Here is a 57,671-nt window from a genome sequence, read left to right as displayed (position 1 = left end):
ACCCCTATTTCTATTACTGCTGCACCGACGGCAGCCACGGCGTGTATCAACCCGTCGGCAACGCCGACGCCAGCACGATCTTCACCGCGCGCATGCTGATGACGTATTACGACGGCACCTCGCTCTATTCATCGATCTTCCTGCCGGTGGGCAGGGGTACGCCTGGGAACACCAGCACTCCCGATGCCGGCAGCGTGCCTGACATCGCGACCCTCAAGATCATCGAGGGGCAGTCGCAGGACTCGTCCAATGTCGTGCTCGCGCAGTGGAAGAAAACGACTTATGACGGCCGCAACGTCTACACCGATAGCGGTCCGTACAAGACGCCGTTCAACTGTGCGTCAGCCTGCGACAGCTCGGGCTTCTTCCAGGTGATCAACATCCAGCCGGATGCGATCACGCCGAAGACCGCGGACGCGCCGGCCACCGCGACTGCCACCCGGACCATCAGCGGCCAGGCGGTCATCATCTCGGCGTCGGTGATCAACATCAACGGCACCATCCAGGCCGGCTCGAGCAGCAATTACTCGGTCGACATCGGCGCCGCGGCGTACGATGCCATCTACGGCAGCAACGGCCTCAAGAACCGCAACGGCGGCGCGGATTTTGCCGCGGCCCAGGCCAATGCGCGGAACGGCGTCTATTACGACATCTCGGGCTCCGTGACGGCGTCGGCCAGCGGCGACGCCAAGATCGGGGTCAGGTACAACGCTCTCACCGACCAGCTCATCCTGAATGGCGTGGCGCAGGGCGCCGGCGGCTACGTCTACCTCAACGGCAAGATCATCTCGACCTCGACCGACAGCACCCAGACCCAGGGTAACATCGAGATCAAAGGCGGCGCCGGCACGGTCACCGTCAACAACACCAGCGGGCTCCAGCTGGTCACCAACACCATCAATACCAGCGTCACTGCCCAGAGCGTGGTCGAGATCGTCGACCAGCTCAAGGGGAAGACGACGTGGTGGGTTTACGATCCCAAGGCTGCAAGCAGTCAGCAGGTGTCGCGGTACGAGACCAACAGTGTCACTGCGGCCGCGATCGACCCGTCGATGCTTACGGCCAGGACCGGTACGGCGGGCGTCCAGTACCGGACGCAGGAGAACATGCTCTATCAATGGGTCGACACCGCGACGCTGGATCGTCTACCCACCAGCACGCAGTTCGACTACGGCTGGAGCTTCACGCCCAATCAGGTCACCGGCGAGAACTGGACCCGCTCGACCAACCTGGTTTCAGGCACGCAGAGCAGCAACTATCAAAAAGTCACCACCGCCACAGGCAGCTATCACTGGGCGGGAGGCGTGAACCCGGATGGGAGCCCCGTTGGACTCAACACCCATTCCAACGCGTGCTGCGGCGCGGACGCCCAGTACAACTGGTACCAGGCGATCTATGATCACCTGACGCTCACGCTGACCAACACGGTCAAGGCGTCGAACCCGATCAACATCAAGTTCATCGGCGGCAGTAGCAGCGACGTCGTGGTCAATTCGACCTCGGGCATCGTCATCAACGGGTCGATCAACAACCAGCAGGGCACGACGACGCTTGCCGCCACCGGCGCCAACTCGTCCATCACGGTCGCCGCCAATACCAACAACCCGGTGATCTCGGGTACGAGCGTGACGCTTCGGGGTGACGGTGGCATCGGAACGCTCGGCACCAACAAGGCTCCCGTCCAGGTGCAGATCTATGGCGGCAGCCTGACCGCCAGCTCGATCGACCGCGACATCGCGATCTCGGCGATCGGCGCGCTGTCGATCAACCAGGTGAAGGTGAATTCGGCAGGCGCCACGCCGCAAGGCAGCGTCTTCCTCTCGGCGACCGGCGACATCAACTCGGCGTCCGCCTACAACGTCGCCAATCCCGTCGTGATCGGCAAGAACATCGAGATCAACTCCACCTCCGGTGCGATCGGTGCGACGAGCGCCGTCGTCAACGGCGCGTCCACCCTGACCAACATCAATCCGCTGGTGATCCAGGCGACAGGGACGACACAGGCCAGTGGCGCCGTCGATGGCGGCGTCCTAGACAGCGCCTCGGCCACCGGCACCTACATCATCCAGTCAAAGGGCGATCTGCGCCTCGGCACGATCCAGTCGACCGGCGGCCCGGTTTTCCTCGAAGCGGCCGGCTCCGACGGTAACCAAGCCAGCATCCTGAACGGCCGGGCGGCGGTCGGCCTGACCCAGGCGCAGAGCCAGCATCTCCAGAGCGTCTGGACCAGCCTCGACCTGCTCAGCGGCAACGCCGCCACCAATGCGGTCAACAGCTACCAGTCGATGGTGACGTCGGCCTACAACGACTACTTCCAGCTCAAGAACATCGCGTTCCAGGACGGCAGCACCTACAACCCGACCTCGGTAGGGCTGACGGTGCTGCGGGCGCAGGTGGCCGCCAAGCTCGGCATCGATCCCGCCAACGTCTCGACGACGGACATGAAGGTCGAGGCCACGACTCGGTTCCTGAGGGATCAGTTCCTGCTCGGCAAGATCACCACCGACCAGCTCAAGACCTCGCTGACGACGCTGCTCGGCAGCGCCCCCTCAGATCCGCTGGGGACGGTGTTCGGCAGTTCGCTCTCGACGACCCTGTTCACCAAGCTGTTCGACGGCGTGGCGACCACCAGTCAGCGGATGCCGAGCAACACGGCGCTGCAAACGGCGCTCGACGCCTACAATGCGAACTACAGCTACACCCTCGCATCGACCGAGCGGGTCTACAGCATCATCACCGCGGGCTCGCAGTGGACGCAGAGCCAGCTCGCCTACACGGTGTCGTCGTCGGCCGTCGGCGCGGCACCGCCGCCGATCGACGAGAACGTCGTCGCCAATGTCAGCGCGAACCAGATCATGCTCTACGCGCCGCGCGGCTCGGTCGGCAATTCGGCCGCGCCCCAGACGTTCACCTTCACCAGCGTCGATTCCTCGTCGCTGACGCCGGAGCAGAGGGGATTGCTCGCCACCGCCGGTCCCGGCCAGCTCACCGTCGGCGCGGTCACGGACCCGACGACCCATGTCACGACCTATACGGTCAGCCTGTCGCAGCAGAACCTCGTCGTCGTCGACAACCCGATCGCGATCTCGGCCAAGGCGCTGACGAACATCTATCTCGGCAGCAAGAACAGCCTCGCGCTCGGCGGCGTCACCGCGAACTACGGCCCGATCACGGCCGCGCAGGCCAACGGCATCGAGGTGACCGGCCGCGGCGACGTCAAGCTCGACGCCGTGAACAGCATCTCCGCCAACGCAAGCGGGGCCGTGATCTCAGGTGATATCGGCAACCTGACCCTGATCGCGGAGCACGGCAATGTCGGTGCCCCCTCGGGAACCGCCGGGAGCAACCCCGCGAACAATACGAACGCGCTTCAGATCGCATTCGCGGATCCGTCCAACGATCAGCTCGACCAGGTCTCGTCGGCGCAGGGCATCTACCTGAAGCAGACCACCGGCGATCTCATTCTCGGCAACATTGCCGCCGGCAATGCGATCCAGCTTGCCGCGACCGGCAGCATCTATGCCGAGGCCGGCTTCACCGACCGTACGGCGATCCACATCCTGGGCGCCGACCTCGATCTGCGCGCTGGCGGCAACATCGGCTTCAACGGCTCGACCTTCCAGCCGCTGCAGGTGAATATCTCCGGCGCGGTGACCGGCTCGGCGGTCGGCGACCTCAGCATCCTCGCCGTCACCGGCGATCTCATGGTCGGCACGAGCGGCACCTATGGGACGCTGACCGCCGGCGGCGCGCTGACGCTCAACGCTGCGCGCGGCGGGCTCACCGTCAATGCCGACATCACCAGCGGCGGCTTGATGCAGCTGCTCGCCAACCGCGGCATGACCTTCGCGGCCGGCACCAGCGCTGCGCCGGTGGTTGCGACCAGCAGCTCGGACGGCGTCACCCTGGTTGCCGCGACGCTGACGATGGGCGCCTATTCGGCCATCAACGCGGCCGGATTGATCTCGCTGACCACCACGGGCGATGCGACGATCGGCCAGCTGAACTCGTCGCTGTCATATGCGGCGGCCTCGAACGCGCCCTCGATCATCGTCACCGCCGGCGGCGTCGCCTCACTGGGCGCGATCATCGACAATGGCGACGGCCAGACCAGGTTCGTCGCATCCGGCGCGGGCGCCGAGCTGTCGCTGAGTGCATCGAACGGTATCGGAAGTGCCACGAGCCGGCTCGCCTTCAACGCCGTACAATTGTCGGCGAGCGCGAGCGCCGGGGGCATCTACCTGAAGGCGCTGACCGACACCGAGGCGAGCCTGCTCTCCGCGGTGAAGGGCAACGTGGACATCATCGGCACCGGCGCGCTGACGCTCGACCAGGTGCTGGCGGGCACGGCGACCGGCGCGAGCGGCAGCTTCAGTGCCGTCGCGAACAACGGCAGCATCGTCATCGGCACCGCCGACAGCAGCGGCTCGCAGACGGTCCACGCGACCCAGAACGTGACGTTCAAGTCGCTGACGACGACCGGAAATGCCGGCGACACCGGCAACATCGGCGTCACCGCCGACAACGGCTTCATCCTGGCGCAGACCGTGGTGTCGGGCGGCGTGACCACGCTGGGCTCGGTCTCGGCCCACGGCTCGGCGACGCTGCTGGCGGCCACGACCATCACCGGCAACACGCTCGCCGCCACGACCGGCTCGGCCGTGCTGACCGCGACCGGCCCGATCGACTGGAACATGCTCAACGTCGGGACGACGCTGGGCGCGACGGCAAGCCAGGGCAGCATCACCTTCAAGACCGCGCAGAGCGGCGGCACGCAGACCCTCCGCGCCCATGACAATGTGACGTTCAATGCGCTGACGACGACCGGCATCGCCGGCGATGCCGGCAGCATCAACGTCACCGCCGACAACGGCTTCATCCTGGCGCAGACGGTGACGTCTGGCGGCGTGACGAGCCAGGGCTCGGTCTCGGCCAACGGCTCGGCGACGCTGCTTGCCGCCACGACCATCACCGGCAACACGCTCGCCGCCACGACCGGCTCGGGCCTGCTGACCGCGAGCGGTCCGGTCAACTGGAACGTCCTCGATGTCGGCACGACGCTGGGCGTGACTTCAGGCCAGGGCAGCATCACGTTCCAGACCGCGCAGAGCGGCGGCACGCAGACCATCCACGCCCACGACAACGTGACGTTCAACGCGCTGACGGCGACCGGTATCACCGGCGATGCCGGCAGCATCAACGTCAACGCGGATAACGGTTTCATCCTCGCGCAGACAGTGATGTCAGGCGGCGTGCCGACGCTCGGCTCGGTCTCGGCCAACGGCTCGGCGCGTCTGATCGCGGCGGGGACCAACACCGGTCATAACCTCACGGCCACGACCGGCAACGCGGTCCTGAGCGGCACCGTCGTTCGTTGGGATAATCTTAGCGCGGGCGGCACGCTCGACGTCACCGCGACGGCCGGAGGGATCACCGTTGGCACCGCCATCAGCGGCGGCACGCAGACCCTGCATGCCGTCAACGATATCGTCTTCAGCCAGCTCACCACGACCGGTATCCCGGGCGATGCCGGCGACCTCTACGTCAAGTCCGACACGGGCTCGCTCCGCGGCGGATCGATCACCGCCAACGGCGAGACGCGTTTCGATGTGGCCGGATCGGTCTCGTTCGACCGGATCAGTGGCGACATCGTCAAGATGACGTCGTCGGGTGACCTGACGATCAACTGGGTCAGCGTCGTCCGGGAGCTCGACCTGGCGGCAGACACGATCAACGTCAGGGGCGAGCAGATCCGTTCGAATCCGGCGATCCCGCTGATCATGAACATCACCGGCTATAACGGCGGCGTCGCGAAGTCCGCCAACATCTCGATCGACCCGGACAGCATCATCGTCAACCAGTTCAGGGTGGTGGACGCGAACTTCTGGACCGACGCGCATGCGGTCACGATCCTGAACGGCTATGTCCCGGGCCAGCTCATGCTCACCACCGCCACCCAGCAGGTGTTCCTGAACAACCGGACGCTGGCGCCGACCAACGGGCCGACGCTCCAGCTCTACCAGCCGGGCGGCGTGTTCACGATGAGCCAGATCGGCAACGCCAATGTCAGCAACGCCTACGTGGTGTTCTACACCGGCGACGTCTCGGCGAGCGTCACCAATTACGGGCCGACGCACACCTGCTGCTACGACTTCACCGGCGCCAGCATGGTGCGCAACATCCCGGTCGACGGCGAGGGCAAGGAGAGCATCGAGACCTGGCTCGCGAAGAAGGATGGCGGGACGTTCTATTTGCTCGGTCTCTCCGGCCAGGCCCGGCTCGATGCGCTGCTGACGCCGCGTCCGGTCGAGACCATCGGCTCCGGTCCCGCCGTCAACATCGAGGGACTGAGCGACCTGCGCAAGCTGCGCCGTCAGGGGCAGCGCGTGGGTCGCCCGGGCTGGAAGGATGCGGCGGTCGAGACGGCGAAGCCGTCCGTTGGCCGTCTCGCACAGGCATGGTAACGAGATTCGGGATGCGGATTTGGGGGGCAGCGTTGGGGGTGGGGCTTGCAGCTTGCTGCATCGCCCCTTCGCGCGCGCAAGTGCCCTCGATCAATCCCGGCGTGATCCAGAACGACGTCGACCGGCAGCGCCGCCAGCTCGAACGGCAGAGCGCGCCGCCCAAGCTCACCGGTCCCGCGGTGATCGGCGGTGAGCGGGAAAAGTCCCAGCTGCTGAAGCCGGGGGGGCCGAAATTCCGCCTGCGCAAGGTCGAGTTCGACGCATCCAAGTTCATCACGCCGGCAGAGCTGGACGAGATCGCGAAGAAATATGTCGGCAAGAACGTCGACATCGCCGCGCTATTGCAGCTCGTTGCCGACATCAACGCCATCTACACCGAGCGCGGCATCGTCACGGGCATCGCGACGCTGCCCGATCAAGACGCCAAAGGTGGTGTGGTCAAGATCAAGCTGACCGAGGGCCGGCTCCAGAAGACGACCATCGAGGGCAACAAGCAGACCCGCACCGATTACATCCTTCAGCGCGTGAAGGAGCCCGAAGGCGAGGTCCTCGACGTTCCAAAACTCAATCGCGACGTGATCTGGTTCAACCGGACCAACGACGTGCAGATCAAGGCGCTGCTCCAGCCTGGCACGAGTTTTGGCCTGACCGATCTCCAGTTCGCCGTGATCGAGCCGCCGGTCGACACCTTGCAACTCTTCACCGACAACCAGGGCGCGGAGAACACCGGGCGCTGGGAGGGCGGAGCCTTCTACAAGCGCCACGGCCTGTTCGGCGTCGACGACCGCCTGACCTTCTACGGCGTCCGCGCCGACGGTAATCTCAACGGCAACGCCGCCTACAGCATTCCGGTCAATCCCTGGGGTGGCCGCGTCGGCGTCAGCTATACCGAAGGCAAGATCAAGATCATCCAGGGACCGTTCGTCGCGCTCGACGTCACCGGACGCTCGAGCCAGGCCGCGGTCAATTTCAGCCAGCCGGTCTGGGTGACGCAGAACTGGCTGATATTGCTCAACGCCGCCGAGACCGAGGGCAAGACGGTCAGCCGCTTCGCCACGGTCTCCGTGACCGACGACCATTACGACAAGGCCACCGCCGGGCTCTCGGTGACCAATTCCGGCAACACCTATTCGATCACGGTCTCGCCGGCGGTGAACTACATCACCTGGCATGATTATGTGCTCGGCAACAACCGCGCGTTCAACACCTATACCGGCTCGCTGATCGCGACCAGCGCGGCGGGGCCGCAGAATTTCAGCGCCAACGTGCTGGCGAGCTGGCAGTACACGCAGGAAAAGCTGCTGCCGGGCGACCAGATCTTCTCGATCGGCGGTCCCACCACCGTGCGCGGCTATCCCTCCAACTCCGCATCCGGCGATAGTGGCTACTATTTCAACGCCGAGCTGCACTACAATTGGTCGTCGTGGCTCAAGGGGTTCGACACCTACATCTTCACCGACTGGGGTGCGGTGTATTCGACATTCCCGGGGATTACCGAGCTCGCTTCGGTCGGCGTCGGCTTCTCATGGACCTATGCGTCGTTCATGACGTTCGAGGCGAATTACGCGACGCCGTTGAAGATGGCCGTCTCGACCCAGAACCACTACGAGGCCTATGGCCGCGTCATCTTCCGGCCGTTGTTGATGTTCCAGAAGCAGGAGAGCCCTGCGCCGGTGGCGGCTGCTGCCGGCAAGAGCAGGTCGTAGCGACAAGCCGCCTCTCTCTCCGTCGTCATTGCGAGGAGCCCGCGACAAATTGCAAAGCAATTTTGCGCTGGTGCGACGAAGCAATCCAGAATCCCTCCGCGGAGACAGCCTGGATTGCTTCGCTACGCTCGCAATGACGGAGGATGGCGCGGGGGCGCGGCGTCTCAACGCCGCAGGGTGAATTCCTCCGCGCCGCGCCGGTGTTCCCATTTCGCCTGCTCGAGCTCCGGCTGGTCGCATTCGACTTCCGGATAGCCGATGCAGAGATAGGCGATGAATTTCCAGGTCTCAGGCACGTCGAGAGTGGTGTGAACGCGCTGCGGATTGAGGATCGACACCCAGCCGATGCCGATGCCGTCGGCGCGCGCGGCGAGCCACATCGCGGTGATCGCGGCGACCACGGAATATTCCGTCGTCTCCGGCATGGTCGCGCGGCCGAGGCCGTGGCCGATGTCGCTCGCCTTGTCCGCGAACACGGCGAGGTGACCGGGCGCCTGTTCGAGACCGGACAGTTTCAGCGTGGCATAGCGCGCGGCGCGTTCGCCGGAGTAACAGTTCAGCGCATCGGCGTTGCACGCCTTGAAGTCGTCGATCACGGCGCGGCGTCGTGCGGCATCTTCAACGACAACGAAGCGCCAGGGCTGGCTCAGGCCGACCGAGGGCGAGAGACAGGCGGTCTCGATCAGGCGATCGATGGCGCCGGCCGGCAGCGGATCGGCTCGGAAGCGGCGCACGTCGCGGCGCCACACGAACAGCTCGCGCAAGTGCTGGCGGAAGGTGTCGTCGAACTCGACCATGGGATTAGCCTCCCATCCGGAAGGATGCCGCCACCAGCAGAATGAGGATCTCGCCGGTCTGCTCGAATGCGCCGAGGATGTCGCCGGTCTGCCCGCCGATCTCGCGGATCGCAAGCCGCGCCAGCATCAAGCCGGCGAGGGACAGCAGGATCAGGCTGACCAGCGCCTTGCCAGGCCCGAGCGCGAGTGCGAGGGCGAGCGTTCCAACAGCGAAGGCGATGGCGACGCTGCGGCCCGGCGGCGATCCAGCGCTTGCCGACAGTCCATCAGATCGTGCCGGCGGGACCAGCGACATGAAAGCCGGCACGCCCGCGCGGGCGGCAATGTGCGCGGCGCACAGCGCGAGCGCGACGGCCCAGGGATTGGCGATTGCCGCGAGCGCGCTCCAGCGCAGACCGAACGAGAGGATCAGCGCGCAGACGCCATAGGTGCCGATCCGGCTGTCGCGCATGATCTCGAGCTTGCGTTCGCGCGTCCGGCCGCCGCCAAGCCCGTCGGCGGTATCGGCAAGGCCATCCTCATGCAGCGCGCCGGTGATGAGCGCGGTCGTGGCCAGCGTGAGCAGGGCGGCGAGGTTCGGTGTCAGTCCGAACCGGCTGGAAATCTTGTAGACCAAGGCACCCGCGAGGCCGACCAGCAGTCCCGCGACGGGGATTGCCCAGGTCGCGCGCGCGATGGCGCCTTCGCCTGCGGGCTTCGACGATGCCACCGGCAGAATCGTGACGAACGATGCCGCCATCCTGAGATCGGCGATAATCTCTTTGAAAAGCTCCGCGCGCGGCATCATTTCAGTTTCATCGGCAGGCCGGCCACGACGAACTCGACTTCGTCGGAAACCGCCGCGATGACCTGGTTCATGATTCCGGCGGCGTCGCGATAGCTGCGCGCCAGCGCGTTGTTGGGCACGATACCGAGGCCGACCTCGTTGGTGACGAAAATGACGGGGCTCTTCTGGCCGCCCATGAAAGCGGCGAGCTTCATGAGTTCGTGTTCCCAGTCACGCCCCGCATGCATGATGTTGGAGAGCCACAAGGTCAGGCAATCCACCAGCCTTGGGCCGGCGCCATCGGTCTCGATCAGAGCTTGCAGGAGATCGAGTGGTACCTCTCGCTCGATCCAGTCGACGGCCGCGCGCTTGGCTCGATGCTTGGCGATGCGCACCTCCATTTCGGCATCGAGCGCCTCGGCCGTCGCGATGTAGATGGGCTGGCCCGGAAAGCTGCGCGCGCGCTTTTCCGCGTGGGCGCTCTTGCCCGATCGTGCTCCGCCGGTGATCAAGATGACGGCCATAAAGGTCTCCTGTGGGCCTGACTAATCACCAATCGCGGCCAAAGACAAAGCCGAAATCAGGCGGCCGGGGGCTTGCGCTCCGCCTTCGCTTTGCGCAACAGGGGCGTGACAGGAGGTGGACGTGGGTTTTGCGGGGGCGATGGCGGTGGCGATGGCGGTGGATGCCCTCTCGGGCTGGCCGTCGTGGCTGTTCGCGCGGATCGGCCATCCCGTGACCTGGCTGGGCCGGCTGATCTCTGCCATCGACGCCGCCTGGAATCGCGATTCCGATCCGCCGGCATTTCGCCGCGCTGCGGGCGTGGCTGGAGCGCTTCTGGTGATTGCGATCTCGGTCGCAATCGGCTGGGTACTTCAGTCCTTGCTCCCCTGGGGATGGATGGAGATCATACTCGTGGGTGTGCTGGCCTGGCCGCTGGTCGCCTTGCGCTCGCTCCATGATCATGTCGCTGCCGTCGCGAAGCCGTTGCTGGCCGGCGACATCGCTGCTGCGCGCGATGCGGTTTCGCGCATCGTCGGACGCGATCCCGCAACGCTCGACGAAGCCGGCATCGCGCGCGCGGCTATCGAGAGCCTTGCGGAAAACGCCTCCGACGGCATCGTGGCGCCGGTGTTCTGGGGCGTGCTGTTCGGACTGCCCGGCATTTTGGGCTACAAGGCGATCAACACGCTGGACTCCATGATCGGCCATCGCAACGAGCGCCACGAAGCTTTTGGCTGGGCTGCGGCGCGCATCGACGATGTCGCAAACTTCATTCCGGCGCGCCTGACCGGCTTTCTGTTCGTCCTGTTGGCGTCGCGGCGATCGGAGGCGCTGTCGTGCATGACGCGCGATGCCCGCCGTCACCGCTCGCCCAATGCCGGCTGGCCGGAGGCGGCCATGGCCGGGGCGCTTGGTGTGCGGCTCAGCGGCCCCCGCATCTATCACGGCAGCGCGACCGATGAGCCCTGGCTCAACGAAGGCGCGCGCGATCCGCTTGCCGCGGACATCAGCCGGGGATTGACCATCTACCGCCGCGCCATGCTGCTGCTCGCCGGCCTCCTTGCGATCCTGGCCTTCGCGTGAAAGAACGGGGCATGCGCGAGCACGGTGGAAATCTCGATCTGGCCCAGCAACGTTTTGGCGGGCGCACGGAGGACTGGATAGATCTGTCGACCGGGATCAACCGCCTGTCTTATCCCGTGGGCGAGGTGAGCGCGCGTGCATGGAACGCGCTGCCATCGCGCGCGGAGATCGAGAGCCTGCATCAGGCCGCGCAGCACGCTTACGGCACGAGCGCGCCGGTCGTCGCGATGGGCGGTGCGCAGGCCGCCATTCAATTGCTGCCGCAACTCGCGCCAGCCGGCCGCGCGCGCATCCTCGCGCCGACCTACAATGAATATGCCGGGGTCTTGTCGATTGCGGGTTGGGATGTCCAGGAGGTCGGCGAGCTCGACGCGCTGGCGGGCACAGATCTCGCCGTCGTCGTCAATCCCAACAATCCCGATGGCCGGCGTTTTGCGCCACAGGATTTGCTGGCGCTGCTGCCGCGCGTCGGCCGTCTCGTCATCGACGAGAGTTTTGCCGATGCTACCCCGCAGCTGTCGCTCGCATCCGAGGCGGATCGGCCTGGACTGCTGGTCCTGCGCTCGTTCGGAAAGTTCTATGGTCTTGCCGGCCTGCGGCTTGGGTTTGCGCTCGGCAATGCGGCCGATATCGCGAAGCTTGCGACGATGTCGGGTCCATGGCCAGTCTCGGGAGCGGCGATCGCGATCGGCTGCCGCGCCTTGCATGACGACGCCTGGGTCGAGGCCACGTCCGCGCGGCTTGCGCGCGACTGTGTCCGCCTCGACGACATCGTGCAGTCGCAAGGCTGGCGGCTCGTCGGCGATGCACCGCTGTTTCGTCTCTACGAGACGCCTGATGCGCTTGCTGCGCAGGAGAAACTGGCGCGTAGCCAAATCTGGTCGCGCGTATTCGCGAAACAGCCGGCATGGCTGCGCCTCGGGCTTCCGGGCAGCGAAGCCGAATGGACGCGCCTTGCCGAGGCGCTAGCGCGCTAGCGCGAGCAGGCCGCCGACGTCGAGATGCTGTTCGATGTGGTCGGCGAGGGCGTCGAGCGCGCTCTCGACCCTGCTGTGATAAGGCTCGTCGCCTGCCGGAATGTCGAGCTTTGCGAGATACGCCTTGCGGAAATCATCCGACGTGAACAGGCCGTGCAAATAGCTGCCTTGCACGCGGCCATCGCGCGAGATCGCGCCTTCGGGCTCGCCGTTCAGTTTCGCAAACGGGCGCGCGCGATCCGGCCCATCGGTGCGGCCGATGTGGATTTCGTAGGCCTCGATAGGCTGGTCCGTGGCGGCATGCACGGCCGCGACGCGCGTCAGCGTCTTCTGCGGGCTCATCATTGTCGCGACGTCCAGAAGTCCGAGGCCGGGCGTGTCGCCGGCAGGGCCTTCGATGCCATCGGGGTCGGCGACGCTGCGTCCGAGCATCTGATAGCCGCCGCAGAGGCCAAGCACATGGCCGCCGCGGCGGTGATGCGCCAGGAGATCGATGTCCCAGCCCTGCGCGCGCAGGAAGGCGAGATCGCCGCGGGTGGACTTTGAGCCGGGGATGATGACGAGGCGGATGTCGCCGGGGATAGCTTCGCCCGGCCGCACCATCACGAGATCGACGCCAGGCTCGAGTTTCAGCGGATCGAGATCATCGAAATTGGCGATCCGGGACAGCGCGAGGCAGGCGATCTTGCACTGGCCCGGCTTGCGCGCATCGCTTAGGCCCAGCGCATCCTCGGCCGGCAGCTCGCCGGCGCGCGCGAACCAGGGCAGCACGCCAAGGCCGCGCCACGCGGTCTTCTGCTCGATCAGCTTGTAGCCGTCGTCGAACAGCGAGGGATCGCCGCGAAACTTGTTGATGACAAAGCCCTGGATCATCGCGGCATCGTCAGGGTCGATCACCGTCTTGATGCCGACGAGCTGGGCGATGACGCCGCCGCGGTCGATGTCGCCGACCAGCACGACCGGCACGTCGGCCTTGCGCGCAAAGCCCATGTTGGCGATGTCGGCCTTGCGCAGGTTGACCTCGGCCGGGCTGCCGGCGCCTTCGACCAGCACCAGATCGGCGCGCGCCTTCAGCCGCTCGAAACTCTCCAGCACCGCGCCCATCAACGACGGCTTCATCGCCGCATATTCACGCGCCCGTGCGGTCGCGATTCGCTTTCCCTGGACGATGATTTGTGCGCCGACATCGGTCTCGGGCTTCAGCAGCACCGGGTTCATGTCGGTGTGCGGCTCGACGCCGGCGGCCAGTGCCTGCAGCGCCTGCGCCCGGCCGATCTCGCCGCCGTCGACGGTGACGGCCGCGTTGTTCGACATGTTCTGCGGCTTGAAAGGCAGAACGCGCAGGCCGCGCCGCGTGAAGGCGCGCGCGAGGCCTGCGACGATGAGCGACTTGCCCACGTCGGAGCCGGCCCCCTGGATCATCAATGCGCGCGCCATGGTGTTTCAGTACTTGGCGTCGTCAGAACTCGACGCCGGCTTGCGCCTTGATGCCGGAGCGGAAGGGGTGCTTCACCATCGTCATCTCGGTGACGAGATCGGCGATCTCGATCAGCTCGTCCTTGGCGTTGCGCCCAGTGAGCACGACATGTGTCATCGGTGGCTTATGCGTTTTCAGGAATTCGACGACCTCGGCGATGTCGAGATAGTCGTAGCGTAGCGCGATGTTGATCTCGTCGAGCACGACCATGCGCAGATTGGAATCTGAGATCAGCTCCTTGGCCTTCGCCCAGCCGGCCTGCGCTGCGGCGATGTCGCGGGCGCGGTCCTGCGTCTCCCAGGTGAAACCTTCACCCATCGCATGGAACTGGCAGAGCTCGCCGAAATGGCCGGTGAGCAGGCGCCGTTCGCCGGTGTCCCAGGCGCCCTTGATGAACTGCACGACCGCGCAGGGGAAGCCATGGGCGACGCAGCGGACGATCATGCCGAAAGCGGAGGAGGACTTGCCCTTGCCGGCGCCGGTGTGGACGATGATGAGGCCCTTCTCGCCGCTCTTGGTCGCCATGATCTTGTCGCGGGCGACCTTGATTTTCGCCATTTTCGCGGCGTGGCGGGCGTCGGTTTCCTCGGCCGTTTGGGTATCCGGTTCAGGCGTCATCTGACAGGGTCCTTCGGCTTGACAAGAGGCGGCCGGGGGCAAATGGTGGCCCGGCGTTGGTTCCTGTCCTATGACAGGCGAAGAGGGAATGCGATAGGGTCCGAATCGACAAGATTCGGCTCCAAACTGCAGCCGCCCCCGCGACCGTGACCGGAGAGATGCCCGAAGCCACTGATCCCCGAGGGGATCGGGAAGGCGGGGATCGAAGGGCCAAAAGCCCTGCTCCGCAAGCCGGGAGACCTGCCAGCGCGGACGAGTTTTGGACCGGCGGACGGGGTGTTCCGCGACGGGGAAACGGACCTTCGGGGGAATGGTCCGTGTGCCTCTTCGCCTCCCGCTGTTTATCCTGGAAGAGGCGATGACCGTCACACTTCACGTCTGTATTACCTGCCGTGCCGGCCAGACGCTCGACGAGGGTGAGACGACGCCCGGGAAGCGCCTGCATGGTGCGATCCTCGACGTCGGCGTGCCCGAGGGCGTCAATGTGGTTCCCGTTGAATGCCTGTCGGCATGCAGCCAGGGTTGCTCGGTTGCGCTCAGCGCGCCCGGCCGCTGGTCCTATGTCTATGGCCGTCTGTCAGAGGCCCATGCGAGCGATGTGGTCGCGGGTGCTGCGGCCTATGCCGCCGCGCCCGACGGCCTCGTGCCCTGGCGCAGCCGTCCCGAAATCTTCCGCAAGCAGTCGCTTGCCCGCATTCCCCCCATTGCCGTGTTGCCGGAGGCCGCCGAATGAACTCGCTCGCAAAAGTCCCTGTGACGGTGGTCACCGGTTTTCTCGGCTCCGGCAAGACGACGCTGATCCAGCATCTGCTCGCAAACCCTGACGGCAAGAAGCTCGCGGTGCTCGTCAACGAATTCGGCAGCGAGGGCGTCGACGGCGAGATCCTGAAATCCTGCGCCGATGCCAATTGCCCGGAAGAGAACATCGTCGAGCTCGCCAATGGCTGCATCTGCTGCACCGTTGCCGACGATTTCATTCCAACCATGGAAAAGCTTTTGGCGCGGCCGGTGCGGCCCGATCACATCCTGATCGAGACCTCGGGCCTGGCGCTGCCGAAGCCGCTGCTGAAGGCGTTCGACTGGCCGGAGATCCGCTCGCGGATCACGGTCGATGGTGTGATCGCGCTGGCCGATGCCGAAGCTGTTGCCGCCGGCCGTTTTGCGCCGGACCCGGCTGCGGTGGAAGCGCAGCGCGCCGCGGATGAAAATCTCGATCACGAGACGCCGCTGTCGGAAGTGTTCGAGGACCAGATCGCCTGCGCCGACATCGTGCTGCTGACCAAGGCCGATCTTGCTGGGCCTGCAGGGATCGAAGCCGCCAAGGCCGCCATTACCGCCGAGATGCCGCGCCGGGTGCCGATGCTATCCGTCACCGATGGCGCGATCGATGCGCGCGTCATCCTCGGCCTCGGCGCTGCCGCAGAGAATGATCTCGCCGCGCGCCCCTCGCATCACGACGGCGAGGAGGATCACGAGCACGACGATTTCGCCTCCGTCGTGATCGATCTTCCTGAAATCAGCGACATCGACGCACTGGTCGCGTCGGTGCAGCGTCTTTCGCGTGAGCAGAACGTGCTGCGCGTCAAGGGCTATATCGCGGTCGCGGGCAAGCCGATGCGCCTGTTGCTGCAGGCGGTCGGCGAGCGCGTGCGCCACCAGTTCGACAAGCCTTGGGGCGCAGCTCTCAGGCAGTCGAAGCTCGTCGTGATCGGTGAGCACGGCGATATCGACGAGGCCGCGATCAAGGCAGGACTTGGGCTTTCAGGATCTGGTATCTGATGCACGTCGTCTTCCGCGAGAGCCGCGGTCTCGAGGAGACCGCGACGCCAAGGGACATCGGCCAGGACCCGGCCGATCTCGTGGTGCTCTCGTACTCGGATTCCGACCTTGCCGCGTTCGCGGCCGGCTGGCGGCGCGGCCGCAACAGCCTGCCGTCGCTGCGGCTCGCCAATCTCGCGGAGCTGCGGCATCCGTTGTCGGTCGACACCTATATCGAGCGCACGCTGTCGCAGGCGCGCGGCATCCTGGTGCGCCTGATCGGCGGTGAGTCCTATTGGCCGTACGGGCTCGCGGCCCTGCAGCAGCTCGCGAAGGACCGCAATATCGTGCTGGCCGTGCTGCCGGCCGACGGCCGCGACGACACGCGGCTCGATGCCTACTCGACCCTGCCGGTTTCGACGCTGCGCCGGCTCAAGGTGCTCTGCGACACCGGCGGTCCTGTTGCAGCGCAGGCTGCGATCGCGCAGCTCGCGCTGGCCTCGGGCCTCTACGCAGGCCCGGTCGTCGGCGAGATGAACCTGCCTGAGATGGGCTTTTACGATCCCGCGCGTGGCGTCATTGCTGCGCCGATGGCAGGCGAGGGAAAGCCGCTCGCGCTCGTGACCTTCTATCGTTCCTATCTCACCGCCGCGGATACCGGGCCGGTCGACGCCCTGATAGCGGCGCTGCGCGAGCGCGGCTTTGACGCGTACGGCGTGTTCGTCACCTCGCTGAAGGCTCCGGGCGTTGCGGATTGGCTGCGGACTTATTTTGCGACGAATCCTCCGGCCGCGATCGTCAACGCGACGGCGTTCTCGGCGATGGGCGACGACGGCACGACACCGTTCGATGCCGCATCATGTCCCGTCTTCCAGGTCGCGCTCTCATCGGCACGGCGCGAGGACTGGGCGGAGTCGCTGCGCGGCCTGTCGCCCGGCGATCTCGCGATGCATGTGGTGCTGCCGGAGGTCGACGGCCGCCTGTTCGCGGGCGTGGTGAGCTTCAAATCGGCCGCGGAGCGTGATCCCGATCTGCAATTTTCGCATCTGGCGCACCGGCCCGACGAGGAGCGTGTCAAGGCCGTCGCCGCGCGCGTTGCGGCCTGGCGGCGCCTCGCGGCGACGTCAGCCGCCGGGAAGCGGGTGGCGCTCGTGCTCTCGAACTACCCGGGCCGTCCGCATCAGATCGCGCATGCCGTCGGGCTCGATGCGCTGGCGTCGGTGGAGGCGCTGTTGTCCGATCTGGCGGAGGCCGGCTTCGATGTTGCGCCGGTCCAGGCGCTCGGCGAGACGCTGCTCAAGCAGAACTTGACCTGGAGCGTCGCCGACTACCGCGCGGCGCTCTCGCGCCTGCCGCAAGCCTTGCAGGATGATCTCGCGCAGGCCTGGGGCGCGCCGGAGACCGATCCGAGCTGCCGCGACGGCGCGTTCCATTTCGCTGCGATCCGATGCGGCCAATCGATCATCGCGGTTCAGCCCGAGCGCGGCGATGCGACCACGCGCGATGCCGACTATCACGATCTCGCCCGCACGCCGCGCCATGCCTATGTCGCGTTCTATCTCTGGCTCCGCGGGCAGACCATCGATGCCGTTGTGCACATGGGCGCCCATGGCACGCTGGAATGGCTGCCCGGAAAATCCGTGGCGCTGTCGTCCGCGTGCTGGCCCGAAGCCCTGATCGGCGATCTGCCGGTCATCTATCCCTTCATCGTCAACGATCCCGGCGAAGCTGCGCAGGCCAAGCGGCGCATCGGTGCGGTCACCATCGGCCATCTGCCGCCGCCGCTCGAACAATCCGCGGTGCCGGAAGGCCTGCGCCTGCTCGAACGCCTGCTCGACGAATACTCGACCGCCGATGGTCTCGACCCCGCCCGACGTCAGCGTCTGATCGCCGCGATTCGCGACGAAGCGCGTGCGGCAGGGCTCGAAGACGATCTTGGTCTCGATGCGTCGGCTGCGCCGGCCGAAGCCATTCCGCGGATCGATCGCTTCGTCTGCGATCTCAAGGAGAGCCAGTTCGGCGACGGCTTGCACGTGTTCGGCCGCGGTACCTGCGGTGATGCGGAGCGCGATGCGTTGCGTTCCGCCCTCGCGGGGCAGCGCGTTGCGCCGGGGCCGTCGGGCTCGCCGTATCGCGGGCGCCAGGACGTTCTGCCGACCGGACGCAATCTCTTTGCCGTCGATCCGCGTGCGGTGCCGACGCCGTCGGCGCATGCGCAAGGCATCAGGCTCGCGGAAGAGCTGCTGCGTCGCCATTTGCAGGATCACGGCGACTGGCCGAAAGGCCTCGTGGTCGATCTCTGGGGCTCTGCGACGATGCGGACCGCCGGCGAGGAGTTTGCCATGGCGCTGCATCTCGCCGGCCTTGCGCCGCGCTGGGATCACGCCTCCGGCCGCGTCACCGGTTATAACATCATCGCGCCGGCCGAGCTCGGGCGCCCCCGTATCGATGTCACGCTGCGCGTATCGGGCCTGTTCCGCGATGTCTTCTCCGGCCTCGCGCAATTGTTCGAGGCCGCCGCCGAGGCGCTCGCGTCGCGCGAGGAGGAGGGCGAGGAGAATCCCTATCGTCACCGCGCCTCGCGTGTGTTCGCGCCGCGCCCCGGCCAATACGGCGTGGGTCTGTCCGCGATCCCCGATGCCTTTACGGCCGAGACGCGTGATGCCGCCGGCGAAGCCTGGCTGTCGGCATCGTCCTGGGCGTTCTCCGCGGACGGTGCGATGCAGCCGGATCGTGCCGGCATCGAGACACGGCTCGCATCCGCCGATGCTTTCGTGCACGTCCAGGATCTGCCGGAGACCGATCTTCTGCTCGCCGCGGATTACGCCGCGCATGAAGCAGGCATCGCTGCCGCCGCAGCGCATCTCGGTGCGGCAGGACCATCGCTCTATCACCTCGATACGACGCGGCCCGAGCAGCCGCACGCGCGGACGCTGACCGAGGAAATCTCCCGTGTCGTCCGCGCACGCGCGGCCAATCCGGCCTGGATCGCCGGTATGATGCGGCACGGTTTTCGTGGCGCTGCCGAGATCACCGCGACGCTGGAGCACATGGCCGCCTTCGCGCATCTGGCCGGCGCCGTGCCGCCGCATCTGTTCGATCTCTACTATGACGCGACGCTCGGCGACGCCGACGTCCGCACCTTCATGGCCCGCGAAAATCCGGCGGCGCTCGCCGCGATGGAGACCTGCTTCACGCGCCTGCACGAAGCCTCGCTCTGGCGAACGCGCCGCAATTCGATCGCGGCTGCGCTGAAGGAGGCTTCATGAGTGCGGCCGCGATCAAGGGCTGGTGTCCCGGCGCGCTGCGCCCGATGCAATCGGGCGACGGGCTCGTCGTTCGCGTGCGCCCGTTCGGCGGGCGCCTCGAAGCGACACAGGTGGCCGGCCTTGCCGAACTCGCCGAACGCTACGGCAACGGCCTCATCGATGTGACGAGCCGTGCCAACCTCCAGATCAGGGGCGTCAGCGAGCAGGGCCATCGCCGGCTGCTCGATGGACTCGCGTTGCTGCGGCTGCTCGACCCCGATACCGACATCGAAGCCCGGCGCAACATTTTGGTGACGCCGTTCTGGAACAGCGGTGACGAGACGCAGGCGCTCGCCGCGGAGCTTGAAGAAGCGCTCGCGGACAGCACGCTCGAACTCCCCACAAAATTCGGCTTCGCCATCGACGATGGAAAGTCGCGCGTACTCGCCGGCGATTCCGCCGATTTGCGCATCGAACGCGATCGCGACGGCCGGCTCCTGGTGCGGGCCGATGGCGCAAGGCTCGGCCGCTCGGTCGCACGCGGAGAGGCCGTGAGCACGGCGCTCGCGCTCGCAAGCTGGTTCATCTCGTCCGGCGGCGCGAAGGGCGGGCGAGGGCGCATGGCGGCTCATATCGCGGCCGGCGCAGAATTGCCTCAGTCGTTGAGTGGCGAAACCGAGCCTGCTCCGGTCATGGCCGCGTCACGACCCGGGCATTATCCGCATGGCGCCCTGGTCGGCGTCGCGTTCGGGCAGATGCTGCACACGACGCTCCATCAATTTTCCGGCTGCGGACATGCGCTGCGCATGACGCCATGGCGGATGGTGCTGAGCGAGGGCAAGCGCGAGATGCCGAGCGGGGCAGGCCTCATCACCGAGCCTTACGACCCGGCGTTGCGTGTGATTGCCTGCAGCGGCGCCCCGCGTTGTCGCGAGGCGCATGCCGACACCCGCGCACTCGCTTCCGCCCTTGCGCCGCGCATCGCCCTCGATACGCGCCTTCACGTCTCCGGCTGCGCCAAGGGCTGCGCGCGTTCCGGCGCGTCCGCGGTGACGCTGGTTGCGACCAGCGCCGGATTCGATCTCGTCCGCGACGGCTCGACCCGCGATGAGCCGGTTCTGCGCGGCCTGAATGGTGCCGACATCGTCAGCGATCCCTCCATCCTGGTCGGAGGCCACTGATGCCGCACACTTACGAGACCGACGGCGCGGCGATCTACCGGCAATCCTTCGCGACCATCCGGGCAGAGGCCGATCTTGCCCGCTTTACGCCGGACGAGGAGCAGGTGGTGGTGCGGATGATCCACGCCGCCGGCATGGTGGGCCTCGAGGCGCATATCCGCTTCACATCAGGCATGGCGACTGCTGCGCGCGCAGCCTTGCAGAGAGGCGCGCCGATCCTGTGCGACGCGCGCATGGTCTCGGAAGGAATTACGCGCGCGAGACTGCCTGCGGCGAATGCCGTGATCTGCACGCTCGGCGACGAAGCCGTTCCCGCGCTCGCGCAGTCCATGCGCAACACGCGGTCCGCAGCGGCGCTGGAGTTGTGGCGGCCGCATCTCGACGGCGCAATCGTTGCGATCGGAAACGCGCCGACCGCGCTGTTTCATCTCCTCAACATGCTCGAGGACCCGGGCTGCCCGCGGCCCGCGGCGATCATCGGCTGCCCAGTCGGCTTCGTCGGCGCGGCCGAATCCAAGGCCGCGCTGATGGCCGATCCGCCGGTGCCCGCGCTGACCGTCGAGGGCCGCCTCGGCGGCTCCGCGATCACGGTCGCGGCCGTGAATGCGCTGGCGAGCCGGAGCGAATAGCCATGGGACGCATCATCTGCTGCGGTCTCGGCCCCGGTGCCCCTGATATGATGAGCGTGCGCGCCGACCGGACGGTGCGCGGCGCGAAACATGTCGCCTATTTTCGCAAGAAGGGCCGGCCCGGCCAGGCGCGGCGGATCGTCGAAGGCATGTTGGCCGCCGACGTCACCGAATACGCAATGGAATATCCTGTTACGACGGAGCTCGCCTTCGATAGCCCGGAATATGTGCAGCTGCTCGCTGGCTTCTACGACGAATGGGCCGAGCGGCTGGCGCGGCTTTCGCGTGCGGTGGATGTCGTCGTGCTCTGCGAGGGCGATCCTTACTTTTACGGCTCCTTCATGCATTTGCACACGCGCCTGCAAGGCCGTGTCGAGATCGAGGTGATTGCGGGCATTCCCGGCATGGTCGGCTGCTGGAACGGCGTCGGACAGCCGATCGCGCTCGGTGACGACGTGACGACGGTGCTGATGGGGACGCTCGCCGAAGACGAGCTCGAGCGGCGCATGCGCGATTCCGATGCGCTTGTCGTCATGAAGACCGGCCGCAATCTCGCAAAGGTGCGCCGCGCGCTGGCTTCCGCCGGCCGGCTGGACGATGCCTGGCTGGTCGAGCGCGGCACCATGCCGGGCGAGCGCGTGGTCCGGCTTGCCGAGATCGATGCCGCCGACTGTCCTTATTTTGCGATCGTGCTCGTGCACGGCAAGGGCCGGCATCTGGACGCCGCCGAATGACGGGCACGCTGACCATCGCGGGCCTCGGGCCGGGCAGCGATGCGCTGGTGACGCCTGAGGTCTCCGCCGCGCTTGCCGCCGCGACGGATATCCTGGGCTATGCGCCCTATGTTGCGCGCGTGCCGCCGCGCGCAGGGCTCACCTTGCACCCCTCCGACAATCGCGAAGAGCTGCAGCGCGCAAGCGAGGCCCTGCGGCTCGCGGCCGAAGGCGGGCAGGTCGTCGTCGTCTCCTCCGGCGATCCCGGGGTCTTCGCGATGGCGTCGGCCGTGTTCGAGGCGCTCGAACAGGCGCCGCAATGGCGCGAGCTTCCCATTCGCGTTTTGCCCGGTATCACAGCGATGCTGGCGGCAGCCGCGCGCGCTGGTGCGCCGCTCGGCCATGATTTCTGCGCGATCAATCTCTCCGACAATCTCAAGCCGTGGGCGGCGATCGAGAAGCGTCTGCGGCTCGCTGCGGAAGCCGATTTTGCCATTGCGATGTACAATCCGCGCTCGGCAAGCCGGCCGGAGGGATTTGGCCGTGCGCTTGCGGTGTTGAAGGGCGCCGGCTGCGGCGAGCGCCTCGTGATTTTCGCGCGCGCGATCACCACGTCGGACGAGCGGATCGAAACTGTCGCGCTGAACGACGCGCGGCCTGAGATGGCCGACATGCGCACGTTGGTCATCGTCGGAAATTCGCAGACGCGCCGCGTCGGCCGCTGGGTCTATGCCCCGAGGCAGGCGCGATGACCGAGCCATTGCATGATCTCGGTCACGCTCTCAACCCGCAACCGTTCGGGCAGTTTTGGCCGCGCGATCATGATCACGGGCAGGCCGAGCATGCGGGCCGCGTCGATCTTGGCGCGTGCGCCGTCGCCGCCGGAATTGCGGGCGACGATCCACGCGATGCCGCGCGCGCGCATCATTTCGAGCTCGCCGTCGAACGTGAACGGCCCGCGCGACACGATCACATCCGCAGCGAAGGGCAGCGGTGCTTCGGGCGGATCGACGAACCGCAGCGTGTAGACGTGCTGCGGCTTCGTCGCGAACGGTGCGATGTGCTGCCGGCCGATGGCGAGGAACACGTTTGCGGGCGACTCGGGCAGCGCGGCGGCCGCGGCGGTGACGTCGGCGACTTCGATCCAGTTGTCGCCGGGCGCCTTCGTCCAAAGCGCGCGCTCGAGCGCGATCAGCGGCGTGCCCGTTTGCGCGCACGCTTCGATCGCGTGGCGGCTCATCTCGGCAGCGAAGGGATGCGTGGCGTCGATCACATGCGTGATGCGCTCACGTCGAATATAGTCGGCAAGCCCGCCCACGCCGCCGAAGCCACCGACGCGGGTCGGCAGCGGCTGATCGGCGGGCGTGCGGGTTCGGCCGCCATAGGAATACACGGCGTCGATGTGCGCGCGTGCGACTTCCGCGGCGAGCAAGCTCGCATCGGCGGTTCCGCCCAGAATGAGGGCGCGCGTCATGGCTGATCCCTGGCTGACCATCATCGGTATCGGCGAAGATGGCCTTGCCGGGCTGTCCGAAGCAAGCCGAAAGGCGCTCGCCAAGGCAGAAACTGTTTTTGGTGGCGAGCGTCATCTCGCGCTTGCTGATGTGGGGGGGCGCGGTCGCCCGTGGCCGGTGCCGTTCGACGTAGACATCGTGGTGAGCTGCCGCGGCCGGCCGACGGTGGTGCTCGCCTCCGGCGATCCGTTCTGGCACGGCGCGGGTGCAAGTCTCGCCGAGAAGCTCGATGCCAACGAGTGGATCGCGCATTCGGCGCCATCGACCTTCTCGCTCGCTGTCGCGCGGCTCGGCTGGCGCCTCGAAGCCATTGCCTGTCTCGGGCTTCATGCCGCGCCGTTCGAGCGTCTCGTGCCGCATCTGGCGCCCGGTGCGCGCATCATTTGCCTCGTGCGCGACGGCAAGGCGGCCGGTGATCTCGCCAAATGGCTGAGCGAGCGCGGGTGGGGCGCCTCGGCGTTCTGGACTCTCGCCGCGCTCGGCGGGGCGCGCGAAAGCATCGCCGAGCATCGTGCCGACGGCTTTGCGGGCGATCTCGCCGAAAACCTGGTCGCAGTAGCCGTTGAGGCGAGGGGCGGGCAAGGCATTCCCCGCACCTCCGGCCTGTCAGACGATCTCTTCATGCATGACGGCCAGATCACCAAGCGGCCGGTGCGCGCGCTGGCGCTCTCGGCGCTGGCGCCGCGTCCCGGCGAGCGGCTGTGGGATATCGGCGCGGGTTCTGGCTCGATCTCTGTGGAATGGGCGCTGTGCGGCGGGACGGCGACCGCCATCGAGGCGCGCGAGGATCGCGCCGCGAATATCCGCAGCAATGCAACAGCGTTCGGATTGGCGCATCGGATCACCGTCATCACGGGGAGCGCGCCGAAAGCTTTTGCTGCGTTGGAAGCGCCGGATGCCGTCTTCATCGGTGGCGGTCTCGATATCGCGATGTTCGATGCCATCTGGTCGCGGCTTGCGCCGGGTGCGCGGCTCGTCGCGCATGCGGTAACGCTGGAAACGGAAGCGCTGCTCGGCGAGCTGCACCAGCGCCACGGTGGCGAATTGATGCGGGTCGAGATTGCCCATGCCGCGCCGCTCGGCCGCTACCGGTCCTGGGAAGCGTCGCGGCCCGTGGTGCAATGGAGTGCGGTTCGATGAAAGTCGCCGGACTCGGATTCAAAAAGGATGTCACGCTCGCGTCGCTGCGCGAGGCGCTGCTGGCGGCCGGTGGTTCCGAAGGCCTTGCGGCGGTCGCGACTGTCAGCGAGAAGGCCGACGCGGAGCCGCTGAAGCAGCTCGCGCGCGAATGCGGTGTGCCGATCAAGGCTGTCTCGGCTGAAGCGTTGGCCAACATCCATACGCCGACGCGGTCAAAACTCGTCGCGGAAAAGTTCGGCACGGGCTCGGTCGCTGAAGCCGCGGCGCTCGTTGCGGCTGGCCCTCGCGCGCGATTGATTGCGACGCGGGCGGTCTCGCGGGATCGCACCGCGACCGCCGCGATCGCGGAAGGAGACGGCGCATGACGGTGCACTTCATCGGTGCAGGGCCGGGCGCTCCGGATTTGCTGACGTTGCGCGGACGCGACCTCATCGCGGCCTGTCCGGTCTGCCTCTATGCGGGCTCGCTGGTGCCCGAGGGCGTGCTGGCGCATTGCCCGCCCGGCGCCCGCATCGTCAACACCGCGCCGCTGTCGCTCGACGAGATCATCGCGGAGATCGCTGCCGCGCATGCCGACGGCAAGGATGTTGCTCGCCTGCATTCCGGCGATCTCGCGATCTGGTCGGCGATGGGCGAGCAGCTTCGCCGCCTGCGCGCGCTCGGTATTCCCTACACGGTCACGCCGGGCGTGCCGTCCTTCTCGGCTGCGGCAGCTGCACTGGAGGTCGAGCTGACGCTTCCCGGTCTTGCCCAGACGGTGGTGCTGACGCGCACGCCGGGCCGCGCCAGCGCAATGCCTGAGGGCGAACAGCTCGCGTCGTTCGCCGCCACCGGTGCGGTGCTCGCGATCCATCTGTCGATCCATCTGCTCGACAAGGTCGTCGCCGAGCTGACGCCGCACTACGGCGCGGATTGCCCGGTCGCCATCGTCTGGCGCGCGAGCTGGCCGGACCAGCGCATCGTTCGCGCCAGGCTGGCGACGCTCGATGCCGCCGTCGGCACCGAGATGGAGCGCACGGCACTCATTTTGGTTGGCAAGACGCTTGGAGCGGCGGATTTTGACGAGAGCCGCCTCTATGCCGTCGACTACGACCGCCGCTATCGGCCGGTCGGCGCCGATCCGCGCTTTCCGGAGGCATCGTGATGCCGGCAGGGCTCGTCATCTCCGCGCCGGCCTCCGGCGTCGGCAAGACCACGCTGACGCTGGCGCTCGCGCGCGCCTGGCGCAATGGCGGATTGAACGTGCAGTGCTTCAAGAGCGGGCCCGATTATATCGATCCCGCCTTCCATGCCGCTGCGACGGGGCGCGCTTCCGTCAACGTCGATAGCTGGGCGATGGATCGCGGGACGATTGCTCATCTCGTCGGTCGCGGCACTAATGCCGATGTCGTGCTCGCGGAGGGCTCGATGGGCCTGTTCGACGGCGTCGCCGCGCGCGGCGTCTCCGGCACCGGCGCCACCGCCGACATTGCGGAGATGCTGGGCTGGCCGGTGCTGCTGGTGATCGATCCCTCCGGACAGGCGCAGACGGCGGCGGCGGTCGCCGCAGGCCTTCGCGACTATCGTGCCGGCGTGCGCCTTGCCGGCGTGGTGCTCAATCGCGTCGCCAGCCCGCGACATGAAGATCTCGTGCGGCGTGCACTGAACGACGCCGGCATCGCCGTGTTCGGCGCGCTGCCGCGTCATGCAGAAATCAGCCTGCCGAAACGGCATCTCGGCCTGGTGCAGGCCGAAGAGCAGGCCGAGATCGGCAAGCTGATCGACGAAGCCGCGCGCTTCGTCGCCGAGCATGTCGATCTCGATGCGGTGCTGCGATCGGCAGCAAGCTGGTCGCCGCAACCGGCGGCAAGCGGCATGAATGTGACGCCGCCCGGGCAGCACATTGCGTTGGCCCGCGATGCCGCGTTCTCCTTCATCTATCCGCACATGCTGGAGGCCTGGCGCGCGGCCGGTGCCGAGATCTCGACATTCTCGCCGCTTGCCGATGAAGCGCCTGACGCGAGCGCCGATGTCTGCTGGCTGCCCGGCGGCTATCCCGAGCTGCACGCGGGGAAGATCGCGGACAATGCCCGCTTTCGCAGCGGCTTGCGCGCCTTCGCTGACACACGGCCGGTGCACGGCGAATGCGGAGGCTATATGGTGCTTGGAGCCGCTCTGACCGACGCCGACGGCGTCCGTCATGAGATGACGGGCCTGCTCGGACTGGAGACGAGCTTTGCCAAGCGCCGTATGCATCTCGGCTATCGTCTCGCTGCGCTCGCCGCGCCGATGCCGGGCCATCAGGTCGGCGCGCGCCTGCGCGGTCATGAGTTCCACTATTCGACGATTGTCGCGCAGCCGGACACGGCGTTGGCGGTCGTGCACGATGCAACAGGCGCGGTCATCGCCGAGACCGGCTCGCGCCGCGGCCTTGCCACCGGCACGTTCTTCCACCTGATCGCGGAGGATCGGTGAGCGGTTTTGTCACTTTCATCTCGGCCGGCCCCGGCGACCCCGAGCTCCTCACGCTCAAAGGCGCGGCGCGGCTGCGCGATGCCGACGTCGTGCTCTATGACGACCTCGCCTCGGGCGCGATCCTCGATCTGGCCCGGCCCGGCGCCAATCTCGTCGCGGTCGGGAAGCGGGCAGGGCGGCCCTCGACCAAGCAGCACCACGTCAACCGCCTGCTGGTCGACTATGCCGCGGCCGGTGTCCGTGTGGTGCGGCTGAAATCGGGCGATGCCGGTATCTTTGGCCGGCTTGAGGAGGAGCTGGAGGCGCTGCGCGAAGCCGGCATCGGCTACGAGATCATTCCCGGAATCACCTCGGCCTGTGTCGCCGCCGCGCAAGCCGGCATTCCCCTGACCCGGCGCCACACCTCGCGCCGGGTGCAGTTCGTGACTGGGGCCGATGTCACCGGCGAGCTGCCGCAGAATTTGAACTGGGCGGCGCTGGCGGATCCCGAAGCGACCACCGTGGTCTATATGGGCCGGCGCACCTTTCCGGCGCTTGTCGCAAAATTGATCGAGCACGGCCTCGCGCCTGATACCCCGGCGCTGTTCGCCGAATCCCTCGGTCGTCCCGACGAGCGGCTGGTCCGCACCACCATTGCCGAGCTTGCCGAGCAGCTTGCGCGGGGTGGTGCGGCTTCGACGGCCGCTGTCATCCTGTTCGGAGCGCTGGCGGGCGATTATCCGTCATGACCGTCCCGGCCGCCCTTCGCCCCTTGACGCCCGGCTGGCGAAAGGGGCACACAGGAGACGCATGGTGCTCGAGGCGGCGCAAACCGCCGGAGCATAATCGGGAATGGGGGTGGGCGGACAGTTGCGCCGCCCAAAACCCCAGCCGCCCCCGCGACTGTAAGCGGTGAGGGACTCCGATCAGCCACTGGGCCGCAAGGCCCGGGAAGGCCGGAGAACCCCAGTGAACCGCGAGCCAGGAGACCGGCCGTGCATGTTTTGTGGCCAAGGCCGTCGGGTGTGACGGCAGGAAGGAACTGAACCATGCATATCGAACCCGGAGTCGTATCGGGCGCCAAGCTCGTGTTGAGTTACGCAACCGGCATCGCCGTCGGCGGCGTTGCGCTGAAGCTCGCGGTCGAGACCGTGCGCGAGCAGGGCATCACGTCGTTCGCGGCGCGGACGCTCGCCACCACGGGCCTCGTGTTCGTCTTCTTCGAGATCCTGCCGCACTTCCCGGTCGGCGTCTCCGAGGTGCACTTCATCCTTGGCTCGACCCTGTTCCTGCTGTTTGGGGCGGCGCCCGCGGCCTTCGGCCTTGCGTTCGGACTGTTGTTCCAGGGCATCTTCTTCGAGCCGCCCGATCTGCCGCAATTCGGCATGAACGTCACCACGCTGCTGGTGCCGCTGTTCGGGATCCAGGCGATCGCCGCGCGGATCATTGCCCGCAACACCGCCTATGTCGATCTCAGGTATCGCCAGGCGCTGGCGCTGTCGACCACGTATCAGGCCGGCGTCATCGCCTGGGTTGCGTTCTGGGCGCTCTATGGCTCGGGCTTCGGTGCGACCAACCTCGTCAACATCGCGACCTTCGCGGCCTCCTACGCGCTCGTCATCGTGATCGAGCCGCTGGCCGACCTCGGTGTGCTGGCACTGGCAAAATCGCTGCGTGGCGTCACCGCGCCCGGTCTCGTCACGCCGCGCCTGCACAACGCGGCTTAAGAGACAAAGGGGCGGCCGTCATGGCCGCCCCTGCACGCGCGATGCTCACGCTCTCCCTGATAGGCATCGGTTGCGGCGATCCGGAGCAGCTTACGCGCGCCGCGGTTCAAGCCATCAACGCGGCCGATCTCATCCTGATCCCGCGCAAGGGGACGGCGAAGTCCGATCTCGCAGATCTCAGGCGGACGATCTGCGCGGATGTGCTCACCAATCAAACGACGCGCATTGCCGAGTTCGACCTTCCCGTGCGCGATGCCGGTGAAGCGGACTATCACAAGGGCGTCGACGACTGGCACGATGCCGTGGCCGCGGCCTGGTCGCGGACGATCGCGAGCCAGCTCGAAGGTGAAGGCAAGGTCGCGCTGCTGATCTGGGGCGATCCCTCATTGTATGATTCCTCGCTGCGCATCGCGCGGCGGCTCGATCCCTTGCCTGATATCGAGGTCGTGCCCGGCATCACTTCGATCCAGGCACTGTGCGCGGCGCATGCGCTGCCGCTCAACGACATCGGCGAGCCTTTCCTGGTCACGACGGGGCGCCGCTTGCGCGAGGGTGGCTGGCCGCAAGGCGTCGATACCGTGGTGGTGATGCTCGACGGCGCCACGGCGTTCCAGTCGCTCGATCCAGCCGGGCTGCACATCTGGTGGGGCGCCTATCTCGGCATGCCCGATCAGATCGTGATGTCGGGCGTTCTGGCCGAGATCGGCCCGCGCATCGTCGCCGCGCGACAGGATGCGCGCGAGCGGCACGGATGGATCATGGACAGCTACATTCTCAAGCGCAGGCCGTAAGCGAGGCAGCATGCTCCCCGATTGGGTCACCCGGAAATGCCCCGATGTCTCCGCTGTCCACCGCGAGGCGGCGCTCGCGCGTCAGGCGCAACTCACAAAACCGGCCGGCGCGCTCGGCCGGCTGGAGCAGCTTGCGGTCGAGCTTGCGGGCCTGCAGGCGACCGAGCAGCCGCGCGCCGCGCGGGTGCCGATCATCGTCTTCGCCGGCGATCACGGCATCGTCGCGCAGGGCGTGTCGGCCTATCCGCAAGGAGTGACCATCGCGATGATGGCGAATTTTGCCTCGGGCGGTGCCGCGATCTCGGTGCTGGCGCGCGAGCTTGGCTCAAACCTTGAGGTCGTCGACGCCGGTACGCTGGCGCAGGAGGCGATGGCAGGAATCGTCACCGACAAGCCGCGCAGCGGCACGCGCGACTTCAGCGTGGAAGCAGCGCTCACCCCCACGGAGCTGGCATTCGCCTTCGAAGCCGGTCAGCGCGCAGTCGCGCGCGCAGACGCCGGCAGGCCCGATCTTCTGATCTTCGGCGAGATGGGCATCGGCAATACCACGACGTCGGCCGCGATTGCGGCGAGCCTGCTTGGCATCAGTGCCGAGGAGATCGCGGGCAGCGGTACCGGCGTCGATGCGGCCGGCCGTGCGCACAAGGTGCGCGTGATCGACGCTGCGATCGTGCGGCATGGCGTTGCAGGTGCTTCGCCGGAAAAGATCCTGTGCGCCGTCGGCGGCCTCGAAATCGCGGCGATTTGCGGCGCCATCATTGCGGCTGCGCAAGCCCGCATTCCCGTGTTGATCGATGGCTTCATCGTATCGGTGGCGGCGCTGGCGGCGGTGCGGCTGAACCCGTCGTGCCAGCCATTCCTGCTGCCGTCGCATCAATCGGCGGAGCAGGGGCATCGGCTGGTGCTGCGCGCGCTGAACGTGCAACCGTTGATCAGCCTCGATCTCAGGCTCGGCGAAGGATCGGGCGCGGCCATCGCGCTGCCGCTGGTGCGGCTCGCGTGCAGCCTTCACAACGGCATGGCGACCTTCGCGCAGGCCAACGTGCCGGATCGCCCGGCCTGATCGTGCTCAAGCTGCGCGCTGGTTGACCGCGACGACGCGCCAGCCCGTGGCGAGCCGGTCGATCCGGGTCAGTGACAACGGGTCGATCACGAAGCGCAGGGCCGCTTGTGGCGTGAGATCCAGCGCAATGCAGAGCGCGGCGCGGATGGTGCCGGAATGCACGACGAGCGTTGCCGATCCGGCGCCGATCCGTGACAGACCGATCCGCACACGCGCGACCTGATCCTCAAAGCTTTCGCCGCTCGGCGGCCGTCCGTGCGCCGGATTGTTCCAGAACTGCGCATAGGCCTCCCCGCCGGTCGCCGCGAGCTCGTCATGCCGCCGGCCGGTCCAGTCGCCAAAATCCTGCTCGCCAAATTCGGGCACCAACGCGGGTTCGAGTCCCAGCGCGCGCGCCGTCTCAACCGTACGTCGCGCCGGGCTCGCCAAGCTCGCAGCATCTGGCGGGAGCCTCTGCCGCAACGCCTCCAGTTGCACGCGGTCGCCGAGATCGGCGGGCGCGTCGGCTGCGTGGATCGTCCCTTTGGCGCCGTCGACGGGCGCATGCCGTATCAGCCAGAGGAAGGTCTCGCCTTCCATGCCTATCTCCAAGGAAGTTGGTCGCTGTGGTAATAACGTCGCACCGGCACATTGACTCTGTCTTGTCGGTAATCCTAGATGGCTTTGACGGTTTCCCCGAGTGGGGATGAAAAGGGAATGCGGTGCGGGGATTTTGTCCCCAATGCCGCGGCTGCCCCCGCAACTGTAAGCGGCGAATCTTGCGTCACGAGCCACTGGGTATCTCGGTCCCGGGAAGGCGATGCAAGGTACTGACCCGCGAGCCAGGAGACCTGCCGTCAGCCGTGGTCACACGCGAAGATGTCGGTCGGGGAGTACAGACATTCGGCTTCATCGGAAGGCTCAAAGGCCGGAGGTGGGACCTGGTTCGCTGTGACGTGCCACTGACGTCATACCGAGGTCCCGAACTGTGTCTTCCATTCGTCTTGTACGACCGCGTTGCTTCCTGCTCGCTTCCGCCGCGCTTACTTCATTTGCAGTCGCCGATCTGCCCGCAGCGCTGGCGCAGCAGGCCCGCGAGCCGCTGCCGCCGGTCGAGGTGTCGCCCGCCCAATCCCGCAAACCGGCAAAGCCGGCGGCCCGGGACGCGCAGAGCCCACGCCGCGCAGCATCGCGCAGGCCAGCGGCCGCATCGGCCGCGGCCAAGCCCGTCGTGCCGACCGCGGCGGCGCAGACGCCGCTCAACACCAATGTGGTTGCCGAGAGCGCCTCGCGCCTCGGCCTGACCGTGCAGGAGACACCCGCGACCGTCGAAGTCATCTCGGCCGAGACCATGCGGGAGCAGGGCTATCGCACCGTGTCGGAGGTTGCGCAGGGCGCGGTCGGTGTCACCTCCGGCGACAATCCGGCCGAGCCCGCGGCTTTCTCCATGCGTGGCTTCACCAACAGCCAGATCAACATGCTCTACAACGGCATCAAGATCGGTCCGCAGAACATGACCTCGCGGATCACGGATACGGCCAATCTCGCAGCCGTGGAATTTTTGAAAGGTCCGGCCTCGCTGATGTCGGGCGAAGGTGCCGCCGGTGGCGCAATCAACTTGATCACGAAGCAGCCACACACCGGGCCGATCCGGAATGAAGCTGACTTTTCCTGGGATTCGCTCAACTCGTTCGGCGTCCATTACGGCTCGGGCGGCAGCACCAATTTGCAGGGGCTGGACTATCGCTTCGACATCAGCCGCGCCTCGCTCAACGGATTTGCCGACGACACCAATACCAAGACGCTGGATGTGTCTGGCCAGCTCAATTACCGCATCTCCGACAGCCTCAAGATCTGGGGCGCGATCGAGTACCGGGAAGATCGCTCGAAGGCCTATTGGGGCGCACCGCTGGTACCGATCGCCTTCAGCGGCTCGCATGCGACGAGCGGCATTGTTTCGGGCAATTACGTCTCGAACTTCAACAAAACGAATCTCGGTGCGATCACGATCGACGATCGTACCTTCAACACCAATTACAACGTTCTCGACAACCGCAACGTGGCACAAGAGGTGTGGCTGCGCGGCGGCTTCGAACTGAAGCTGGCGCCTGACCTGACGCTGAAGAGCCAAGCCTATGCCTATGGCGCGGAGCGTACCTGGTTCAACAACGAGATCGAGGCTTTCAATGCCAGTACGGGCCTGCCCAACTCGAACATGGTCGATCGCGAGCGCTTCTATGTTGCACATAGCCAACGCCTTGTCGGCAACATTACCGACCTGATTTGGGACGCTAATATCGCAGGCTTCGACAACCGCCTGGTCACGACACTTTCGTCCAGCTATCTCGATTTCGTCAGGCCAGGCGCGGCCAACTTCCCGGACGATTACGTCTCGCTCGTCAATCCCGACCGTGGCCTTTACGGCCTGCTCACGACGCAGCAGCAGACCGCGCGCATCGACAACGAGGCGCTGTCGTTCGAGGACCGGGTGAAGCTCACGCGAACCTTCGCGCTGGTCGGCGGCCTGCGCGTCGAGCATATCGGGCTTGACCGCAACTCGATCGACTCCGCCGGGCTGGAAAAGGCGAACTTCCCGTTCTCGAAGTCCTGGGTCCCGACGACGGGTCGCATTGGCTATACCTGGGACGCCGTTCCCGGCCTGACCTTCTTCAGTCAGTACGCGACCGGTGCTGACGTCTCAGCCAACAACATCTTCCTGCTTGGGCCAGCCCAGCCGCTCGACCTGACGACCTCGCGCACCTATGAGACGGGCGTCAAGCATCTGTTGTGGAACAACAGGGCGGAATGGTCGTTCTCGGCCTACGATATCGAGCGCAAGAACGTCTATGCGGCGGCTGGCGGCATGCAGCTCAACATCGCGGGACGGCAGGAGTCGAAGGGCGTCGAGCTCGCCGCGGCCGTACGCCCGATCGATCCCCTGCGGCTCTGGGGCAACATCGCCTATGTCGATGCACGCTATGCCGACTACAATTTTGCCGGTGGTTCGTTCTCCGGCAACACGCCGCCGAACGTGCCGCGTGTCGTGGCCAATGCCGGTGCGTCGTACCGGTTCTTCACGCCCTGGCCGGTGGAGCTCGGCATCACGGGCCGCTATGTCGGCGACCGCTACAACACCGATGCCAACGTCGTGACGATGAAGGCCTACACCGTCGCCGACGTCTACGCCTTCGTCGACATCCCGAAGACGGTGTTCAACGCGGTCGACCAGGCCCGTCTGGGCTTCCGCGTGCGCAACATCACCGACAAGCGCTACGCGATCTGGGGCGATCCGTTCTATCCCGACCAGATCCTGCTCGGTGCGCCCAGGACCTATGAGCTCTCGGCCGCGTTCAAATGGTAGGGCGCTGACCACATGATGAACGCGATCGTGCTGCTGCATCGCTGGCTCGGGATCGCGTTCTGCCTGCTGTTCGCGATGTGGTTCGCGAGCGGAATCGTGATGCACTTCGTCCCGTTTCCGTCATTGGCGGAAGCGGAACGTTTTGCCGGGCTCGCGCCGGTGGCTGGCGGAGAGGTGAGGATTGCGGTCGCGGAGGCCGTCGCCGCGAGCGGGATCGCGGACGCCACGCGCGTTCGCCTGGTCCAGCGGAGCGACGGGCCGGTCTATGTCGTGTCGAACCCGTCGCGTGTGCGTGCGGTCCATGCCTCCGACGGACGGGATGCATCGGTGACGTCCGCCGACGTCGCGGTCGGTATCGCGCGGGATCATGCCCGGCAACGCGGGCTCGATGCCGCGCGGGCGTCGATGATTTCGGGCGCGGATTATGATCAATGGAGCGTACCCAACGGCTTTGATCGACACCGGCCTCTGTTGCGCGTCGCTCTTGGCGATGCGGCCGGAACCGAGGTCTATGTCTCCTCGCGCACCGGCGAAGTCGTGCTGGATACGACCCGCAGCGAACGCGGCTGGAATTGGGCCGGCAGCGTCCTGCACTGGATCTATCCGACGGTCCTGAGGAGCAACTGGTCCCTTTGGGATCAGGTGGTCTCGACATTGTCGCTGGTGGCTTTTATCGCGGCGACGCTCGGCGCGGTGCTCGGAATTATCAGGATCAGGATTCGAGGGCGCGGGGTCTCGTCGCCTTATCGCGGCTGGCACGCACTGCATCACATCATTGGTCTCGTCGCGACCGTTTTCGTGCTGACCTGGAGTTTCAGTGGCTGGCTCTCGATGGATCACGGCCGGCTGTTCTCGCGCGGGGAGCTGACCCCGACCGAAGCAGGCGTGGTGTATGCCGCGCCGGACTGGACGACGGCCCCACCGGTCGGTCAGCCGTCGGCTCGCGAAGTCGAATGGTTCGCCGTCAACGGTGTTGTCTACCGGCGCGACCGGACCGGCCTCGCCAGTCAGACCTTGACTAAAACGGAGGAGGCGATCCGCAGCCGGCAGGTGGCATTCCTCGGCGAGAAGGATGTCCATGACCTGACGACGCGCCTTGCGCCGGGTTGCGGCGCCCCGTCCGTTCTAGCCGACAATGACGACTATCCCGCGCACTCGGCTGTCCCCGGAGCGCCCGTCTATCGCTCCCGATGCGGCGACCTCTGGTTCGACATCGACGGTGCCGACGGCCGCGTGCTGCAAAGACTGGATGCCTCGCGGCGGGCCTATCGCTGGTTCTACGGTGCGCTTCACACGCTCGATTTTCCCGTTCTCATGGCGCACCCGCGTCTGCGCGATATCCTGGTCGTCGGGCTCTGCTTGTTCGGGCTGGCATTTTCCGTCACCGGCATCGTGATCGGCTGGCGGCGCTTGCGGTCGACCTTCACGGCTTGAGCTGCGTATCGAACAAATCATATGCGCCATGCAGATTGCGGGTTGCGCGGGCGATGGCAGGCGCGGATGATCGTCCGAGGGGGCGCAGCGGTGCGCTCTCTCAATGGGGCGATCGTGATCGATGTCAATTCAGCGCAAGCGCCTCGGCATGATGACCCCGTCGTCCAACTCGGTGCTGGAGCCCGTCACCTGTTCCATGCTGCATGGCGTGGCCGGCGTCACCGCTCATTTCTCGCGCTTCCGCGTCACCGAGATCGCGCTCGATGCCGCGGCGCTGAACCAGTTCGATGCCTCGGTGATGCTGCCGGCGGCGGATCTGCTGGCGGACGCCAAGGTCGATGCCATTGCCTGGAACGGCACGTCGGCAAGCTGGCTCGGTATCGGCCGCGACCGGAGCCTGTGCGAGGCGATCGCGGCGCGGACCGATATCCCGGCGACGACCTCCACGCTCGCCTGCATCGACGCCGTCCGCGCGCTCGGCGCCGGACGCGTCGGCCTGGTCGCCCCCTATACGGACGATGTGCAACGGCGTATCGGCGATGTCTGGGCCGAGGAGGGGATCGCCCCTCACGCCGAGCGGCATCTCGGCCTGCGCGATAACTTTTCCTTTGGTGAGGTCACGCCCGCGACGATTGCCGACATGATCCGCGCGGTCGCGGCGGACGGCGCCGATGCCGTCGTCATTCTCTGCACCAATCTCGACGGCGCCGCGCTGGCTGCAGCACTCGAACGGGAGTTGGGCATCGCCGTGCTGGACTCGGTCGCGGTCACGCTGTGGCGGACGCTCGAACTCGCCGGTGGCGACATCGCGGCCCTTGCGGCGTGGGGCCGGATCTTCCAGACATCAGCGATCATCAAGTGACGGAGCCCTCCTGTGACGCAGCTCGATCTCGCCATTCGCGGCGGCACCATCGTGACGGCCAGCGACGAGTTTCGCGCCGATATCGGCATTCGCGACGGACGCATCGTCAGCATCGCCGACCGCATTGAAGGCGCGGCGCGCGAGATCGACGCGACGGGGCTGCTGGCGCTGCCGGGAGGCATCGACAGTCACGTCCACATCTCCCAGGCCTCCGGCCCCGACGTCGTGATGGCCGACGATTTTGCCTCGGCAACGCGCGCGGCGGCGGCCGGCGGCAACACCATGGTGCTGCCCTTCGCGCTCCAGGAGAAGGGGACGTCGCTGCGCACCTGCGTCGAGAACTACCGCAAGCTCGCCGAGGGCGAGTGCTACATCGACACCGCTTTCCACCTCATCATCTCCGACCCCACCGCGGTCGTGCTCGGGCAGGAGCTGCCGGCTCTCGTCAAGGACGGCTACACCTCGTTCAAGGTGTTCATGACCTATGACGACCTCGTGCTCAGCGACAAGCAGTTGCTGGAAGTGTTCGACGTCGCTCGCCGCGAGGAGGCGCTGGTCATGGTCCATTGCGAGGGCTACGACGCGATCCGTTTCCTCACGGCCAAGCTCGAACGCGAGGGCCATATCGCGCCCTATTATCACGGCACCTCGCGGCCGCAGGCCGTCGAGCGCGAGGCGACGCATCGCGCCATCAGCCATGCCGAGGTGATCGGCGTCCCCATCATGATCGTCCACGTCTCCGGGCGCGAGGCGATGGAGCAGGTGCGCTGGGCCCAGCAGCGCGGACTGCCGGTGCATGCCGAGACCTGCCCGCAATACATCACGCTGACGGCCAACGACATGAAAGGCCTGAACATGGACATGTCAGGCGCAAAGTATGTCTGCTCGCCGCCGCCGCGCGATGCCGAAAGCCAGCAGGCGATCTGGGAAGGGATCACCACGGGTGTGTTCCAGACCTTCTCGTCCGATCACTGCCCGTTCCGCTACGACGATCCCAAGGGCAAGCTGACGCCGAATTCCCGCACCTCGTTCCGCTGGGTGCCGAATGGCATCCCCGGCGTCGAGACCCGGTTGCCGATCCTGTTCTCCGAGGGCGTGTCGAAGGGGCGGATCAGCTTGCAGAAATTCGTCGAGCTGACTGCGACCAATCATGCGCGGATCTACGGGCTCTATCCGCGCAAAGGCTCGATCGGCGTCGGCTTCGACGCCGACATCGCGCTGTGGGACCCGAGGCTGACAAAGACGATTCAGCAGGCCGATTTGCACCATGGCTCCGACTATACGCCGTGGGAAGGCTTTGACGTCACCGGCTGGCCCGTCACCACCATCGCGCGGGGCCGCGTGGTGTACGAGCAGGGCAGGATCGTCGGCGACAAGGGCGCGGGCGAGGTGCTTAGCCGCGGCAAGTCGAGCCTGGTGTGACGGAAAAATAATCGTATCGGGACGACGCCATGTCGTCTGTTGCGCATACCATCCTCGCGCTGCTGCGGCATCATTGATCCCTTTTCGCCGGCCGCCTTTCGGTGTAGCTCTGCGCCCACTTGTTAGGCGGTGGGCGCCAATGCTGATCGCCGCCGAAATCATGCAGGAGACACCAGGGATGTACCCGAAAGTTCAGATGTTCATCGCCGGCGAGTGGACCGACGGCACCTCCGGCAAGTCGGAGGACATCCTCAACCCCGCCACCGGCCAGCCGATCGGCAAGACCCCGCACGCCTCGCGCCAGGACCTCGACCGCGCGCTGGAGGCCTCCAAGGCCGGCTTCGAGATCTGGCGCAAGACTTCGCCGTTCGACCGCTACAAGCTGATGCGCAAGGCCGCCGACATCATCCGCTCGCGCGCCGCCGAGATCGCGCCCGTGATGACCATGGAGCAGGGCAAGCCGGTCGTGGAAGCGCAGGGCGAGACCATGCTTGCCGGCGACCTCATCGACTGGTTCTCCGAGGAAGCCCGCCGCGCCTATGGCCGCATCGTGCCGCCGCGGATGGGCAACGTCTCCCAGCTCGTGACCAAGGAGCCGGTCGGCCCGGTCGCCGCGTTCACGCCCTGGAATTTCCCGATCAACCAGGCGGTCCGCAAGATCTCGGCCGCGCTTGCCGCCGGCTGCTCGATCATCGTCAAGGGCCCGGAAGAAACCCCGGCAAGCTGCATGGAGCTGGTGCGCGCCTATGCCGACGCGGGCATTCCGGCCGGCGTCGTCCAGCTGGTGTTCGGCGTGCCGTCGGAAGTGTCGGAATATCTCATTCCGCACCCGATCATCCGCAAGATCAGCTTCACCGGCTCGACCGCCGTCGGCAAGCATCTCGCCGCGCTCGCGGGCCTGCACATGAAGCGCGTCACCATGGAGCTCGGCGGCCACGCGCCGGCGATCGTGTTCGCGGACGCTGATCTCGACAACGCCGCCAAGATTCTCTCGGCCAACAAGTTCCGCAATGCCGGCCAGGTCTGCGTCTCGCCGACGCGCTTCCTGGTGCACGAAAGCGTCTATCAGCCCTTCGTCGACAAGTTCGTGGCGGCGGCCAAGAGCCTCAAGGTCGGCAACGGCCTCGACAAGGACACCCGCATGGGTCCGCTGGCGAACCCGCGACGCGTCGACGCCATGGAAGGTCTGGTCTCCGACGCTGTGCAGCGCGGCGCCAAGGTCCAGGCCGGCGGCAAGCGCATCGGCAACGAAGGCTTCTTCTTCGAGCCGACTGTCATCACCGACGTGCCGCGCGATGCCCGCATCATGAACGAGGAGCCGTTCGGACCGCTGGCGCCGATCACCTCGTTCCGCAGCTATGACGAGGTGGTGGCCGAGGCGAACCGCCTGCCTTACGGCCTTGCGGCCTATGCCTACACGACCTCGACCAAGACGATGCAGGCGATCGGTTCCGATATCGAGAGCGGCATGGTCTCGATCAACCACCATGGCCTCGCACTGCCGGAAGTGCCGTTCGGCGGCATCAAGGATTCCGGCTACGGCTCCGAGGGCGGCCTCGAGGCGATCGAGGGTTACCTGAACACGAAGTTCGTGACCCAGGCGAGCACGTAAGCGAGATCTCGTGGGGTGGGTTAGGCTTGCGCTGACCCACCCCACGCACTTGTATGTGGGGCCGTGTAGCCCGGATGGAGCGAAGCGCAATCCGGGACGGTCTCCCCGCATTTCGCTTCGCTCCATGCGGGCTACAATTCCTTGCCTGACGGGCGAGACATGGACAACAGCCGTCACCCGAGCAAGCGCGTGTCCCTTGCCGGGATGCATATCGACCGGACGTCGGCCGTGCCGCTGCATCTGCAGATCGCGGCGCACATCCGCGACGGCATTTTGCGCGGCGTCTTTCCGGCTGGAACGCAATTTCTGGGATCCCGGGAGATCGCGCGCGAATTGGGCTGCTCGCGCACGGTGGTGTTGACCGCCTGGGATCTGCTCTACGCCGAGGGTTATCTTGAATCGACGCCGCGGGGCAGCGTCATGGTGGCCGCCGTTGCAGCCCCGCATGCGGAGCTTTCGTCCGTTACGTCGCCTGCGAGCAAGCCCGCCCACATGTCGGAGCGTTGGCGATCGCTGCTTGGTCTGGATTACGAGACCAATTGGCCGTCCGTGTTCGCGCCCGGCGCACCCGACGTCTCGACCTTCCCGTTCAAGGAATGGTCGCGCCTGCTGCGCCAGTCCTGGCAAAATCCGAAAGAGCAGGAATGCCTCGATCTTCCCTCGGAAGGCCATCCGCGATTGCGGAGCGAGATCGCGAACTTCCTCGGCTCGGTGCGCGGGCTCGTCTGCTCGCCGGAAGAGGTCGTCGTCACCTCAGGCACATCGGGCGCGCTTGATTTCTGCAGCCGGATGATCCTCGATCCCGGCGACGAGGTCTGGGTCGAGGAGCCCGGTTTCGTCGAGGCCCGGTGGGCGCTGACGGCCGCCGGCGCGAAGCTCGTTCCACTTCCAGTCGATGACAAGGGCCTCGTCGTCTCCGAAGGTATCAGGCGCGCGCCGGGTGCGAAGCTGATCGTGGTGACGCCGTCGCATCAATATCCGCTCGGCGTCAGCATGGGGCTGGAGCGGCGGCTCGAGCTGCTCGATTGGGCCAACAAGAACGACGTCTGGGTGATCGAGGACGATTACAATTCGGAGTTCAGGCACCAGGACAGCATGATCGCCTCGTTGCGCTCGCTCGATCGTGAGGGGCGGGTGATCTATTTCGGTACCTTCTCGAAGACCATGATGCCGAATTTGCGGCTCGGCTACATCGTCGCCAACAGGCATTTCATCGAAGGCTTTTCCAGGGGCCGCGCGCGCATCGATGTGCATACCTCCGGCATCGGACAGCTCGCTCTGGCCGAGTTCATGCGGGAAGGGCACCTGCTGCGGCATCTGCGCGGGATGCGGCGGATCTACGCCGCGCGCCGGAAGGCACTGATCGATGCGATCACAGCGCTGATGCCTGACGATCTCACCGTATCCTCCGCCGTCACCGGATTGCATCTGGTGGCGCTGTTCACTGAAGCAATGCAGGCACGGATGAGCGATCGGGAAGCGGCCGCGGTCCTGAAGCAGGCCGGCATCCACGTCCAGCCGCTCTCGCAAAACTTTCTGGAGCAGCCGACGCGGCAGGGCCTGGTGTTCGGCTACGGGCGGCTGCGGGTCGAGGACGCCGCGCCGCTGCTTGCGAGAATCGCGGCTCGCATCGGCAGCGGTCGCCGCAATGCACCATCCGACCCGGCAATATCCTCTCTTACTGTTCGTACAATAAAGAGAAGCTGAGCCGACCGTCGTGCATAGCTCGTAGGCATGCGGCTATCCCGCAACGCCGTTCAATCGCCTGGAAATTAGACAGACGTTTTTGAGTGCTCCGATTGCGGTGCGGCGGGCGTCAGGATTTGCGCCGAGAAATCCGTGGTGCGCTGCACGTTTGTCGCGTGGAACGGTTCGCGTTCGTGTGCTCTCTGCGCGTGCAGTGCTGCACCAAAACGTGCAGATGGTGTTGCACCGCGTGATGCCGGTCCTGCGCTGGTCTAGTGGTTTGCGACAACTCTGGCCCTATCCCGAGCCCATCGCTCTGTCGCACGCTCGCAGGCGGTGGCATGACAGGGGATGATGATGAGCGCTCTCGGATCGGCATTGGACGTCGCGATGGACGGCAGGCACCCGGCGTCCGGTTCGGACGTCATCCGTAACTGACCCCGCACATGAGTTCCTCCGAAAATCACTGGGAAGTCGGCACCGATATCGGCGGCACCTTCACCGACATCATTGCGATCAGGCGTGACTCCGTGGAGGCGCGGATCGCAAAAGTGCCGTCGCGCCCCGACGCGCCGGTTCAGGCGATGTTGGAGGCGATCGAGGCGGTGGGCCTGCGCAAGAGCGAGGTCAAGCGCTTCGTGCACGGCACCACGCGCGTCACCAACGCCATCGTCGAGAACCGGCTGCCGAAGGTCGCGCTGGTCGCGACCGAAGGGTTCGCCGATGTGCTCGAGATCGCGCGCTATCGCCGCCGCGATCTCTATCGTCTCGACATTCCGCCGAAATCACCGCCTTTGGTGCCGCCCGAACGAAGCTTTGGGCTCGCCGAGCGCCTCGATCACGAGGGCCGGGTGCTGAAGGCGCTGGATGAGACCGAGATCGAGCGTCTGGTGGCCTGGCTGAAGCAGACCGGCGTGCAGAGCGTCGCCGTGGCGCTGCTTCACGCCTACGCCAATCCCGTGCACGAAAAGATGCTGGGCGAGCGCCTCAAGGGCGTCGTCGCCCACGTCTCGCTGTCGCATGAGGTCAATCCCGAGGCGCGCGAATACGAACGGACGTCCGCGACCGTGTTCAACGCGGCCGCGATGCCGATCGCGGTGGAATATCTCAGCGAGCTGGAGCAGCGGCTGCCGATCGGCGCCGGCTTGCAGGTGTTTCATTCGGCCGGAGCCATGGTCCCGATCTCGGCCGTGAAGCGGCGGCCGCTGGTGATGGCGATGTCGGGGCCGGCCGCCGGTGTCTCCGCATCGGTCAGCATCGCGCGCCAGCTCGGCACATCGCGTATGCTCACCTTCGACATGGGTGGTACCACGACGGACGTCTGCCTGATCGTCGACGGTCAGGCCGAGATGACCGACGGCCGCATGCTCGGCGACAAGCCGCTGCGTCAGCCGATGCTTGCGGTCCATTCCATCGGGGCCGGCGGCGGATCGATCGTGCGAAACGGTCCGGGCGGCCTGACGGTCGGGCCAGAGAGCGCCGGCTCCGAGCCGGGGCCGGCCTGCTATGGCCGCGGCGGCCTTGAGCCGACCATCACCGACGCCAATGCCGTGCTGGGCTATCTCAATCCCGAGACCAAGCTTGGCGACCGCATCGGCATCGACATCAAGGCCGCGGAACGCGTCATCGAGCCGATTGCGCGCGCCCTGGGGCTGAGCCTGACCGAAACCGCGCTCGGCATCATCAAGGTCGCCAACGCGACGATGGCCCGCGCGCTTCGCCGCGTCACGGTCGAACGAGGCATCGACGGGCGCGACTGCACGCTGCTCGCCTTCGGTGGCGGCGGCCCGATGCATGCCGCAGGTCTTGCCGATCTCTACGGGATTGCCGAGGTCGTGGTGCCGAGCGCCTCGAGCGCGTTCTCGGCGCTGGGCTGTCTCACCGCCGATTTCAGCTTCCTCCAGCAGCAGACGCTACGCGCCGCCCTCGACGGCATCGATCTCGCGCGGGTGTCGGAGCGGATCGGGACGTTGATGGACGATGCTTCGGCGCCGCTGATCGCCAACGGCGTTGCGCAGGCGGAGATCCAGGTCGAGCTGGTGGCGCTGATGCGCTACGCGGCGCAGAATGATGCCATTCCGGTGCCGTTCACGTTGCCGCTCGACGTGACCAAGCTGAAGAAGGACTTTCTGGCGCGGCATCACGAGCTGTTCGGCTATGCGACCAGCGAGTCCTGCGTCATCGAATCCGTGCGCGTGCAGGCGCGGCGCCCGTCGACGACGGTGGTGAGCCGGCCGGCGACTGCGGTGAGGGCGGTGTCGTCAGGCAAGCGGGCCTGCTCATTCGACGGCCTCCACGATATCCCGACCGGGATCATCGATCGCGCCAAATTGACCGATGTCGTCAGCGGCCCCGCGATCATCGAGGACGCATGGTCAACGGTCGTGGTCCCGCCGGGCTGGCAAGCTAAACCCGATGTATCAGGCAATCTGTTCCTGACGCGGAGGGCGGCATGAAGCTCGATCCGTTCGTCGTCGAGGTCATCAGGCACGGGCTCTCGGCCGCGGCCGAGGAAATGAGCCTGGTGATGACGCGCTCGGCGCGCTCGCCGCTGCTGCGCGAGGCCGGCGACCTGTCATCCGCCATCACGGATGGCCGCGGCGGCCTGGTCGGGCAGGGCCGCGATATCCCGATCCATCTCGGCGCGATGGCCTACACGATCCCGGAACTGCTGAAGGTCGTGCCGGTCGAGAGCCTGAACGACGGCGACGTGGTGATCTACAATGTCGGCGCGCTCGGCGGCAATCACCTCAACGACGTCAAGGTGGTGCGCCCCGTCTTCGTTGACGGCGAGATCGTGGCGTTCGCGGTGAGCCTCGCGCATTGGCCCGACATCGGCGGCACCTGGCCCGGCAGCTATTTTGCCAAGGCGATCGACACTTTTCAGGAGGCGATGCGGATTCCGCCGGTGCTGATCGCCACGTCAGCCGGCGTCAATACGCCGATCGTGCAGCTGCTCAAGGCCAACGTCCGCGATCCCGAGTCCTGCGAGGGCGATCTGCTCGCTCAGATCGCGGCAACCAAGGCCGGTGAGAAGCGCATCGTCGAGCTCTGCTGCGAGCACGGCAAGGCGGTGTTCACGGCGACGCAGTCGCGCCTGCACGATCTCTCCGAAATCGAGATGCGGGAGGCGCTCCGCGACCTGCCGGACGGCGTCTACGAGGGCGAAGACTATCTCGACGACGGCAGCGTCAACAATGCACCTGCGCGCATCCATGTGAAAATCACCATTCGCGGCGACGAGGCGACCTTCGACCTTTCCGGAAGCTGCGACCGCGTCTCCAACTTCTGCAACACCACGCCGTTCATGGCGCGCTCGGCGGTCGCCTATGCGGCACGCATCATGAGTGGGCGCGACATGCATCAGAATGCCGGCGCGCTCCGGCCTTTGACCATTATCACGCGCCCGGGCTCGATCCTGGAGCCGGGCTGGATGGCGTCCGTGGCCGCCGGCAACCACGAGACGTCCATGCGCATCGTCGATGCGATTTTCCGCGCGATGCAGGACACCATCCCCGAACGACTGTCGGCCGGCGGCGCGACCACCGCAGGTGTTCTGTTCTTCGCCGAACCGCGGCAGAACGGCTCCTGGAAGATGCTCTACGAGGTCCACGGCGGCGGCGAAGGTGCGCGGCATGATCGGGCCGGCATGTCGGCGACGCGCGTGCATCTGTCCAACACGTCGAACACGCCGGTCGAGGTGATCGAGGCGAGCTACGCGATCCGCCTGGAGCAGCAGGCCATTCGCCGGCATTCCGGCGGCGCGGGGGCGCATCGCGGCGGTGACGGCTCGGTTCGCACCTATCGCATCCTCGCACCCTCGATGCACTTGACCACCTGCATCGAGCGCATGGTGATTGCGCCGTTCGGCATGCAGGGCGGCGAACCCGGCAAGGCCTGCCGCATCTCGCTGATCAGGCAGGGCGCGAACGTTGCCATCGACGGCAAATCGAACCTGGTGTTGCAGCAAGACGATCTCGTCACGATCGAGATGTGCGGCGGCGGCGGCTATGGCGCCGCGGCCGCGGAGTGAGGGGATTGCGATGAGCAGATTGTTGCGAACCGGGCTGAACGCGGGCGACAGCGCGCCCATGGCCGTCGTCGGCGGCGAGGGCGTCTACTTTCACCTGTCCGATGGCCGCAAGCTGATTGACGGCAGCAACACCGGCGGCGGCCTCGGCCATCGTCACCCGGCGATGGTGGAGGCGATCCGCCGCGCGGCCGATACGCCCGTCGTGAACGAAGGCTGGACCTGGGTCGGCCGTGAGCAGGCGGCCGACGATCTGATGGCTACGGCATTCAAGGGCGAAGACGACTGGGTCGGCGCAGTGCGCTTCTGCATCAGCGGCAGCGAGGCCAACGACATGGCGCTGTCGCTCTGCCAGGCGCTGACGCAGCGGTCTGCGCTGGCGACGCGCGAGCGCGCCTATCACGGCATCACCGGCCTGTCGCGCAGCATGACGGTGCAGCCGCAATGGCACGGCGGCCTCGCGGTGCACTCCGGCGGCTCGAAGCTGCCGGCGCCGATGGCACCGGTGCGGATCCTCCCGGCGCCGGATGGCGCCATCTATGGCGCGCCGGCCAACAACACGCCGCCCAGCGAATATCTGGCGGATGCCACGCGTCTGCTCTCGGACACCGCGGCGACGATCATCGACTACACCCAGGGCGGCATCTATTACGACGGCGCCTATCAGGACGAGGTGGCGCGCTGCGCGCGGCAGGCAGGTTCCTACTGGATCGCGGATGAGGTCGTCACCGGCGCAGGCCGCGCAGGACGCTGGTTCGCCTTCCAGGGCGCGGAGAGCCGCCCCGATATCGTGACGCTCGGAAAATCGCTCGGCGGCGGTGCGGCGGCGGTGGCTGCGGTCGTGGTGTCGAAGGACATTGTCGAGCGGCTCAAGGGCTCGAGCTGGCAGAATTACGGCACGCTGCGTGGCCATCCGATCAGCATGGCCGCGGTGAGCGCGTACCTGAAAGTCGTCAGCGACGACAAGATTCTGGAGCACGTCCGGAAGCTCGAAAAGCTCTTTACCCGCCGCCTGCTCGCGATCGCGCAGAAGCATCCGAGCGTGCAGCGCGTGGCGGGGCAGGGGCTGCACTGGACGGTGGAGCTTTACGGTCCAGATTGGCGCAGCTGGCATGCCGACACCACCGTGGTCCCGATCGCCTCGCGGGTGGCGGAGCGGGCACTGGAGGCCGGCGCGGTGATCGGCACCAGCGGTGAGCAGACTTCGCTGTTCCTGGCGCCGCCGCTGGTGATCTCGGAGCAGGAAGCCGAGCGGCTGCTGGATGCGCTCGACCGCGGCCTCGACATCGCAGACGAGGAGCACGGGTGAGCGCAGACCCCGCAGCGTCCCACCGCTCGCCGGCCTGGCCGGCGGACGAGCCCTGGCATCTCGCGATGCCGGAGGGGACGCTGTACGACGCGCTTGTTCGGGCCGCGCTGGATCGCCCATCGCATCCGGCGACGGTGTTTTATGGTGCGAGCCTGAGCTATGCCGAGCTACGCGAACGGGTCGATGCCTTGGCCGGCTTCCTGCAGAACGCTTGCGGCGTGACGCGCGGCGATCGCGTCATGATCGCGCTGCAAAACTCGCCGCAATATGTCATCGCTTACTACGCGGTGATGCGGGCGGACGCCGTGATCGTGCCGGTCAATCCCATGAACAAGACGGCCGAGATCGACTATCTCGCCGAAGACAGCGGCGCCAAGGTCGCGATCATCGGAAGCGAGCTCAACGACATATTTGCGCCGCTGGCGGGCGAAGCTATCACTCATACGATCGTCGCGCAGTATCGCGACGAGATCCCGGACGCGACGCCCTACACGTTGCCGTCCTGCGTGACTGAAGCGCCGTCGGAGGTGCCGCCGTCGCCAGGCCGGCATTCCTGGTCATCTGCGATCGCGCAAGGTTTGCAGCCCGGCGCAATGAGCGCGGGGCCGGACGATCTCATGATCCTGCCCTACACCTCGGGGACAACAGGCAATCCCAAGGCCTGCATGCATACGCATCGCAGCGCGCTGTTCACGGCCGTCTTGCAGGCACGCTGGTATGGGCTCGACGGCGACGATGTGATGACCGGCTTCATGCCCCTGTTCCACGTCGCGGGCATGCAGGGCTCGATGAATGCGGCGGTGGTGACAGGCGCCACGCTGCTGTTGATGGCGCGCTGGGACAAGGATCTGCTGCCGGATCTGTTCGAGACCTACGGCGTGACGTTCTGGAACGCCGCGCCGACCATGATCGTGGACGTGCTCGCCAGCGTCCGGTTCCGCGATCGGTGCTTTGCGAAACTCAAGGTTCTGACCGGAGGTGGTGCGGCGATGCCCACTGCGGTGGCCGAACGGCTCAAAGGCCGCTTCGGCCTCGATTTCGTCGAGGGCTACGGCATGACCGAGACGATGTCGCCGACGCATCTCAATCCGATCGCTTCGCCGAAGCGCCAGTGTCTCGGCATTGCCGTGCACGAGACCGATGCGAGGGTCGTCGATCCAGAGACCTTGATCGAGCTCGACGACAATGTCGTCGGCGAGATCGTCGTGCACGGGCCACAAGTGCTGCAAGGCTACTGGAACAGGCCGCAGGCCAATGCCGAGTCCTTCATAGAACTGTCCGGCAAGCGGTTCCTGCGCACGGGCGATCTCGGCTATCGCGATGCCGACGGCTATTTCTTCGCGGTCGACCGCCTGAAGCGGATGATCAATGTCAGCGGCTTCAAGGTGTGGCCGGCCGAGGTCGAGGCCGCGATGTACCAGAACCGCGCCATCCGGGAATGCTGCATCGTCTCGGCCCCCGACGACTACCGCGGTGAGACCGTCAAGGCGCTGGTGGTGCTGGACGAAGCCGCGCGCGCGACGATTTCGGCGGACGACATCGTCGGTTGGGCCCGTGGCGCGATGGCCAGCTACAAGGCGCCGCGCGCTGTCGTCTTCGTCGATGAGCTGCCGCGCACCGCCAGCAACAAGATCAACTGGCGGCTTTTGCAGGATGCCGAATGGGGGCGGACGGCATGAAAGCTGGTTGGCTGGAAAAACGGCGCAAGACCGCGTTATGCTGCGCGCGCCGGCACGCCCCTCAAGCTACGATCCCCAGCCTCACCAGGAAATCAGGAACTCGCTGATGCGTATCGTCACTGTTGCCGCCGCCCAGATGGGCCCGATCCAGAAGGCCGACAGCCGCGAGGCCGTGGTCAGGCGCATGATCGCGCTGATGGACGAGGCGAAAGCCAAAGGCGCCGACCTGATCGTCTATCCGGAACTGGCGCTGACGACGTTCTTCCCGCGCTGGTATTCGGAGGACCGGGCGGAGGCCGACATCTGGTTCGAGCGCGAGATGCCGAATGCGGCGACCAAGCCGCTGTTCGAGCGTGCGGCGCAGCATCAGATGGCGATGAATTTCGGCTATGCCGAGCTGACGCCGGACGGGCATCACTTCAACACCGCGATCCTGACCGACAAGTCCGGCAAGATCGTCGGCAAATATCGCAAGGTCCATTTGCCGGGCCATGTGGACTACGACACCAAGCGTTCGCACCAGCATCTGGAGAAGCGCTATTTCGAGCCAGGCGATCTCGGCTTCAACGTCTGGCGCGAGCTGGGCGGCATCATCGGCATGGCCATCTGCAACGACCGGCGCTGGCCCGAGACCTATCGCGTCATGGGCCTGCAGGGCGTCGAGATGGTTCTGATCGGCTACAACACGCCGTCGGTGAATGCCGAGAAGAGCGAGGAGGGCATCGAGAAGCGGCTGTTCCACAACCGTCTCTCGGTGCAGGCCGGCGCCTATCAGAACGCGACCTGGGTGGTCGCGGTGGCCAAGGCGGGTGTCGAGGACGGCCATCCGCTGTTCGGCGGCAGCCTGATCGTCGATCCCGATGGCGAGATCGTCGCCGAGGCCAAGACGGAGGGCGACGAGGTCCTGGTTCACGCCTGCGACCTCGACGCCACGACGTTCGGCAAGACCACGATCTTCAATTTTGCCCAGCATCGCCGCATCGAGCATTACGGCCTGATCACCAGCCAGACCGGCGCGGTGCCGCCGCCGGAGAAGTGACGCCGATGGCAGGCAACAGCACATCCGGCATTTCCTTGCGCGAGCTCGATCCGCGCGACCGCTACAAGCTGCTCTGCGGCGTGGTCGTGCCGCGGCCGATCGCGCTGGTGACGACGCTGGACGCGAACGGAGCGGTGAATGCCGCGCCCTTCAGCTTCTTCAATGTCTTCTCCGAAAGCCCCGCGCTGATCGTGCTCGGGCTCCAGCACAAGCCGGATCACGGCCCGAAGGACACCACCCGCAACATCCATCGCGACGGCGAGTTCGTGGTTCACATGGTGGATGAGGCGCTGTCTGCCGCGATGAATGATTGCGCGGTCGATTTTCCCTCTGGTGACAGCGAGGTCGCGGCGACCGGGCTTGCGACGCTTCCCTCAGTTGACGTGAAGGTGCCGCGCCTTGCGGCTGCACCATTTGCTCTCGAATGCCGCCGTCACGTCGTACTGAATTTCTCGCCCGATCGCGAACTGCTGGTCGGCGAGGTGCTCCGGGTTCATGCCCGGGAGGGCCTCGTCGACGAGGCCAACATGTATGTCGATCTCGACGCCTACCGGCCGATCGGGCGCATGTTCGGCAATCTCTACACGACGCAGCGGGATACGTTTGCGCTTGTGCGCGAGAGCCACGCGCAATGGCTCGCGCGGCAGGACGCCAACGAGCTGAAGGACGCCTAGTGAGCCGAGAACTGCACCGTACCCAGTGCCATGGTGACGGCCGCCTGCGTCGGGTCGATCACGGGAATGCGAAGCGCGTCCTCCAGCGGACGGCGATGGCGCGCCATGCCGGCGCAGCCCATCACGATGGCGCGGGCGCCGTCCTCGTCGCGCAGCGCGCGGCCGACCTCGATCATCTTCGCCAGCGTACCCTCGCCCGAGGCGGTTTCGGCAACGCTCATGTTGAGCGGCCGCTCGCCGGCGAGGCGCTCGGTCAGGCCCATCTGCCTGAGGTAGCGCATGTGGCGCGGGATCGAGCGCTGGGCAATCGCGATGACGCCGAAGGTTTCGGCGCGGGCCAGCGCCGTCAGCACGCCGCACTCGGCGATGCCGAACACCGGCCGGTCGGTGCCTTCGCGACAGACTTGAAGACCGGGATCGCTGTAGCAGGCGATGACGAACGCAGCCGAGCTGTTGTCGCCTTCGACCAGCCGGCGCAGCGGCATCGCAACGCCGTCGACATCGGCCTGGCTTTCAATGCCGAACGGACCCTCGGCCAGCGACTGGCAGACCAGTTCCGGCCCACCCTCGAAACCGAGCGGCTTCAACGCATCCTCCAGCCCTCGCGTGACCGCAGGGTTGGAGTTCGGATTGATGACGAGAATGCGCGGCCGGGGCATGTTGGTCTTCCCTTGAAATGGCGATCACGTAGCTCAGGCATATCATGGAGTGCCTCATGACTGAACCCACATACGACCTGATCATCCGCGGCGGACGCGTCGCCACCACGACCGACGTGTTCGAGGCCGATGTCGCCATCTCCGGCGAGACCATCGCGGCGATCGGCCGCGGGCTTCCGGCGGCGAAACGGGAGATCGATGCGGGCGGCAAGCTGGTGCTGCCCGGCGGCGTCGACAGCCATGCGCATATCGAGCAGCTGTCCGCGGCCGGCATCATGAATGCCGACACCTTCGAGAGCGCGACCGTCTCCGCCGCTTTCGGCGGCACCACCACGGTAATTCCGTTCGCGGCACAGCATGTCGGCATGAAGCTGCCGCAGGTGGTGGAGGATTATCACGCGCTGGCCAAGAAGGGCGCCGTGATCGACTACGCCTTCCACATGATCATTGCCGACGCGACCAAGGAGACGGTCGAGGAGCACATTCCGGCGCTGGTGAAGCAGGGCCATGGCTCGATCAAGATCTTCATGACCTATGACCGGCTCAAGGTCGACGACGAGCCGCTGCTCGACATTCTCTTGGCCGCGCGCCAGTCCGGCGCGATGTTGTGCGCCCATGCCGAAAATCACGGCATCATCGCCTGGATGGTGAAGCGCCTGCTTGCGCGCGGCTACACCATGCCGAAATACCACGCCGTCAGCCATGCCCGCGTCTCGGAAGCGGAAGCCTTTGCGCGACTGATCGGCATGGCGGCGCTGATCGACCAGCCCATCATGATCTTCCATGTGTCCACGGCCGAAGGCGCCAAGGTGATCCGCGATTCGCGCGGGCAAGGGTTGAAGGTCTTCGCCGAGACCTGTCCGCAATATCTGTTCCTCACCGCAAACGATCTCGACAAGCCGGGCGCCGAGGGCGCCAAGTGGATGTGCAGCCCGCCGCCACGCACGTATGCCGACCAGGAGGCGCTGTGGCAGGCGCTGTCGCTCGGCGATCTCCAGACCATCTCGTCGGATCATGCGCCGTATCGCTACGACGAGACCGGCAAGCTGCGCGCCGGACCCAACCCGAACTTCAAGCAGGTCGCGAACGGCCTGCCGGGGCTGGAGCTGCGGCTGCCGCTGCTGTTCGACGCGATGGTGTCGAAGGGCCGGCTCGGTCTTGAAAAGTTCGTGGAATTGACCGCGACGGCGCCGGCCAAGATCTACAATCTGCATCCGCGCAAGGGCTCGATCGCGGTCGGCGCCGATGCCGATATCGCGATCTGGGATCCCAATCGCGAGACCGTAATCGCCGACGAGATGATGCACGATCTCGCCGGCTACACGCCGTTCGCGGGCCGCAAGCTGAAGGGCTGGCCGGTGTCGGTGCTCTCGCGCGGCCGCGTCATCGTCGATGGCAACAAGTGTCTCGCGACTGCCGGCAGCGGAAAATTCCTGGCGCGCGGCGGCGGCGAGGCGGCAAAGCCGACGGGGCGGCTCGTTGCCGACATGGATCCCGAGCGGAATTTCGGGGCGAAGCTACTGTGATGGTGGATCGCGCGCGATGAAGATCGTCATCTTCGGCGGCACCGGCTTTGTCGGCCTCAACCTCGCCGAGGTGCTGCTGGGGCGCGGGCATGACGTCACGCTGTATGACCGCGCAGAGTTGGCGCCATCCGCGCGGCGATCGCTTGCTGACTACGGCGCACGGCTCAAAGCCGTGCAGGGCGATATCACCGACGCAGACGCAATCGACGCCCTCATTGCCGCGGGTTGCGATGCGGTCGTGCTGGGCGCCGCGGTGACGGCCGGCGATGAACTCGAGCGAGCGTCGACCTCGCGCGTCCTCGAAATCAACGTGATGGCGCAAATCCCCATCCTGCTCGCGGCGGTCCGTCATGGCGTTCGCCGTGTCGTCAATCTGTCGTCGGCCTCGGCTTATGGCGCATCCGGTGGGCGGGTCGACATTCTGGACGAGGAGACGCCCTGCGATCCCATCTCGTTCTATGCGATCAGCAAGTTCACCTCGGAGCGCTCTGTCGCTCGCCATGCCGAACTCTTTGGCGGCGATTTCCTGAGCGTGCGTCTGAGCGCCGTGTTCGGTCCATGGGAGCGGCCCGGCTCGGTACGCGACACGCCAAGTCTCCAGTACCAGATCCTGGCTGCGTTTGCGCGCGGCGAGCCGGCGGTCATGCCTGAAGCAGGCATGAGAGACTGGATCTACGCGCCGGATGCGGCCGAAGCCGTCGCACTGCTCATCGAAGCGGAGCGGCCGCGCCATCGGCTCTACAACATCTCCCGCGGTGGGCTATGGCCAGCGTTGCAATGGGGCGAGGCCTTTGCGGCGCTGCATCCCGGCCTGCAATGCCGGCTTGCGGCGCCCGGCGAGCAGACGGCCATCAAGCTGCATGGATCCTATCGCGCGCCGCTGTCGGTGACGCGGATGGCGGATGAGTTCGGCTGGCGCGCGCAGCTCGGCTGCGCTGAATCCGCCGCCGCGATGAGCGCCTGGTTGACCCAGCACAAGGAGTGGATCTGAGATGCGGCTGCAGGGGCGCACGGCCATCATCACAGGAGCAGCTTCGGGCATCGGTCGTGCAAGCGCGAAGCTGTTCGCGGAGGAGGGCGCGCATCTAGCTTTGGTCGATCGCGATGCCGCGGGCCTTCAGGAAACGCTGAGCCTTGTGGGCAACGCCACGACGCATGTCGGGGACGTCGGCGATGCCGGTTTCGCCGAAACAGTTGTAGGCGAGGTGATCGCGCGGCACGGCCGGCTCGATGTCCTCATGACTGCCGCCGGCTTTTCCTGCGGCGGCACGGTGCTGACGACGAGGCTGGAAGACTGGGACGCGGTGTTCCGCGCTAATGTCGGCGGCACCTGGTTGTGGGCGCGGGCGGCGGTGCCGCAGATGCAGCAGCAGAAGAGCGGTTCGATCATCACGCTGGCGTCGCAGCTCGCCATCGCCGGCGGCAAGGGCAACAGCGCCTATATCGCCGCCAAGGGCGCGATCGTCAGCCTGACGCGGACCATGGCGGTGGATTTCGCGACCGACGGCATCCGTGTCAACGCGATTGCGCCCGGCGCAATCGACACGCCGATGCTTCGCCGCAGCTTTGCCCGCCACGCCAATCCAGACGAGGTGCGCGAAGCCTCCCGCAACCGCCACGCCATGAAGCGGTTCGGCCAGGCGGAAGAAATCGCTCAGACCGCACTGCATCTTGCGAGCGATGCGTCGTCGTTCACGACCGGCACCGTGATGGTGGTCGACGGAGGCTGGCTCGCGGCATGAGCGACGCGTTGGCAAAGCTTGAAGCGACCGTTCGCGCCGATCTCGCGATGATCGCGCATCCAGGCGCCGCCTGGCTCGAGCCGAAGACGGGGCCGGATGGCAAGCCCGCGCTCGATGTTCTCATTATCGGCGCCGGCCAGTCCGGTATCGCCATTGGCTTCGGCCTGATGCGCTCGCGCGTCAGCAACATCCTGCTGCTCGACAAGGCCGAGGAGGGGAAGGAGGGCCCGTGGCTCACCTATGCCCGCATGCCAACGCTGCGCAGCCCGAAAGATTACACTGGCCCGGACCTCGATATTCCCAGCCTGACCTATCAGTCCTGGCACGAAGCCCGTTTCGGCAAGGAGAGCTGGCAGGAGCTGAATCTGATCCTGAGAGAGCATTGGGCGGACTATCTGCTCTGGCTGCGACGCACGATCGGTCTGCCCGTGCGCAACGGCTGCGAGCTTCTGGAGATTGCGCCTGCGTCAGGCGGTCTGCTCGCCGCGCGTGTGAGACGCGCCGATGGCGTCGAGACGCTCTATGCCCGCAAGATCGTGCTGGCGACGGGGCAGGAGGGCATGGGCGACTGGATGATTCCCGAGCCCCTGCGCGATCTGCCGGCAGATTCGGTCGCAACTGTTGCCGACGACATCGACTTCGAAAGCCTGCGCGGCAAGCGCGTCGCGGTGATCGGCGCCGGCGCGTCCGCCTTCGACAATGCAGCGACCGCGCTGGAGGCAGGCGCGGCGGAGGTGCATCTGCTCTGCCGCCGCGCTCAGATCCAGGTGATCCAGCCCTATCGCTGGCTCACCTTTCGCGGCTTCCTGCGCCATCTCAGCGATCTCGACGATGCCTGGCGCTGGCGCTTCATGCGCAAAATCCTCGAAATGCGCGAGGGATTTCCGCAGCCGACTTACGACCGCTGCGCGCGTCACGCCAATTTCACACTGCACGAAGGCGCGCCGGTCGAGGGCACCAGGCAAACCGATGGCGGTGTCGAATTGCACACGCCACGCGGCGCCATCACCGCGGATTTCGTCATTTGCGGCACCGGCATCGACATGAACTTCGCCGGCCGCGGCGAGCTCGCCAAATTTGCCGGCAATATCGCGACCTGGGCCGATTGCTATCAGCCGCCTTCGAGCGAGCACAACGCGCGGCTCGGCCGCTTTCCCTATCTCGCTGACGATTACGCCTTCACCGAGCGTGTGCCGGGCGAGACGCCGTGGATCTCAGACATCCATCTGTTCGCCATCGCCTCCACCATGAGTTTTGGTCCGTCGGGATCGTCGATCAATGCGATGACGACCGCCATTCCCAAGCTGGTCAATGGCCTGACGCGCGGCTTGTTTCGCGCCGATGTTGAACGCCACTGGGCTTCGCTCAGCGCCTACGACGTGCCGCAGGCCGTGGTTGCGCGGCCCGCGCGAACAATGGAGGAATCGCGATGATCATCCATGCACCGCCGCGACGAAGCGCCTCTGCGGGATTGGCGCGCAACTTGCTTCTTTCTTGACCTGCCTTGCTGGCGTTCTTGCCGAAATTTTGGGGAAAACGAATGCGTTTTGTGTCTTTCAGGCCCGCGGCCTCAGTCCTCGCCACCACTGCGCTGTTGCTCATTGCCACCGCGCCTTCGCAGGCACAGACCAGGGCGGAGACGTTGCGCTACGTCACGGGATCAGCGGTCAACACGCTCGATCCCAACATCCCCGGATCGACGCGCGAGTCCTTCGCGCTGAGCATGAGCACGTATGACCGGCTGGTGGCGTTCGGCCGCAAGCAGCTCAACGGCAAATGGGTGTTCGATCTCGACACGATCACCGGCGAGCTCGCCGAATCCTACGACGTCAGCCCCGATGGACTGAAGCTGACCTTCCGCCTGCGCAAGGACGCCAAGTTCCAGGATGGCTCGCCTGTCACGGCGGAGGACGTGAAATGGTCGCTCGATCGCTGCGTCACCGCGCCGATCCTCGGCAAGGCGCAGCTCCTGACGGGATCGTTGACGTCGGCCGACCAGTTCAAGGTGATCGATCCCCTCACCATCGAGGTGACGCTGCCGAAGCCCGACAAGCTCGCGCTGCCCAATCTCGCCACCGTCTATCCCCTGATCATCAACTCGAAGGTGGCAAAAGAGCACGCGACGGCGGATGATCCCTGGGCCACCGCATGGCTGAAGGAGCATACCGCCGGCAGTGGTGCTTATGTGGTCGAGACCTTCAAGCCGGGCGAGCAGGTCATCATCAAACGGGATGAGGCCTGGAATCGCGGTTCGGCCAACAAGCCCGCGTTCTTCAAGCGCGTGATCATTCAATCCGTGCCGGAGCCGGCGACCCGCGCCAACCTGGTCGAGCGCGGCGATGCCGACCTCGTCGTCGATCTCCAGGCCAGCGACGTGCAGTCGCTCGAGGCCAAGGGCAAGCTCAAGGTGGTCTCGACCCCGCAGTACAATGCGATCACCTATGTCTCGATGAACAACCAGATGCCGCCCTTCGACAACGTCAATGTCCGCCGTGCCATCGCTTACGCGCTGCCCTACGACGACATGTTCAAGGCCGCCCTGTTCGGCCGCGGCGCGCCGCTGTTCGGCGCGACCTGGCCGGACGGCAAGCCGCTGAACGGCATCTATCCGTTCCAGCAGCCCGTGAAGGTCGACCTCGACAAGGCAAGGGAATATCTCAAGGCGGCCGGGCTCCCCGAGGGTTTCTCGACTACCTTCAGCTTCAACGTCGGCCAGTCCTCGACCGCGGAGCCGATGGCCGCGCTGGTGAAGGAATCGCTCGGCAAGATCGGGATCAAGGTCGACATCCAGAAGCTGCCGGATGCGCAGATGTCGACGCAGATCAACGAGAAGAAGCTTCCCTTCTACACCGAGGGCATCGTAGCCTGGCTGCCGTCGACCGATTACTTCTACCGCAACTTCTACACCGGCAATCAGCGCTGGAATTACAGCTCGATCAACAACCCGGATCTTGCCGCAATCGCGCAGGAGGCGCGTTTCGAGCCGGACAAGGCCAAGTATGAGGACGCCGGCCGCAAGCTCAACGCGATGCATGTCGATCTGATGCCGCAGATCATGCTGTGGCAGCCGAACCAGGATGCGGTGATGGCGTCGTCGGTCGAAGGCTACACCTACGAGTTCCACCGCCAGGTCGACTATCGCGACGTCAGCCGCAAGTGATGGCGGCAAACGAGAGAGGCTCCGAAAGGTGACGACCGGTCTTGGTGCAACCATGGTGCGGGCGGGCAGGCGGCTTCTGTCGTCGCTGCCGGCGTTGTTCGGTGTGCTGGTCTTCACCTTTCTGCTGATGCGCGTGCTGCCCGGCGACCCCGCGGTGTTCTTCGCCTCGGGGCCCAATGCCGGCAAGGAGGAGATCGAGCAAATCCGCAAGCAGATGGGGCTCGACAGGTCAGTGCCGGAGCAGCTCGTGTTCTATCTCTCCGACATCGGCCACGGCAATCTCGGCCGCTCCATGATGACGGGACAGCCGGTGCTGAAGGACCTGCGCGAACGGCTGCCGGCTTCGCTGGAGCTCACCTTCACGGCGCTCCTGATCGCGATGATCGCGGCGGTACCGCTTGGCGTTGTCGCAGCCTTGAAGCCTGGCTCGATCGTCGATCACGGCGTGCGGCTGTTCTGCGCGCTCGGCGTCTGCGTGCCGACCTTCGTCTCGGGCCTGCTGCTGATCTATGTCTTCTACTATCTGCTCGGGCTCGCGCCTGATCCGACCGGGCGGATCGACGTGTTCACTTCGCTGCCGCCGCAACGGACCGGGTTCCTGTCGATCGATTTCCTGCTGGCGGGAGATATCGAGGGCTGGTGGGCGGCCTGCAAGCAGTTGATCCTGCCGGCGGTGAGCATGGCCCTGTTCGTGATCGCGCCGCTGGCACGGATCACGCGGGCCTCGATGCTGGTCTCGCTCGGCAGCGATTTCGTCCGCACCGCGCGCTCGGTCGGATTGTCCTGGCACAAGGTGGTCGTCACTTATGCGCTGAGGAACGCGATCCTGCCCGTCATCACCATCGCCGGCATCGTGTTCTCGACCATGCTGGGCGCCAATGTCCTGGTGGAGAAGGTGTTCTCCTGGC

General features: G+C 66.2%; 45 protein-coding genes and 3 riboswitches (2 of these 48 cut by a window edge). Of the genes, 37 read left to right on the top strand and 8 right to left on the bottom strand.

Translation table 11 applies throughout. The features are described 5' to 3' along the window. On the top strand, positions 1-6,464 hold the 3' portion of the coding sequence (locus tag AB7G19_RS29195) for a leukotoxin LktA family filamentous adhesin (RefSeq protein ID WP_441268628.1). The gene continues 10,561 nt to the left of window position 1, outside the view; the window shows 6,464 of its 17,025 coding nt (coding positions 10,562-17,025); its start codon lies off the left edge, out of view; it ends in the stop codon at positions 6,462-6,464. Positions 6,465-6,475: 11 nt separating this feature from the next. After that, positions 6,476-8,170 carry a ShlB/FhaC/HecB family hemolysin secretion/activation protein gene (locus tag AB7G19_RS29190; RefSeq protein ID WP_441268627.1) on the top strand — a complete coding sequence of 565 codons (1,695 nt, stop codon included), beginning with the start codon at positions 6,476-6,478 and terminating at the stop codon, positions 8,168-8,170. Positions 8,171-8,334: 164 nt separating this feature from the next. On the opposite strand, the gene bluB is transcribed toward AB7G19_RS29190, so the two are convergent. From bluB to cobU, 3 genes are read right to left on the bottom strand one after another with little or no spacing between them, the layout of a single operon-like run. Further along, on the bottom strand, positions 8,335-8,967 hold the full coding sequence (gene bluB / locus AB7G19_RS29185) for a 5,6-dimethylbenzimidazole synthase (protein WP_441268626.1): 633 nt from the start codon (positions 8,965-8,967) through the stop codon (positions 8,335-8,337). Between the two features lie 4 nt (positions 8,968-8,971). Beyond that, positions 8,972-9,754, bottom strand: a complete 783-nt coding sequence (cobS, locus tag AB7G19_RS29180) for an adenosylcobinamide-GDP ribazoletransferase (protein WP_441268625.1) — start codon at positions 9,752-9,754, stop codon at positions 8,972-8,974. After that, a complete protein-coding gene (gene cobU / locus AB7G19_RS29175; RefSeq protein WP_354237758.1) occupies positions 9,751-10,257 on the bottom strand; it encodes a bifunctional adenosylcobinamide kinase/adenosylcobinamide-phosphate guanylyltransferase in 507 nt (168 codons plus the stop codon). The genes cobS and cobU overlap by 4 nt, the downstream gene beginning before the upstream one ends. 121 nt (positions 10,258-10,378) lie before the next feature. Here cobU and cbiB point away from each other — a divergent pair, with 121 nt between their 5' ends. Beyond that, a complete protein-coding gene (gene cbiB / locus AB7G19_RS29170; RefSeq protein WP_441268624.1) occupies positions 10,379-11,320 on the top strand; it encodes an adenosylcobinamide-phosphate synthase CbiB in 942 nt (313 codons plus the stop codon). An 11-nt stretch (positions 11,321-11,331) separates the two neighbouring features. Beyond that, positions 11,332-12,297 (top strand): threonine-phosphate decarboxylase CobD, encoded by a 966-nt coding sequence (gene cobD / locus AB7G19_RS29165; protein WP_441268623.1) that lies wholly within the window; start codon positions 11,332-11,334, stop codon positions 12,295-12,297. Here the strand turns inward: cobD and AB7G19_RS29160 are convergent. Both AB7G19_RS29160 and cobO read right to left on the bottom strand, forming a co-directional pair. Then, complete coding sequence (locus tag AB7G19_RS29160) at positions 12,286-13,734, bottom strand: cobyric acid synthase (protein WP_441268622.1); 1,449 nt, start codon at positions 13,732-13,734, stop codon at positions 12,286-12,288. The two genes, cobD and AB7G19_RS29160, sit on opposite strands and share 12 nt — an antisense overlap. Before the next feature lie 22 nt (positions 13,735-13,756). Next, entirely contained in the window at positions 13,757-14,392 is a 636-nt protein-coding gene (cobO, locus tag AB7G19_RS29155) for a cob(I)yrinic acid a,c-diamide adenosyltransferase (RefSeq protein WP_441268621.1), read from the bottom strand. 40 nt (positions 14,393-14,432) lie between these two features. Continuing rightward, positions 14,433-14,654, top strand: a riboswitch (cobalamin riboswitch). A 96-nt stretch (positions 14,655-14,750) separates the two neighbouring features. On the opposite strand from cobO, the gene AB7G19_RS29150 reads away from it, so the two are divergent. Genes AB7G19_RS29150 through cobJ form a run of 7 tightly spaced genes read left to right on the top strand, consistent with a single transcriptional unit; the run spans position 14,751 to position 22,673 of the window. Beyond that, positions 14,751-15,125 (top strand): DUF1636 family protein, encoded by a 375-nt coding sequence (locus AB7G19_RS29150; RefSeq protein ID WP_441268620.1) that lies wholly within the window; start codon positions 14,751-14,753, stop codon positions 15,123-15,125. After that, positions 15,122-16,171, top strand: a complete 1,050-nt coding sequence (gene cobW / locus AB7G19_RS29145) for a cobalamin biosynthesis protein CobW (RefSeq protein WP_441268619.1) — start codon at positions 15,122-15,124, stop codon at positions 16,169-16,171. The genes AB7G19_RS29150 and cobW overlap by 4 nt, the downstream gene beginning before the upstream one ends. After that, complete coding sequence (gene cobN / locus AB7G19_RS29140) at positions 16,171-19,419, top strand: cobaltochelatase subunit CobN (protein ID WP_441268618.1); 3,249 nt, start codon at positions 16,171-16,173, stop codon at positions 19,417-19,419. Before cobW ends, cobN begins: the two co-directional genes overlap by 1 nt. Further along, positions 19,416-20,579: a precorrin-3B synthase gene (gene cobG / locus AB7G19_RS29135; RefSeq protein WP_441268617.1), complete on the top strand. Its 1,164-nt coding sequence runs from the start codon at positions 19,416-19,418 to the stop codon at positions 20,577-20,579. Before cobN ends, cobG begins: the two co-directional genes overlap by 4 nt. Continuing rightward, the gene (locus AB7G19_RS29130) at positions 20,579-21,208 is read left to right on the top strand and encodes a precorrin-8X methylmutase (protein ID WP_028148467.1); all 630 of its coding nucleotides are present in this window, start codon (positions 20,579-20,581) and stop codon (positions 21,206-21,208) included. Before cobG ends, AB7G19_RS29130 begins: the two co-directional genes overlap by 1 nt. 2 nt (positions 21,209-21,210) lie before the next feature. Beyond that, the gene (locus tag AB7G19_RS29125) at positions 21,211-21,942 is read left to right on the top strand and encodes a precorrin-2 C(20)-methyltransferase (RefSeq protein WP_441268616.1); all 732 of its coding nucleotides are present in this window, start codon (positions 21,211-21,213) and stop codon (positions 21,940-21,942) included. Then, positions 21,939-22,673 carry a precorrin-3B C(17)-methyltransferase gene (cobJ, locus tag AB7G19_RS29120; protein ID WP_441268615.1) on the top strand — a complete coding sequence of 245 codons (735 nt, stop codon included), beginning with the start codon at positions 21,939-21,941 and terminating at the stop codon, positions 22,671-22,673. The genes AB7G19_RS29125 and cobJ overlap by 4 nt, the downstream gene beginning before the upstream one ends. On the opposite strand, the gene AB7G19_RS29115 is transcribed toward cobJ, so the two are convergent. Beyond that, positions 22,649-23,395: a cobalt-precorrin-6A reductase gene (locus tag AB7G19_RS29115; protein WP_441268614.1), complete on the bottom strand. Its 747-nt coding sequence runs from the start codon at positions 23,393-23,395 to the stop codon at positions 22,649-22,651. The genes cobJ and AB7G19_RS29115 overlap by 25 nt on opposite strands. Between AB7G19_RS29115 and cbiT the strand changes: the two genes are divergently transcribed. The 8 genes from cbiT to cobT all read left to right on the top strand — a co-directional run bounded on the left by cbiT (position 23,394) and on the right by cobT (position 30,589). Continuing rightward, positions 23,394-24,575, top strand: coding sequence for a precorrin-6Y C5,15-methyltransferase (decarboxylating) subunit CbiT (cbiT, locus tag AB7G19_RS29110; RefSeq protein WP_441268613.1), 1,182 nt, complete (start codon positions 23,394-23,396; stop codon positions 24,573-24,575). The genes AB7G19_RS29115 and cbiT overlap by 2 nt on opposite strands. Then, a complete protein-coding gene (locus tag AB7G19_RS29105) occupies positions 24,572-24,940 on the top strand; it encodes a cobalamin biosynthesis protein (protein ID WP_441268612.1) in 369 nt (122 codons plus the stop codon). Before cbiT ends, AB7G19_RS29105 begins: the two co-directional genes overlap by 4 nt. Further along, a complete protein-coding gene (gene cobM, locus AB7G19_RS29100; RefSeq protein WP_441268611.1) occupies positions 24,937-25,719 on the top strand; it encodes a precorrin-4 C(11)-methyltransferase in 783 nt (260 codons plus the stop codon). Before AB7G19_RS29105 ends, cobM begins: the two co-directional genes overlap by 4 nt. Then, positions 25,719-27,029 carry a cobyrinate a,c-diamide synthase gene (locus tag AB7G19_RS29095; RefSeq protein ID WP_441268610.1) on the top strand — a complete coding sequence of 437 codons (1,311 nt, stop codon included), beginning with the start codon at positions 25,719-25,721 and terminating at the stop codon, positions 27,027-27,029. The genes cobM and AB7G19_RS29095 overlap by 1 nt, the downstream gene beginning before the upstream one ends. Then, positions 27,026-27,757: a uroporphyrinogen-III C-methyltransferase gene (cobA, locus tag AB7G19_RS29090; RefSeq protein ID WP_063984425.1), complete on the top strand. Its 732-nt coding sequence runs from the start codon at positions 27,026-27,028 to the stop codon at positions 27,755-27,757. The genes AB7G19_RS29095 and cobA overlap by 4 nt, the downstream gene beginning before the upstream one ends. A gap of 45 nt (positions 27,758-27,802) precedes the next feature. Beyond that, a riboswitch (cobalamin riboswitch) is annotated at positions 27,803-28,020 on the top strand. Between the two features lie 37 nt (positions 28,021-28,057). Further along, complete coding sequence (locus AB7G19_RS29085; protein ID WP_063984424.1) at positions 28,058-28,735, top strand: energy-coupling factor ABC transporter permease; 678 nt, start codon at positions 28,058-28,060, stop codon at positions 28,733-28,735. A 41-nt stretch (positions 28,736-28,776) separates the two neighbouring features. Then, positions 28,777-29,526: a precorrin-6A synthase (deacetylating) gene (gene cobF, locus AB7G19_RS29080; RefSeq protein WP_441268858.1), complete on the top strand. Its 750-nt coding sequence runs from the start codon at positions 28,777-28,779 to the stop codon at positions 29,524-29,526. A 10-nt stretch (positions 29,527-29,536) separates the two neighbouring features. Beyond that, a complete protein-coding gene (gene cobT / locus AB7G19_RS29075) occupies positions 29,537-30,589 on the top strand; it encodes a nicotinate-nucleotide--dimethylbenzimidazole phosphoribosyltransferase (RefSeq protein WP_441268609.1) in 1,053 nt (350 codons plus the stop codon). A 6-nt stretch (positions 30,590-30,595) separates the two neighbouring features. On the opposite strand, the gene AB7G19_RS29070 is transcribed toward cobT, so the two are convergent. Beyond that, positions 30,596-31,168 (bottom strand): histidine phosphatase family protein, encoded by a 573-nt coding sequence (locus tag AB7G19_RS29070; protein WP_441268608.1) that lies wholly within the window; start codon positions 31,166-31,168, stop codon positions 30,596-30,598. A gap of 71 nt (positions 31,169-31,239) precedes the next feature. Then, a riboswitch (cobalamin riboswitch) is annotated at positions 31,240-31,441 on the top strand. 115 nt (positions 31,442-31,556) lie between these two features. Between AB7G19_RS29070 and AB7G19_RS29065 the strand changes: the two genes are divergently transcribed. The 12 genes from AB7G19_RS29065 (at position 31,557) to AB7G19_RS29010 (ending at position 49,676) form a co-directional block, all read left to right on the top strand. Beyond that, the gene (locus tag AB7G19_RS29065; RefSeq protein WP_441268607.1) at positions 31,557-33,929 is read left to right on the top strand and encodes a TonB-dependent receptor; all 2,373 of its coding nucleotides are present in this window, start codon (positions 31,557-31,559) and stop codon (positions 33,927-33,929) included. 12 nt (positions 33,930-33,941) lie between these two features. After that, positions 33,942-35,363 carry a PepSY-associated TM helix domain-containing protein gene (locus AB7G19_RS29060; RefSeq protein WP_441268606.1) on the top strand — a complete coding sequence of 474 codons (1,422 nt, stop codon included), beginning with the start codon at positions 33,942-33,944 and terminating at the stop codon, positions 35,361-35,363. 121 nt (positions 35,364-35,484) lie between these two features. Continuing rightward, positions 35,485-36,225, top strand: a complete 741-nt coding sequence (locus AB7G19_RS29055; RefSeq protein ID WP_441268605.1) for a maleate cis-trans isomerase family protein — start codon at positions 35,485-35,487, stop codon at positions 36,223-36,225. 12 nt (positions 36,226-36,237) lie between these two features. Further along, the gene (gene hydA / locus AB7G19_RS29050) at positions 36,238-37,647 is read left to right on the top strand and encodes a dihydropyrimidinase (protein ID WP_441268604.1); all 1,410 of its coding nucleotides are present in this window, start codon (positions 36,238-36,240) and stop codon (positions 37,645-37,647) included. Positions 37,648-37,825: 178 nt separating this feature from the next. After that, a complete protein-coding gene (locus AB7G19_RS29045) occupies positions 37,826-39,259 on the top strand; it encodes an NAD-dependent succinate-semialdehyde dehydrogenase (protein ID WP_441268603.1) in 1,434 nt (477 codons plus the stop codon). A gap of 159 nt (positions 39,260-39,418) precedes the next feature. Then, positions 39,419-40,966 (top strand): MocR-like pyridoxine biosynthesis transcription factor PdxR, encoded by a 1,548-nt coding sequence (gene pdxR, locus AB7G19_RS29040; RefSeq protein ID WP_441268602.1) that lies wholly within the window; start codon positions 39,419-39,421, stop codon positions 40,964-40,966. Between the two features lie 425 nt (positions 40,967-41,391). Then, positions 41,392-43,401 (top strand): hydantoinase/oxoprolinase family protein, encoded by a 2,010-nt coding sequence (locus tag AB7G19_RS29035; RefSeq protein WP_441268601.1) that lies wholly within the window; start codon positions 41,392-41,394, stop codon positions 43,399-43,401. Further along, on the top strand, positions 43,398-44,978 hold the full coding sequence (locus tag AB7G19_RS29030) for a hydantoinase B/oxoprolinase family protein (RefSeq protein ID WP_441268600.1): 1,581 nt from the start codon (positions 43,398-43,400) through the stop codon (positions 44,976-44,978). Before AB7G19_RS29035 ends, AB7G19_RS29030 begins: the two co-directional genes overlap by 4 nt. Before the next feature lie 10 nt (positions 44,979-44,988). Then, complete coding sequence (locus AB7G19_RS29025; protein WP_441268599.1) at positions 44,989-46,284, top strand: class-III pyridoxal-phosphate-dependent aminotransferase; 1,296 nt, start codon at positions 44,989-44,991, stop codon at positions 46,282-46,284. Continuing rightward, positions 46,281-47,963: a long-chain-fatty-acid--CoA ligase gene (locus AB7G19_RS29020; RefSeq protein ID WP_441268598.1), complete on the top strand. Its 1,683-nt coding sequence runs from the start codon at positions 46,281-46,283 to the stop codon at positions 47,961-47,963. Before AB7G19_RS29025 ends, AB7G19_RS29020 begins: the two co-directional genes overlap by 4 nt. 106 nt (positions 47,964-48,069) lie before the next feature. Continuing rightward, positions 48,070-49,002, top strand: coding sequence for an N-carbamoyl-D-amino-acid hydrolase (locus tag AB7G19_RS29015; protein WP_441268597.1), 933 nt, complete (start codon positions 48,070-48,072; stop codon positions 49,000-49,002). Positions 49,003-49,007: 5 nt separating this feature from the next. Further along, on the top strand, positions 49,008-49,676 hold the full coding sequence (locus AB7G19_RS29010; protein WP_441268596.1) for a flavin reductase family protein: 669 nt from the start codon (positions 49,008-49,010) through the stop codon (positions 49,674-49,676). Here the strand turns inward: AB7G19_RS29010 and AB7G19_RS29005 are convergent. Next, positions 49,673-50,335, bottom strand: a complete 663-nt coding sequence (locus tag AB7G19_RS29005) for an aspartate/glutamate racemase family protein (protein WP_441268595.1) — start codon at positions 50,333-50,335, stop codon at positions 49,673-49,675. The two genes, AB7G19_RS29010 and AB7G19_RS29005, sit on opposite strands and share 4 nt — an antisense overlap. 56 nt (positions 50,336-50,391) lie before the next feature. Here AB7G19_RS29005 and hydA (AB7G19_RS29000) point away from each other — a divergent pair, with 56 nt between their 5' ends. From hydA (AB7G19_RS29000) to AB7G19_RS28975, 6 genes are all read left to right on the top strand, one after another. Continuing rightward, on the top strand, positions 50,392-51,861 hold the full coding sequence (gene hydA / locus AB7G19_RS29000) for a dihydropyrimidinase (RefSeq protein WP_441268594.1): 1,470 nt from the start codon (positions 50,392-50,394) through the stop codon (positions 51,859-51,861). Positions 51,862-51,877: 16 nt separating this feature from the next. Next, positions 51,878-52,852, top strand: a complete 975-nt coding sequence (locus AB7G19_RS28995) for an NAD-dependent epimerase/dehydratase family protein (RefSeq protein WP_441268593.1) — start codon at positions 51,878-51,880, stop codon at positions 52,850-52,852. 1 nt (position 52,853) lies between these two features. Then, the gene (locus AB7G19_RS28990; RefSeq protein ID WP_441268592.1) at positions 52,854-53,603 is read left to right on the top strand and encodes an SDR family oxidoreductase; all 750 of its coding nucleotides are present in this window, start codon (positions 52,854-52,856) and stop codon (positions 53,601-53,603) included. Then, positions 53,600-55,036 (top strand): NAD(P)-binding domain-containing protein, encoded by a 1,437-nt coding sequence (locus tag AB7G19_RS28985; protein ID WP_441268591.1) that lies wholly within the window; start codon positions 53,600-53,602, stop codon positions 55,034-55,036. The genes AB7G19_RS28990 and AB7G19_RS28985 overlap by 4 nt, the downstream gene beginning before the upstream one ends. Before the next feature lie 107 nt (positions 55,037-55,143). Then, positions 55,144-56,763, top strand: a complete 1,620-nt coding sequence (locus AB7G19_RS28980) for an ABC transporter substrate-binding protein (protein WP_441268590.1) — start codon at positions 55,144-55,146, stop codon at positions 56,761-56,763. A gap of 28 nt (positions 56,764-56,791) precedes the next feature. Further along, on the top strand, positions 56,792-57,671 hold the 5' portion of the coding sequence (locus AB7G19_RS28975) for an ABC transporter permease (protein ID WP_441268589.1). Its footprint extends 155 nt past the window's final position; 880 of the gene's 1,035 nt are visible here — the first part of the coding sequence; the start codon lies at positions 56,792-56,794; the stop codon falls past the right edge of the window.

This window comes from Bradyrhizobium sp. 215_C5_N1_1 (assembly GCF_052075935.1).
Lineage (GTDB): Bacteria > Pseudomonadota > Alphaproteobacteria > Rhizobiales > Xanthobacteraceae > Bradyrhizobium > Bradyrhizobium barranii.
Note: the sequence above shows the minus strand (reverse complement) of the source record. Positions and strands in the feature narration are given on the sequence as shown.

Bases quoted from the DNA above. Each gene is read 5' to 3' on its own strand.
- AB7G19_RS28985 (WP_441268591.1), top strand. From the start codon at position 53,600: ATGAGCGACGCGTTGGCAAAGCTTGAAGCGACCGTTCGCGCCGATCTC.
- AB7G19_RS29015 (WP_441268597.1), top strand. From the start codon at position 48,070: ATGCGTATCGTCACTGTTGCCGCCGCCCAGATGGGCCCGATCCAGAAG.
- AB7G19_RS29125 (WP_441268616.1), top strand. From the start codon at position 21,211: ATGGGACGCATCATCTGCTGCGGTCTCGGCCCCGGTGCCCCTGATATG.
- AB7G19_RS29035 (WP_441268601.1), top strand. From the start codon at position 41,392: ATGAGTTCCTCCGAAAATCACTGGGAAGTCGGCACCGATATCGGCGGC.
- AB7G19_RS29055 (WP_441268605.1), top strand. From the start codon at position 35,485: ATGTCAATTCAGCGCAAGCGCCTCGGCATGATGACCCCGTCGTCCAAC.
- cobS (WP_441268625.1), bottom strand. From the start codon at position 9,754: ATGATGCCGCGCGCGGAGCTTTTCAAAGAGATTATCGCCGATCTCAGG.
- AB7G19_RS29025 (WP_441268599.1), top strand. From the start codon at position 44,989: ATGAGCAGATTGTTGCGAACCGGGCTGAACGCGGGCGACAGCGCGCCC.
- AB7G19_RS29005 (WP_441268595.1), bottom strand. From the start codon at position 50,335: ATGCCCCGGCCGCGCATTCTCGTCATCAATCCGAACTCCAACCCTGCG.
- AB7G19_RS29105 (WP_441268612.1), top strand. From the start codon at position 24,572: ATGAAAGTCGCCGGACTCGGATTCAAAAAGGATGTCACGCTCGCGTCG.
- cobT (WP_441268609.1), top strand. From the start codon at position 29,537: ATGCTCCCCGATTGGGTCACCCGGAAATGCCCCGATGTCTCCGCTGTC.
- AB7G19_RS29130 (WP_028148467.1), top strand. From the start codon at position 20,579: ATGCCGCACACTTACGAGACCGACGGCGCGGCGATCTACCGGCAATCC.
- AB7G19_RS28980 (WP_441268590.1), top strand. From the start codon at position 55,144: ATGCGTTTTGTGTCTTTCAGGCCCGCGGCCTCAGTCCTCGCCACCACT.
- cobW (WP_441268619.1), top strand. From the start codon at position 15,122: ATGAACTCGCTCGCAAAAGTCCCTGTGACGGTGGTCACCGGTTTTCTC.
- AB7G19_RS29070 (WP_441268608.1), bottom strand. From the start codon at position 31,168: ATGGAAGGCGAGACCTTCCTCTGGCTGATACGGCATGCGCCCGTCGAC.
- AB7G19_RS29085 (WP_063984424.1), top strand. From the start codon at position 28,058: ATGCATATCGAACCCGGAGTCGTATCGGGCGCCAAGCTCGTGTTGAGT.
- AB7G19_RS29150 (WP_441268620.1), top strand. From the start codon at position 14,751: ATGACCGTCACACTTCACGTCTGTATTACCTGCCGTGCCGGCCAGACG.
- AB7G19_RS29030 (WP_441268600.1), top strand. From the start codon at position 43,398: ATGAAGCTCGATCCGTTCGTCGTCGAGGTCATCAGGCACGGGCTCTCG.
- AB7G19_RS29095 (WP_441268610.1), top strand. From the start codon at position 25,719: ATGCCGGCAGGGCTCGTCATCTCCGCGCCGGCCTCCGGCGTCGGCAAG.
- cobM (WP_441268611.1), top strand. From the start codon at position 24,937: ATGACGGTGCACTTCATCGGTGCAGGGCCGGGCGCTCCGGATTTGCTG.
- AB7G19_RS28990 (WP_441268592.1), top strand. From the start codon at position 52,854: ATGCGGCTGCAGGGGCGCACGGCCATCATCACAGGAGCAGCTTCGGGC.
- hydA (WP_441268594.1), top strand. From the start codon at position 50,392: ATGACTGAACCCACATACGACCTGATCATCCGCGGCGGACGCGTCGCC.
- AB7G19_RS29060 (WP_441268606.1), top strand. From the start codon at position 33,942: ATGATGAACGCGATCGTGCTGCTGCATCGCTGGCTCGGGATCGCGTTC.
- AB7G19_RS29115 (WP_441268614.1), bottom strand. From the start codon at position 23,395: ATGACGCGCGCCCTCATTCTGGGCGGAACCGCCGATGCGAGCTTGCTC.
- cobG (WP_441268617.1), top strand. From the start codon at position 19,416: ATGAGTGCGGCCGCGATCAAGGGCTGGTGTCCCGGCGCGCTGCGCCCG.
- cbiT (WP_441268613.1), top strand. From the start codon at position 23,394: ATGGCTGATCCCTGGCTGACCATCATCGGTATCGGCGAAGATGGCCTT.
- cobJ (WP_441268615.1), top strand. From the start codon at position 21,939: ATGACGGGCACGCTGACCATCGCGGGCCTCGGGCCGGGCAGCGATGCG.
- bluB (WP_441268626.1), bottom strand. From the start codon at position 8,967: ATGGTCGAGTTCGACGACACCTTCCGCCAGCACTTGCGCGAGCTGTTC.
- AB7G19_RS28995 (WP_441268593.1), top strand. From the start codon at position 51,878: ATGAAGATCGTCATCTTCGGCGGCACCGGCTTTGTCGGCCTCAACCTC.
- cobU (WP_354237758.1), bottom strand. From the start codon at position 10,257: ATGGCCGTCATCTTGATCACCGGCGGAGCACGATCGGGCAAGAGCGCC.
- cobN (WP_441268618.1), top strand. From the start codon at position 16,171: ATGCACGTCGTCTTCCGCGAGAGCCGCGGTCTCGAGGAGACCGCGACG.
- cobO (WP_441268621.1), bottom strand. From the start codon at position 14,392: ATGACGCCTGAACCGGATACCCAAACGGCCGAGGAAACCGACGCCCGC.
- cobD (WP_441268623.1), top strand. From the start codon at position 11,332: ATGCGCGAGCACGGTGGAAATCTCGATCTGGCCCAGCAACGTTTTGGC.
- AB7G19_RS29045 (WP_441268603.1), top strand. From the start codon at position 37,826: ATGTACCCGAAAGTTCAGATGTTCATCGCCGGCGAGTGGACCGACGGC.
- pdxR (WP_441268602.1), top strand. From the start codon at position 39,419: ATGGACAACAGCCGTCACCCGAGCAAGCGCGTGTCCCTTGCCGGGATG.
- AB7G19_RS29010 (WP_441268596.1), top strand. From the start codon at position 49,008: ATGGCAGGCAACAGCACATCCGGCATTTCCTTGCGCGAGCTCGATCCG.
- cobF (WP_441268858.1), top strand. From the start codon at position 28,777: ATGCTCACGCTCTCCCTGATAGGCATCGGTTGCGGCGATCCGGAGCAG.
- AB7G19_RS29190 (WP_441268627.1), top strand. From the start codon at position 6,476: ATGCGGATTTGGGGGGCAGCGTTGGGGGTGGGGCTTGCAGCTTGCTGC.
- AB7G19_RS29160 (WP_441268622.1), bottom strand. From the start codon at position 13,734: ATGGCGCGCGCATTGATGATCCAGGGGGCCGGCTCCGACGTGGGCAAG.